The organism is Mesorhizobium sp. LjNodule214 (assembly GCF_964252735.1).
Taxonomy (GTDB): Bacteria; Pseudomonadota; Alphaproteobacteria; order Rhizobiales; family Rhizobiaceae; genus Mesorhizobium.
Window position 1 is genome coordinate 113,311 of record NZ_CAXUPE020000001.1, and the last position, 54,863, is coordinate 168,173.

The 54,863-nt window shown below is 62.6% G+C and carries 56 protein-coding genes, 1 tRNA gene and 1 pseudogene (2 of these 58 only partly in view); 18 read left to right on the forward strand and 40 right to left on the reverse strand.

Annotated features, from left to right (window positions below; genetic code table 11):
• The 3 genes in view from ACSQ3Z_RS00455 to ACSQ3Z_RS00465 are tightly spaced (at most 51 nt apart) and all read right to left on the reverse strand, a layout consistent with a single transcriptional unit that may run on beyond the window.
• Window positions 1-680, reverse strand: partial view of an ABC transporter substrate-binding protein gene (locus ACSQ3Z_RS00455; RefSeq protein WP_436169469.1) — the 5' portion only. The gene continues 403 nt to the left of window position 1, outside the view; the window shows 680 of its 1,083 coding nt (coding positions 1-680); it begins with the start codon at window positions 678-680; the stop codon falls past the left edge of the window.
• Between the two features lie 51 nt (window positions 681-731).
• On the reverse strand, window positions 732-1,418 hold the full coding sequence (gene betI / locus ACSQ3Z_RS00460) for a transcriptional regulator BetI (RefSeq protein ID WP_436169470.1): 687 nt from the start codon (window positions 1,416-1,418) through the stop codon (window positions 732-734).
• Between the two features lie 6 nt (window positions 1,419-1,424).
• The gene (locus tag ACSQ3Z_RS00465) at window positions 1,425-2,219 is read right to left on the reverse strand and encodes a class I SAM-dependent methyltransferase (protein ID WP_436169471.1); all 795 of its coding nucleotides are present in this window, start codon (window positions 2,217-2,219) and stop codon (window positions 1,425-1,427) included.
• Between the two features lie 199 nt (window positions 2,220-2,418).
• Between ACSQ3Z_RS00465 and ACSQ3Z_RS00470 the strand changes: the two genes are divergently transcribed.
• From ACSQ3Z_RS00470 to ACSQ3Z_RS00485, 4 genes are read left to right on the forward strand one after another with little or no spacing between them, the layout of a single operon-like run.
• Window positions 2,419-4,038, forward strand: a complete 1,620-nt coding sequence (locus ACSQ3Z_RS00470; RefSeq protein ID WP_436169472.1) for a phytoene desaturase family protein — start codon at window positions 2,419-2,421, stop codon at window positions 4,036-4,038.
• Window positions 4,025-5,587, forward strand: a complete 1,563-nt coding sequence (locus tag ACSQ3Z_RS00475) for a phytoene desaturase family protein (protein ID WP_436169473.1) — start codon at window positions 4,025-4,027, stop codon at window positions 5,585-5,587. Before ACSQ3Z_RS00470 ends, ACSQ3Z_RS00475 begins: the two co-directional genes overlap by 14 nt.
• A gap of 3 nt (window positions 5,588-5,590) precedes the next feature.
• Complete coding sequence (locus tag ACSQ3Z_RS00480; protein ID WP_436169474.1) at window positions 5,591-6,850, forward strand: aminomethyltransferase family protein; 1,260 nt, start codon at window positions 5,591-5,593, stop codon at window positions 6,848-6,850.
• A 2-nt stretch (window positions 6,851-6,852) separates the two neighbouring features.
• On the forward strand, window positions 6,853-7,098 hold the full coding sequence (locus tag ACSQ3Z_RS00485; RefSeq protein WP_436169475.1) for a hypothetical protein: 246 nt from the start codon (window positions 6,853-6,855) through the stop codon (window positions 7,096-7,098).
• Window positions 7,099-7,110: 12 nt separating this feature from the next.
• On the opposite strand, the gene ACSQ3Z_RS00490 is transcribed toward ACSQ3Z_RS00485, so the two are convergent.
• The 4 genes from ACSQ3Z_RS00490 to ACSQ3Z_RS00505 form a co-directional block, all read right to left on the reverse strand.
• The gene (locus ACSQ3Z_RS00490; RefSeq protein ID WP_436169476.1) at window positions 7,111-8,169 is read right to left on the reverse strand and encodes a dipeptidase; all 1,059 of its coding nucleotides are present in this window, start codon (window positions 8,167-8,169) and stop codon (window positions 7,111-7,113) included.
• 159 nt (window positions 8,170-8,328) lie between these two features.
• Window positions 8,329-8,628, reverse strand: coding sequence for a GNAT family N-acetyltransferase (locus ACSQ3Z_RS00495; protein WP_436169477.1), 300 nt, complete (start codon window positions 8,626-8,628; stop codon window positions 8,329-8,331).
• 3 nt (window positions 8,629-8,631) lie between these two features.
• Window positions 8,632-9,255 (reverse strand): alpha/beta hydrolase, encoded by a 624-nt coding sequence (locus tag ACSQ3Z_RS00500; RefSeq protein WP_436169478.1) that lies wholly within the window; start codon window positions 9,253-9,255, stop codon window positions 8,632-8,634.
• Between the two features lie 5 nt (window positions 9,256-9,260).
• On the reverse strand, window positions 9,261-10,193 hold the full coding sequence (locus ACSQ3Z_RS00505; protein ID WP_436169479.1) for a VOC family protein: 933 nt from the start codon (window positions 10,191-10,193) through the stop codon (window positions 9,261-9,263).
• A 225-nt stretch (window positions 10,194-10,418) separates the two neighbouring features.
• On the opposite strand from ACSQ3Z_RS00505, the gene ACSQ3Z_RS00510 reads away from it, so the two are divergent.
• Entirely contained in the window at window positions 10,419-11,981 is a 1,563-nt protein-coding gene (locus ACSQ3Z_RS00510; protein WP_436169480.1) for an alkaline phosphatase family protein, read from the forward strand.
• Between the two features lie 54 nt (window positions 11,982-12,035).
• Here ACSQ3Z_RS00510 and ACSQ3Z_RS00515 read toward each other — a convergent pair whose 3' ends face one another.
• The gene (locus ACSQ3Z_RS00515; RefSeq protein ID WP_436169481.1) at window positions 12,036-13,364 is read right to left on the reverse strand and encodes a PRC-barrel domain-containing protein; all 1,329 of its coding nucleotides are present in this window, start codon (window positions 13,362-13,364) and stop codon (window positions 12,036-12,038) included.
• 255 nt (window positions 13,365-13,619) lie between these two features.
• Here ACSQ3Z_RS00515 and ACSQ3Z_RS00520 point away from each other — a divergent pair, with 255 nt between their 5' ends.
• On the forward strand, window positions 13,620-14,540 hold the full coding sequence (locus tag ACSQ3Z_RS00520) for a diacylglycerol/lipid kinase family protein (RefSeq protein WP_436169482.1): 921 nt from the start codon (window positions 13,620-13,622) through the stop codon (window positions 14,538-14,540).
• A 26-nt stretch (window positions 14,541-14,566) separates the two neighbouring features.
• On the opposite strand, the gene ACSQ3Z_RS00525 is transcribed toward ACSQ3Z_RS00520, so the two are convergent.
• Window positions 14,567-14,743 (reverse strand): hypothetical protein, encoded by a 177-nt coding sequence (locus tag ACSQ3Z_RS00525; RefSeq protein WP_436171917.1) that lies wholly within the window; start codon window positions 14,741-14,743, stop codon window positions 14,567-14,569.
• Between the two features lie 142 nt (window positions 14,744-14,885).
• Here ACSQ3Z_RS00525 and ACSQ3Z_RS00530 point away from each other — a divergent pair, with 142 nt between their 5' ends.
• A complete protein-coding gene (locus tag ACSQ3Z_RS00530; protein WP_436169483.1) occupies window positions 14,886-16,418 on the forward strand; it encodes a sensor histidine kinase in 1,533 nt (510 codons plus the stop codon).
• Between the two features lie 68 nt (window positions 16,419-16,486).
• On the opposite strand, the gene ACSQ3Z_RS00535 is transcribed toward ACSQ3Z_RS00530, so the two are convergent.
• The 3 genes from ACSQ3Z_RS00535 to ACSQ3Z_RS00545 form a co-directional block, all read right to left on the reverse strand.
• Window positions 16,487-16,951: a hypothetical protein gene (locus tag ACSQ3Z_RS00535; RefSeq protein WP_436169484.1), complete on the reverse strand. Its 465-nt coding sequence runs from the start codon at window positions 16,949-16,951 to the stop codon at window positions 16,487-16,489.
• Between the two features lie 11 nt (window positions 16,952-16,962).
• A complete protein-coding gene (locus ACSQ3Z_RS00540; RefSeq protein WP_436169485.1) occupies window positions 16,963-17,289 on the reverse strand; it encodes a DUF883 family protein in 327 nt (108 codons plus the stop codon).
• A 116-nt stretch (window positions 17,290-17,405) separates the two neighbouring features.
• Complete coding sequence (locus ACSQ3Z_RS00545) at window positions 17,406-18,167, reverse strand: Crp/Fnr family transcriptional regulator (protein WP_436169486.1); 762 nt, start codon at window positions 18,165-18,167, stop codon at window positions 17,406-17,408.
• A 225-nt stretch (window positions 18,168-18,392) separates the two neighbouring features.
• On the opposite strand from ACSQ3Z_RS00545, the gene ACSQ3Z_RS00550 reads away from it, so the two are divergent.
• The gene (locus ACSQ3Z_RS00550; protein WP_436171799.1) at window positions 18,393-18,713 is read left to right on the forward strand and encodes a response regulator; all 321 of its coding nucleotides are present in this window, start codon (window positions 18,393-18,395) and stop codon (window positions 18,711-18,713) included.
• Window positions 18,714-18,749: 36 nt separating this feature from the next.
• Here the strand turns inward: ACSQ3Z_RS00550 and ACSQ3Z_RS00555 are convergent, their stop codons facing one another.
• Window positions 18,750-19,301 (reverse strand): sigma-70 family RNA polymerase sigma factor, encoded by a 552-nt coding sequence (locus tag ACSQ3Z_RS00555; RefSeq protein WP_436169487.1) that lies wholly within the window; start codon window positions 19,299-19,301, stop codon window positions 18,750-18,752.
• A 2-nt stretch (window positions 19,302-19,303) separates the two neighbouring features.
• On the reverse strand, window positions 19,304-19,507 hold the full coding sequence (locus ACSQ3Z_RS00560) for a NepR family anti-sigma factor (protein WP_436171800.1): 204 nt from the start codon (window positions 19,505-19,507) through the stop codon (window positions 19,304-19,306).
• A gap of 223 nt (window positions 19,508-19,730) precedes the next feature.
• On the opposite strand from ACSQ3Z_RS00560, the gene ACSQ3Z_RS00565 reads away from it, so the two are divergent.
• The 6 genes from ACSQ3Z_RS00565 to ACSQ3Z_RS00590 all read left to right on the forward strand — a co-directional run bounded on the left by ACSQ3Z_RS00565 (window position 19,731) and on the right by ACSQ3Z_RS00590 (window position 23,284).
• Window positions 19,731-20,525, forward strand: a complete 795-nt coding sequence (locus ACSQ3Z_RS00565) for a response regulator (protein ID WP_436169488.1) — start codon at window positions 19,731-19,733, stop codon at window positions 20,523-20,525.
• A 205-nt stretch (window positions 20,526-20,730) separates the two neighbouring features.
• Window positions 20,731-20,895: a DUF1328 domain-containing protein gene (locus ACSQ3Z_RS00570; RefSeq protein ID WP_140554166.1), complete on the forward strand. Its 165-nt coding sequence runs from the start codon at window positions 20,731-20,733 to the stop codon at window positions 20,893-20,895.
• 153 nt (window positions 20,896-21,048) lie between these two features.
• Window positions 21,049-22,083, forward strand: a complete 1,035-nt coding sequence (locus tag ACSQ3Z_RS00575) for a sensor histidine kinase (RefSeq protein WP_436169489.1) — start codon at window positions 21,049-21,051, stop codon at window positions 22,081-22,083.
• A 232-nt stretch (window positions 22,084-22,315) separates the two neighbouring features.
• Window positions 22,316-22,489 carry a hypothetical protein gene (locus ACSQ3Z_RS00580; RefSeq protein WP_436169490.1) on the forward strand — a complete coding sequence of 58 codons (174 nt, stop codon included), beginning with the start codon at window positions 22,316-22,318 and terminating at the stop codon, window positions 22,487-22,489.
• Window positions 22,490-22,632: 143 nt separating this feature from the next.
• The gene (locus tag ACSQ3Z_RS00585) at window positions 22,633-22,959 is read left to right on the forward strand and encodes a hypothetical protein (RefSeq protein ID WP_436169491.1); all 327 of its coding nucleotides are present in this window, start codon (window positions 22,633-22,635) and stop codon (window positions 22,957-22,959) included.
• An 82-nt stretch (window positions 22,960-23,041) separates the two neighbouring features.
• The gene (locus tag ACSQ3Z_RS00590) at window positions 23,042-23,284 is read left to right on the forward strand and encodes a YMGG-like glycine zipper-containing protein (protein ID WP_120013455.1); all 243 of its coding nucleotides are present in this window, start codon (window positions 23,042-23,044) and stop codon (window positions 23,282-23,284) included.
• Window positions 23,285-23,503: 219 nt separating this feature from the next.
• On the opposite strand, the gene ACSQ3Z_RS00595 is transcribed toward ACSQ3Z_RS00590, so the two are convergent.
• The 4 genes from ACSQ3Z_RS00595 to xylF all read right to left on the reverse strand — a co-directional run bounded on the left by ACSQ3Z_RS00595 (window position 23,504) and on the right by xylF (window position 28,586).
• Complete coding sequence (locus ACSQ3Z_RS00595; RefSeq protein ID WP_436169492.1) at window positions 23,504-25,123, reverse strand: CHASE domain-containing protein; 1,620 nt, start codon at window positions 25,121-25,123, stop codon at window positions 23,504-23,506.
• A 131-nt stretch (window positions 25,124-25,254) separates the two neighbouring features.
• On the reverse strand, window positions 25,255-26,052 hold the full coding sequence (locus ACSQ3Z_RS00600) for an ATP-binding cassette domain-containing protein (protein ID WP_436169493.1): 798 nt from the start codon (window positions 26,050-26,052) through the stop codon (window positions 25,255-25,257).
• A 13-nt stretch (window positions 26,053-26,065) separates the two neighbouring features.
• Window positions 26,066-27,397, reverse strand: coding sequence for a sugar ABC transporter permease (locus ACSQ3Z_RS00605; protein WP_436169494.1), 1,332 nt, complete (start codon window positions 27,395-27,397; stop codon window positions 26,066-26,068).
• 148 nt (window positions 27,398-27,545) lie between these two features.
• Window positions 27,546-28,586 (reverse strand): D-xylose ABC transporter substrate-binding protein, encoded by a 1,041-nt coding sequence (xylF, locus tag ACSQ3Z_RS00610; protein ID WP_436169495.1) that lies wholly within the window; start codon window positions 28,584-28,586, stop codon window positions 27,546-27,548.
• A 266-nt stretch (window positions 28,587-28,852) separates the two neighbouring features.
• Between xylF and ACSQ3Z_RS00615 the strand changes: the two genes are divergently transcribed.
• Window positions 28,853-30,094 (forward strand): ROK family protein, encoded by a 1,242-nt coding sequence (locus tag ACSQ3Z_RS00615; protein ID WP_436169496.1) that lies wholly within the window; start codon window positions 28,853-28,855, stop codon window positions 30,092-30,094.
• Between the two features lie 27 nt (window positions 30,095-30,121).
• Window positions 30,122-30,475, forward strand: a complete 354-nt coding sequence (locus ACSQ3Z_RS00620; protein WP_436169497.1) for a hypothetical protein — start codon at window positions 30,122-30,124, stop codon at window positions 30,473-30,475.
• A 27-nt stretch (window positions 30,476-30,502) separates the two neighbouring features.
• Here ACSQ3Z_RS00620 and phoB read toward each other — a convergent pair whose 3' ends face one another.
• The 8 genes from phoB to ACSQ3Z_RS00660 all read right to left on the reverse strand — a co-directional run bounded on the left by phoB (window position 30,503) and on the right by ACSQ3Z_RS00660 (window position 42,300).
• On the reverse strand, window positions 30,503-31,192 hold the full coding sequence (gene phoB / locus ACSQ3Z_RS00625) for a phosphate regulon transcriptional regulator PhoB (protein WP_006203872.1): 690 nt from the start codon (window positions 31,190-31,192) through the stop codon (window positions 30,503-30,505).
• 16 nt (window positions 31,193-31,208) lie between these two features.
• On the reverse strand, window positions 31,209-31,919 hold the full coding sequence (phoU, locus tag ACSQ3Z_RS00630; protein ID WP_436169498.1) for a phosphate signaling complex protein PhoU: 711 nt from the start codon (window positions 31,917-31,919) through the stop codon (window positions 31,209-31,211).
• A gap of 38 nt (window positions 31,920-31,957) precedes the next feature.
• Window positions 31,958-32,782 carry a phosphate ABC transporter ATP-binding protein PstB gene (gene pstB / locus ACSQ3Z_RS00635; protein ID WP_006203874.1) on the reverse strand — a complete coding sequence of 275 codons (825 nt, stop codon included), beginning with the start codon at window positions 32,780-32,782 and terminating at the stop codon, window positions 31,958-31,960.
• 15 nt (window positions 32,783-32,797) lie between these two features.
• The gene (gene pstA / locus ACSQ3Z_RS00640) at window positions 32,798-34,114 is read right to left on the reverse strand and encodes a phosphate ABC transporter permease PstA (protein ID WP_436169499.1); all 1,317 of its coding nucleotides are present in this window, start codon (window positions 34,112-34,114) and stop codon (window positions 32,798-32,800) included.
• Window positions 34,111-35,571, reverse strand: coding sequence for a phosphate ABC transporter permease subunit PstC (pstC, locus tag ACSQ3Z_RS00645; protein ID WP_436169500.1), 1,461 nt, complete (start codon window positions 35,569-35,571; stop codon window positions 34,111-34,113). Before pstC ends, pstA begins: the two co-directional genes overlap by 4 nt.
• Window positions 35,572-35,667: 96 nt before the next feature.
• A complete protein-coding gene (locus ACSQ3Z_RS00650) occupies window positions 35,668-36,696 on the reverse strand; it encodes a PstS family phosphate ABC transporter substrate-binding protein (RefSeq protein WP_436169501.1) in 1,029 nt (342 codons plus the stop codon).
• Window positions 36,697-37,242: 546 nt separating this feature from the next.
• Window positions 37,243-41,490, reverse strand: a complete 4,248-nt coding sequence (locus ACSQ3Z_RS00655; RefSeq protein ID WP_436169502.1) for a response regulator — start codon at window positions 41,488-41,490, stop codon at window positions 37,243-37,245.
• A gap of 573 nt (window positions 41,491-42,063) precedes the next feature.
• Window positions 42,064-42,300 (reverse strand): hypothetical protein, encoded by a 237-nt coding sequence (locus ACSQ3Z_RS00660; RefSeq protein WP_436169503.1) that lies wholly within the window; start codon window positions 42,298-42,300, stop codon window positions 42,064-42,066.
• A 260-nt stretch (window positions 42,301-42,560) separates the two neighbouring features.
• On the opposite strand from ACSQ3Z_RS00660, the gene ACSQ3Z_RS00665 reads away from it, so the two are divergent.
• Complete coding sequence (locus tag ACSQ3Z_RS00665) at window positions 42,561-42,776, forward strand: hypothetical protein (RefSeq protein ID WP_436169504.1); 216 nt, start codon at window positions 42,561-42,563, stop codon at window positions 42,774-42,776.
• A gap of 51 nt (window positions 42,777-42,827) precedes the next feature.
• On the opposite strand, the gene ACSQ3Z_RS00670 is transcribed toward ACSQ3Z_RS00665, so the two are convergent.
• The 3 genes from ACSQ3Z_RS00670 to ACSQ3Z_RS00680 form a co-directional block, all read right to left on the reverse strand.
• Window positions 42,828-43,199, reverse strand: a complete 372-nt coding sequence (locus ACSQ3Z_RS00670) for a hypothetical protein (RefSeq protein ID WP_436169505.1) — start codon at window positions 43,197-43,199, stop codon at window positions 42,828-42,830.
• Window positions 43,200-43,490: 291 nt separating this feature from the next.
• The gene (locus tag ACSQ3Z_RS00675; RefSeq protein ID WP_436169506.1) at window positions 43,491-44,357 is read right to left on the reverse strand and encodes a glutathione S-transferase family protein; all 867 of its coding nucleotides are present in this window, start codon (window positions 44,355-44,357) and stop codon (window positions 43,491-43,493) included.
• A gap of 23 nt (window positions 44,358-44,380) precedes the next feature.
• Complete coding sequence (locus tag ACSQ3Z_RS00680) at window positions 44,381-44,962, reverse strand: VOC family protein (RefSeq protein ID WP_436169507.1); 582 nt, start codon at window positions 44,960-44,962, stop codon at window positions 44,381-44,383.
• Window positions 44,963-45,590: 628 nt separating this feature from the next.
• On the opposite strand from ACSQ3Z_RS00680, the gene ACSQ3Z_RS00685 reads away from it, so the two are divergent.
• Complete coding sequence (locus tag ACSQ3Z_RS00685) at window positions 45,591-46,070, forward strand: glycosyltransferase family 2 protein (RefSeq protein WP_436169508.1); 480 nt, start codon at window positions 45,591-45,593, stop codon at window positions 46,068-46,070.
• Between the two features lie 272 nt (window positions 46,071-46,342).
• Here ACSQ3Z_RS00685 and ACSQ3Z_RS00690 read toward each other — a convergent pair whose 3' ends face one another.
• The 11 genes and pseudogenes from ACSQ3Z_RS00690 to ACSQ3Z_RS00740 all read right to left on the reverse strand — a co-directional run.
• Window positions 46,343-46,693: a hypothetical protein gene (locus tag ACSQ3Z_RS00690; protein WP_436169509.1), complete on the reverse strand. Its 351-nt coding sequence runs from the start codon at window positions 46,691-46,693 to the stop codon at window positions 46,343-46,345.
• A 194-nt stretch (window positions 46,694-46,887) separates the two neighbouring features.
• Window positions 46,888-48,417: a glucosyltransferase domain-containing protein gene (locus ACSQ3Z_RS00695; protein ID WP_436169510.1), complete on the reverse strand. Its 1,530-nt coding sequence runs from the start codon at window positions 48,415-48,417 to the stop codon at window positions 46,888-46,890.
• Window positions 48,393-48,773 (reverse strand): hypothetical protein, encoded by a 381-nt coding sequence (locus ACSQ3Z_RS00700; RefSeq protein WP_436169511.1) that lies wholly within the window; start codon window positions 48,771-48,773, stop codon window positions 48,393-48,395. The genes ACSQ3Z_RS00695 and ACSQ3Z_RS00700 overlap by 25 nt, the downstream gene beginning before the upstream one ends.
• Window positions 48,763-49,557, reverse strand: a complete 795-nt coding sequence (locus ACSQ3Z_RS00705) for a WxcM-like domain-containing protein (protein ID WP_436171801.1) — start codon at window positions 49,555-49,557, stop codon at window positions 48,763-48,765. Before ACSQ3Z_RS00705 ends, ACSQ3Z_RS00700 begins: the two co-directional genes overlap by 11 nt.
• Before the next feature lie 18 nt (window positions 49,558-49,575).
• A pseudogene (locus ACSQ3Z_RS00710) lies at window positions 49,576-49,713 on the reverse strand (N-acetyltransferase); the annotation flags it as partial.
• A complete protein-coding gene (locus ACSQ3Z_RS00715) occupies window positions 49,710-50,660 on the reverse strand; it encodes a glycosyltransferase family 2 protein (protein WP_436169512.1) in 951 nt (316 codons plus the stop codon). The pseudogene ACSQ3Z_RS00710 and the gene ACSQ3Z_RS00715, both read right to left, overlap by 4 nt.
• Complete coding sequence (locus ACSQ3Z_RS00720; RefSeq protein ID WP_436169513.1) at window positions 50,645-51,775, reverse strand: DegT/DnrJ/EryC1/StrS family aminotransferase; 1,131 nt, start codon at window positions 51,773-51,775, stop codon at window positions 50,645-50,647. Before ACSQ3Z_RS00720 ends, ACSQ3Z_RS00715 begins: the two co-directional genes overlap by 16 nt.
• Window positions 51,776-53,441: 1,666 nt before the next feature.
• Window positions 53,442-53,885 (reverse strand): DUF7657 domain-containing protein, encoded by a 444-nt coding sequence (locus ACSQ3Z_RS00725; protein ID WP_436169514.1) that lies wholly within the window; start codon window positions 53,883-53,885, stop codon window positions 53,442-53,444.
• Between the two features lie 223 nt (window positions 53,886-54,108).
• Window positions 54,109-54,183, reverse strand: a tRNA-Glu gene (locus ACSQ3Z_RS00730).
• Between the two features lie 90 nt (window positions 54,184-54,273).
• Window positions 54,274-54,681: a VOC family protein gene (locus ACSQ3Z_RS00735; protein ID WP_436169515.1), complete on the reverse strand. Its 408-nt coding sequence runs from the start codon at window positions 54,679-54,681 to the stop codon at window positions 54,274-54,276.
• Window positions 54,678-54,863 carry the 3' portion of a fimbrial protein gene (locus ACSQ3Z_RS00740; protein ID WP_436169516.1) on the reverse strand. 198 nt of this gene lie beyond the right edge of the window, so the window shows 186 of its 384 coding nt (coding positions 199-384); its start codon lies beyond the right edge, outside the window; it ends in the stop codon at window positions 54,678-54,680. Before ACSQ3Z_RS00740 ends, ACSQ3Z_RS00735 begins: the two co-directional genes overlap by 4 nt.

Sequence of the window (54,863 nt, forward strand, 5' to 3'; positions counted from 1 at the left end):
AGCTGCTGGACGATGTCGGTGGTATCGGTCCAGTAGGAGCGGACATTCTTGTGCACCTGGCGCAGGAAGTCGGATGCCTGCTTGAACTGGTCGTCCGTCATCTTGGTCCAGTCCTTCAGGCCGATGGCGAGGCTCGCCAGCGCATAGGCGTCGTCGACATTGTCGCCGATCGAAACCTTGCCCTGGAACTTGGGATCGGCAAAGGCCTTCAGCGACTGCACGTCCTTCTCGTCGACCTTGTCGGAATTGTAGGTGAGCTGCGTGTTGCCCCAATCCCAGGGCATGAACCAGGCCTTGCCGTCGGCGGTGGTGGCAAGATCCTTCATCGCCATGATGCCGGGATTGAGATCCTTCCAGCCCGTGATCTTCGAAGTGTCGAGCGGCTGCAGCAGCCCTGCCTCGCGCCACTTCACCACGCTCTGCGAACAGGGATGGCCGAGATCAGCCTTGAAGCCGGAGCGGACCTTCTCGAACGCCTCGTCCTCGTCGCCGAAGAAGGTGAATGTCGGCGAGTCGCCGTTCTTCTCGACATATTTCGGGTGGAAGCTGGGGTCTTCATAGCCGGACCAGTCGAACACGATCAGGTCCTTGTCGGCGGCAACCGCCAGCGCCGCCGCAGAAGCCGCCAGCGCACCAGTCAGTGCCAATGTGAGAGTCAGGCGTCGGCTGAAAGTCTTCATTGCTGTTCCATCCTCTTTTATGGTTCAGCCGGCCTTGCTGGCCGGCTGTTGCTAACCGTAGTGCTTCGGAAAGGCGGCGACCAAAAACGCGTTCGCCGCCTGCAGCGCGCTCTCGCGGGTGACATCCTCGGTCCCCATCATCAGCCGCAGCCACAGACCTTCCAGCATGGCGCTCAGCGCCAGGGCGATGACTTGCGGCTCATAGGCATAGCCGCCACTCTCTTTGAGCGATGCGCAGAGGTCGATGAAGATCTTCTGGTAGGCCGCGTCGCGCGCGCCGCAGAGCGACTGATAGGTCGGCCGCGACTTGGCCTCGCCCCAGAACGCGCACCAGGCGGCCAGCTTGCGCTTGTTGCAGATCGAACGGTCGAAATCGGCGGCGACCAGCGCCCGCAACTGGCGGGCTGGATCCTCGCCGGCCTTGGTCAGCGCGGCGCGCCAGTGCGCGGCATACTCGTCGGCCATGTATTGCAGCGTGGCGACGAGCAGCTTGTCCTTGCTCTCGAAATGGAAGTTGACGATGCCGCGCGACAGGCCCGCGCCATCGGCGACATCGGCCATCGTCGTCTCCGAATAGCCGCGCTTGGCCAGCGAATCGATCGTCGCCTCGATCAGCTGCTGCTGCCGGACCTCCTTCGACGCCTTGCGGCCGCGCTTTTCGGCGTCGCCTTTTCGTGCTGGTTCAGGGAGAACATCCCTCGCTTCTGCGGTCTTCATCGGCGTCTTGATCTCCAGCATTGCCGGCTACCCAGCCGGCTTTCGACCGCGAAGATGAGTGGGACGGTGCTCACCGCTGTCAAGCACCTTCTGCATGGCTTCCCAGGTCCGGATGTTCTTGTCGACATAGGCCGCGCCAACCGCGGCCGCGACCGTGGGATAGAGCGGCCCCTTCAGCCTCTCCAACTCGCCGCGGGCGACCTCGCGATACCAGGGATTGCGGTCGCGAATGGTGACATCGGCAAAGCCTGCCCGGCGCATCGCCAGCGCATAACGCTCAGGCGAGGCCATGGCGAAAGACAGGCCTTCCGCCGCGACATAGGCCTTCATCTCGGGTGACGGCTCGCCATCATGCGAGATCATCCAGTTCGACGCGGCGAAGATGCCGCCCGGCTTCAGCACGCGAAAGATTTCGGCAAACAGCGCGTCCTTGTCGGGCACGTGCAGCAAGGCATCCTTGGAGAAGACGACGTCGAAGGAAGCATCAGCGAAAGGCAGCGGGCCGGGCGGCGCCTGGACGAAGCTGACGCGGTCGCCGAGACCCTGCGCAGCCGCGCGCCGGCGCGCCGTCTCGATCACCGGCCGTTCGACATCGAAGCCGGTGGCGTGGGCCGCGCCATGGCGCGCGACGAGATGTAGCGTGATGCCGCCGGCACCGCAGCCGATGTCGAGGATCGTCTTGCCCGCGAGCGACAGGCCTTCGACGACCCGGTCGACCTCGTCGGGCCCGCCCGGCGACAGATAGCCGTCGCCCCAGAGCGCCTCCAGGAAGCGGATGGCGGTGTCGTCATATTCCGGCTCGGCGTCCGCCGTTTCGATCATCTGACCTCAGCTCCAACTGCCTGCTGGACAGTCCAGAATGTCGGCAAAGCCTAGCGCATAAACAGGAAAACGCAACACCATTTGTTGAACATTCATTCAATATGGCTGGACAAAATGACTGAAGCCGTGCCAAATTCCGCGCATTCGGGAACAGATCACATAAAATGAACGGTGAGATCGCCATGAAGGCTCGGCGTATATGAAAGCGTGGGATGCGATCGTCATCGGCGGCGGCCATAACGGATTGGTCAACGCCTGCTACCTGCAGCGCGCCGGCCTCGACGTGCTGGTGGTGGAGAAGAACGACTGGGTCGGCGGTGCGGCCACCAGCCGCGAATTGACGCCTGGTTTCCTTTATTCCAACTGCTCCTATGTCTGCTCGTTGTTCCGGCCCGAGATCATGCGCGACCTAGAGCTGCCGCGCTTCGGCCTGCAGGTGATTTCCTACGAGGGTGGCGCGGTGTTCACCCGCGATGGCGATTACCTCGCCAATTACCGCGACCACGACGCCCACCGGCGTGAGTTCGGCCGTTTTTCCAAGCGCGACGCCGAGGCCTATGGCCGCTACGCCCGCGACGTCACGCGTCAATGCCGCTTCATTCAGCCGCTGCTGATGCGCACCGCGCCGGACCCGACCAGTTTTCGACCACGCGATATCGGCGAGCTACTCTATCTCGGCAAGAAATTCGCCGGCCTGTCGGCGGAAGAAATGGCGCTGACGCTGCGCTTCTGGACCATGTCGATCTCGGAGTTCCTCGATGAGTATTTCGAGACCGACGTCATCAAGGCGAACTTCGCGCTGTCCGGCATCATCGGCACCGCGCTCGGGCCGATGTCGCCAGGCACGGCCTATGTGCTGCTGCACCACTATATGGGCGAGGTCGACGGCTCGGTCGGCGCCTGGGGCTATGCGCGCGGCGGCATGGGCGCCGTCACAACGGCACTCGCCGCGTCCTTCAAGGCCTCCGGCGGCACTATCCGCACCGGCGCCGAGGTCGACCACGTGCTGGTTATCAGCGGCAAGGCCAAGGGGGTGGTGCTCGCCGGCGGCGAGGAGATCTACGGCAAACTCGTCGTCTCCAACGCCGACGTGAAGCGCACCTTCCTCAAGCTGGTCGAGGACAAGGAACTGCCCGACATCTTCCTGCGCCGGGTGAAGAACTTCAAGATCCGTGGCTCGTCCGGCAAGGTCAACATAGCGCTCGATTCGCTGCCCGAATTCCCGGCGCTGCCGAAGGATTCGCCGGTCTATCGCGGCGACATGCATTTCACCGATTCGATGGAGCGCATGGAGCGCGCCTATGACGACTGGAAGGCCGGTCGCTGGTCGGCCGACCCCTTCCTCGACATGGTCATCCCGACCACGCTCGACCCGACCATGGCGCCGCCGGGCAAGCATTTCATGAGCTGCTTCGTGCAGTACGCGCCGCCGAAGGTGGATGGCCACGACTGGACCGATGCGGACCGCGACGGTTTTGCGGAAAGCGTGATTTCGCAGATCGCCGAATACTCGCCGGGCTTCCGCGACCGCATCGTCCACATGGAGGTGCGGACGCCGCGCGAGATCGAGGCCGAGGTGGGCCTCACCGAAGGCAACATCTTCCAGGGCGAGCTGACATTCGACCAGCTTCTGTTCAACCGACCGGTGCCCGGCTACGCGCAATACCGCTCGCCGCTCAGTGGGCTTTACATGTGCGGCTCGTCGACCCATCCCGGCGGCGGCGTCATGGGCGCGCCCGGCCGCAACGCCGCCGCCGAGATCCTGCGCGACCTCGCCAAGTCCACCTCGCATATGAGCCCGGCCCATGACGTCATTTGATGCGATCATCATCGGCGGCGGCCACAACGGCCTTGTCGCCGCCGCGACGCTGGCGAAGGGCGGCCGCAAGGTGCTGGTGCTGGAAGCAGCCGACGATGTCGGCGGTGCGGCACGGACCGAGGAGTTCGCACCGGGCTTTCGCGTCTCGTCTGTCGCCCATGTGCTGAACCGGCTGCATCCCGATGTGGTGAAGACGCTTGAGTTGGAAAGGCACGGGCTGCAGGTCGCGCGTGGCGATTTCGTGCCGACCGTTGCGCTGTCGAAGGGCGGTCCGCTCGTCCTCTATGGCGCCTATGGCGAGGTGCTGACCGGTGCCAGTTCGTCCGAGCAAACCGCTTGGAAGGAACTGCGTGCCCAGCTGCTGCGCTATGCCGGCATTTTGAAGCCGTTCTTGTCGCGCCGTCCGCCCGACCTTGGCGCCATGTCGCTGCTTGAGACGGCAGCGCTCGGCCAGACAGCGCTGGCGCTGAAGAAACTCGGCAAGGAGGACATGCGCGATTTCCTGCGCGTGCTTTTAATGAATGTCGCCGACCTGCTTGACGAGCAGCTCACCGACGACCGACTGAAAGGTCTGCTCGCCTTCGACGCGACGCTCGGCAGTCATCTCGGTCCGCGTTCGCCGACCTCGCTGCTCGGCCTCTACTACCGCCTGGCGGGCGAGGTGGGCGGCAAGGCGGGCGCGCAGATCGTGCCGAAAGGTGGCATGGGCGCGGTCGTCGCCGCCATCCGCGCCGCGGCGGAGAGGGCCGGGGTGACCATCCGCGCCGCGTCACCTGTTGCCAAGATCATCGTCGAAAAAGGTCGCGCCGTCGGCGTCGCGCTCGACAGCGGCGAGGTGCTGCATGCGAAAACGATCGTCTCCGCCGTCAATCCGGCAACAACCATCCTCGATCTCGTCGGACCGCGCGGGGTCGACACAGGCTTCGTGCGCAAGGTGAAAAATATCCGTATGAAGGGCGATGCGGCCAAGCTGCACCTGGCGCTCGACCGGCCGCCGCAATTTGCCGGTATCGACGCCGCTGGCCACAAGGGCCGCCTGGTCATCGCGCCCTCGCCCGACCATGTCGAGCGCGCCTTCAATCCCTGCAAATATGGTGAGTTCTCGCCCGAGCCCGTGATGGAGATCACGCTGCCCAGCCTGACCGACCCCTCGCTCGCTCCAGCTGGTGCCTGCGTGCTTTCAGCGGTCGTGCAGTATGCGCCCTATGCGCTGAAGGAAGGCTGGGGCGCCGGCAAGCCGAAATTCCTGAAGGCGATCATGGCTCAGCTGGAGGCCTATGCGCCGGGGATTTCCAAAACAGTGCTTCACACCGAGCTTTTGACGCCTGCCGACATCGAGGCACGCTACCGCATGCCCGGTGGCCATTGGCACCACGGCGAATTGCAGGCCGACCAGATGCTGATGTCGCGGCCGGTATCCGGCTGGTCGGGTTATGACACGCCGGTCCAAGGGCTGTTTCTTGCTGGCGCCGGTTCGCATCCGGGCGGCGGCGTTTCCGGCGCACCGGGGTTGAACGCGGCGAAGCGCATCATCGCGATGAGGGGATAGACCATGGCACAGGCAACCAGGAAGAAGCCCGCCGTGACCGAGATCGACGCGCCTGCCGATGCCCGCACAGCCGCTCAATCGCATTTCCGCACCTTGCGCCTTGGCACACCGTTCCAGCCGCGCATCGACGCGTTGGCGAGAACCAATGACTGGTACAATTGGGCCGGCTATCGCGCCCCGCATTCGCTGTGGGACGAGGAGCTCGAATATTTCGCCATCCGCAGCCAGACGGCCCTGTTCGACATCTCGCCGATGACGAAATACCGCATCGAGGGCCCTGACGCCGAGGCGTTCCTCGACCGCATCACCTTGCGCGATGTCAGCAAACTGAAGCCCGGCCGCGTCCACTACACCGCCTGGTGCGACGACGACGGTTTTGTCCTCGACGACGGCACGCTGTTCAGGCTTTCCTCGACACGCTTCCGGTTGTGCTCACAGGAACGGCATTTGCCCTGGCTGCTCGACAGCGCCATAGGCTTCGATGTGAGCGTCGAGGAAGAAACGGAAGCCGTTGCCGGCCTCGCCTTGCAGGGCCCGACTTCTTTCGCCGTGCTGCGTGACGCCGGTTTCGCCGGCGTCGAGCGGTTGAAGATCTTCGACCTCGCCGAGTTCCCGCAGGACGGCGGCATGGTCACCATCTCGCGCACCGGCTTCACCGGCGACCTCGGCTACGAAATGTTCGTGCCGGCCGAGAAGGCGCTGAGCCTGTGGGACCGGCTGATGACGGCCGGCGAAACGCGCGGCATCCGCGCCATCGGCTACACCGCGCTGAACCGCGCTCGTCTCGAAGCCGGGCTGATCGTTGCCAACGTGGATTTCACCACCGCCGAGCACGCCATCCGTGCCGACCGCTTGCGCATGCCGGATGAGATCGGCCTCGGTTTCATGATCGATCTGGAAAAAGGCAATTTCAACGGCCGCCGCGCCATCCTCGAAGCGCGGACGAAGCGCAAGCTGCGTCATGTGCTGATCGGGCTGGAGATCGAAGGCAACATCCCGGCCGAGCAAGCCATCGTCTACTACAAGAAAAGCCAGGAGGTCGGGCTGGTCAGCGCCGCCATGTGGTCGCCGATGGCCAAGCGCAATGTCGCCATCGCCTCTCTCAAGCGACCTTTTGGCGATACGATGGTTGAAGACCTCTGGGTCGAGATCTATGCCATGCGCGAGCTGCAGTACCAGAGGCTGATGAAGCGGGCCAAGGTAGTGCCGCGCCCCTTCATCAAGCTCGACCGCCGCACCGCCAATCCGCCGGCGGATTTCTGACCATGAGCGACGAGGCAGAGCTCGAAGCCTCCGAACAGTGGCAGCTGGTCAACACCCCGCTCGGCGAAAAATGGTCGGGCCGCACGCGCTACGCGGCCGCCATGTTCTTCTACAAGCGTGGCGAGATGAGCGCCGAGACGCTCGAAGTCTACCGCATCTGCGCGCGCCTGGACTCCACTGATCCGTTGCCGATCATCAGCGACCGCGGCGGCGGCCAGGATTGGCTGAAGCGCATGGGCTACAAATAGCGACTGGGTGGATTACCCGATCGTCTTCTCGAGCATGCCGATCCAATTGCGGTAGGCGATCTTCTCGATCAGCGCCCGTCCGAAGCCACGCGCGGCGAGCGCGTCGATCAGCTTCGGCAGGCCGGCGACATCACCGATGACGGCCGGGATCATAGCGCCGTCGAAATCCGAACCCAGGCCGACGCCGTCCTCGCCCAGCGCCTGCAGCAGCGAATCGACATGGCGCACCATGATCTCGAGTGAGGTGTCGGCATTCATCCTTCCGTCCTCGCGCAGGAAGCCGGTGGCGAAGTTCAGCCCGACCATGCCGCCGGTCTCGCGGATGGCGCCGAGCTGCCAGTCGGTGAGGTTGCGCGAATGGCCACAGATCGCATGCACGTTGGAATGGGTCGCGACCAGCGGCGCGTCGCTGATGGCGGCGACATCACGAAACCCCTTCTCGTTGAGATGCGAGAGGTCGATCATGATCCTGAGCTGGTTGCACGCCTTGACCAGCGCCTTGCCGGCGTCGGTCAAGCCGGGGCCGGTGTCGGGCGAGGACGGGAAGCGGAACGGCACGCCATTGCCGAAGGCGTTGGGGCGGCTCCAGACGATCCCCAGCGAGCGCAGGCCAGCGGCGTGCAGAACGTCGAGCATGGTGAGCTCGGGATCGATCGCCTCGACGCCCTCGATGTGGAATACCGCCGTGATCGAGTCCTTCGCCATCGCGTCACGCACGTCGCCGGCACTGCGGCAGACGGTCAGCGCTCCGGCCCGCTCCAGCCGGAACAGGATCGAGGCCATGGCGATGGTCGAGGTGAGGGCTTCACCGCGCGGAAGCTCGGGCGGCAAGGGCTCGTTGTCGCTCGGCGCCGGCGGCACCGCGCTGCGCTTGGCTTTCTCGACCGGCGGCGGGAAGATCGCGAACATGCCGCCGGCAAAGCCGCCCTTCTTGGCGCGCGGCATATCGATATGGCCGCCCTGCGTCCCCTCGATGAACAGCTTTTCGACATCCGCGTCCTTCGACTGATAGAGCCTGAGCAGCGTGTCGTTGTGGCCGTCGAACACGGGGACGAGATCGGTTTCGGTCATCGGGAAGCCATTCGGTTGAGGTAAGCAGGGCCGCGGACCGTGAGCCGGCCCGCAGGCGATACCTCTACTTAGGCAAGATGGCCAAATCGCGCAAATGCCAGACGGGTGATTGCATTTGTAACTGCCCGCTCGGCCGTCTGTCCCCGCGCGGGCAAACGCCTATTGCTTCAGCACGTCGGCCCATTCCGGGTGGCGGCGGAACTGGGCGTTGGCGAAAGGGCAGAGCGGGATGATCTTCTTGCCGGCCGCCCGCGCGTCCTCGACGGCGCGGGTGACAAGCCGAAGCCCCGCGCCCTGGCCGCGAAACGCATCCGGCACGTCGGTGTGGTCGATGATGAGCTGGTGCTCGCCGATCTTGGTGAAGGTCATCTCCGCCTCGGCGCCGCCAGGTCCGCGCAAGAGATAACGACCTTTGGAGCCACGATCTTCGAGCTCGATCTCAGGCAGTTGGTCAGGCATTGCTTAGGCTCCTTCAACTGGCGCGCCGGCGAAGAACCGCCGCGCCGCTTCGATTTCATTCGGCCGCACCTCGTGCCCGCCCTCATGCCATTCCAAAGTGACATCGGCGCCATCGGCGCGCAAATAGGCCTCGAGCCGCGACGTCAGGTTGGGCGGACAGATCGGGTCGCGCTTGCCGGCGGTGACCAGTATGTGGCGGCCGGCAAGGCTGCCCTTGACCTCCGGTTCGAACGGGATCAGCGGATGCATCAGCACCGATGCATTGAACAGATCGGGCGCCGCGAACATCACCGAAGCCAGGATATTGGCGCCGTTGGAGTAACCGAGGCCCAGCACAAACGACGGCTTTGCCGCCTCGACCTGCGCCTTGACGAAGCCAACCATTTTGCCGGTCGCCCGCGCAAGATCGTCCATGTCGTAGACGCCCTCGCCGGTGCGGCGGAAGAAACGCGCGGCACCTTGCTCCGAGACATCACCGCGCGGCGATACGATCGTCGCCTGGGGCACGAGTTCGCGCCCCAGCGACAGAAGCTGGTTCTCGTCGGCTCCCGTGCCGTGGAAGACGAAGAGCAGCGGGCCGCCAGGCGAACCTGGTAGCAGCTTGTGGATGTATGCGTCCTTGCTCATGACCGTCAGCCTTCCAGCTTCTGCAAATGCTGTTCGAGATATGGCCTGAGATGCTGGTGCTGCGTCGGCAGCTTCAGCGCCTCGCCGAGATGGGCAGTGTCCTCGTCGCGGTCGAAGCCCGGCTCGTTGGTGGCGACCTCGAACAGCACGCCACCCGGCGTGCGGAAATAGATCGCCCAGAAATAATCACGGTCGATCACTGGCGTCACCTGGTAGCCGGTGTCCATCAGCGCCTTGCGCACTTCGAGCTGCTTGGCGCGGTTTTCGACGGCAAAGGCGACATGGTGGACCGAGCCGGCGCCGAGATTGGCGAAGGCGGCACCGGGCAGCGATTCGATGTCGACGACATCGGCGCCGTTGCCGTTCTTGACCGCCAACCGCCTGACATTGCCGGACTTGTCGACCTCCTCATAGCCCATGAACTTCAAGAGCTCTTCGGTGGCGCCACCATCCTTCAGCCTAAGCGATACCGAGTGGAAACCGCGGATCGCTTCCTCGGCGGGTACGCCGCCCTTCACCCATGGCGCGCGGCTGTCGGCCCTGTCCTCGACCAGCGCGAAGCCATCGCCATCGGGACCGGCAAAGGCCAGCCGCTTCTCGCCGAAAGTCTCTTCGCGGGACAGCCCGGCGACGCCCGCATCGGCGAAGCGCTGCTCCCAATAGGCAAGCGTGCCCTCGGGCACCGAATAGACGGTGGTGCCGACTTCGCCGACACCATGGCGGCCCTTGCCGATGTTCGGGAACGGAAAGTAGGTCATCACCGAACCCGGCGTGCCGACCTCGTCGGCATAGTAGAGGTGGTAGACGTCGGGCGCGTCGAAATTGACGGTTTTCTTGACCCGGCGCAGGCCGAGCTTCTTGGTGAAGAACGCATTGTTCTGGCGCGCATCGCTGGCCATCGAAGTAACGTGATGCAGGCCCTTGATCTGGTCGAGCATTGTCTTGCTCCTTCCCTTGGTACTTGTGCGGCCCATGCCGCTGTCCACGCCAATATGAGGATAGGCACGCCGGCGGCAAAGGACGCAAACACAGAATGGACTGTGCTGTAAAAGTGAACGAAGCAGCACATTTTGTTCACCAATCAACGAACCTACTCCGGCTTGCAACGGTCCGGAATTTCGGCTCCATGAGCGGCGCGCCTTCATCCAGTGAGGAGACCCAGATTGGCCAAGTCCGGTAGACGCCCGAACATTCTCCTCATCACCTGCGACCAATGGCGCGGCGATTGCCTGTCCGCCGCCGGCCATCCCGTGGTGAAGACTCCGAACGCCGACGCGCTTGCCGCCGACGGCGTCCTGTTCCGGCGCCACTATGGCGGGGCCGCACCATGCTCGCCGGCTCGCGCCTGCCTTTACACCGGCCTCTACCAGATGAACAACCGGGTCTGCCGCAACGGCACGCCGCTCGATGCCCGCCACGGCAACATCGCGCTCGCGGTCAGGGCCCTCGGCTATGACCCGACCCTGTTCGGCTATACCGACGTGTCGCTCGATCCGCGCCGCCTGGCGCCTGGCGACCCCTGGCTGAAGAGCTACGAGGGCGTGCTGCCCGGCTTCAGCGTGCGGCAGTTCCTGCCAGAGCACCAAAAACCTTGGCTGTCATGGCTGAAGGCGCGCGGCGTCGAAACCGGCGCAGGCTTTCCCGACATCCATCGCCCCGTCGGCGGAGAGGCCGGCGATGATGTGACCACCACGCCGCCCGTCTATTCGAAGGACGAGACGCCGACGGCCTTCCTCGCCGGCGAGTTCATCCGCTGGCTCGGCGAACAGGAAGGCGGCGCGCCATGGTTCGCACACCTCTCCTTCATCAGCCCGCACCCGCCCTTCATCGTGCCAGAGCCCTACAACACAATGTACGATCCCGCCGACGGCCCCGCTTTCCGCCGTGCCGAGAGCTGGCAGGCCGAGGCCGCGAGCCATCCTTATCTTGCCTACGCTCTCGACCGGCAGAAGCGGAAAAACTTCCGCCCCGGCAGCGAAGGCAAGGTGCGCGACTGGGGCGACGACAATTTTCGCGCCATCCGCGCACTCTACTACGGCATGATTTCGGAAGTGGACGCGCAGCTCGGCCGCCTCTGGCAAGCGCTCAAGGCGGCCGGTGCCTGGCACGACACCGTCATCATGCTGACGTCGGACCACGCCGAGATGATGGGCGATCATTTAATGCTCGGCAAAGGCGGCTTCTTCGACGGCAGCTTTCACATCCCGCTGATCATCCGCGACCCGCGTCGCAGCGAGGCATCAGGCAGCCAGGTCGACCGCTTCACCGAGGCCGTGGACATACTGCCGACGCTGCTCGACCTTCTCGGTGAGCAATCGCCGCCGCATCTCGACGGATTTTCGCTGAAGCCGTTCTTGGGGGGCGAGACGCCCGAGGACTGGCGCGACGCGGCACACTGGGAATTCGATTTCCGCTCGATCGCCGGCGGCGAACCCGAACGCCATTTCGGCATCGGCCCGCGCCAGTGCAATCTTGCCGTCATCCGTACGGAAAAGTTCAAGTACGTACATTTCGCAGGCGGCCTGCCGCCGCTGCTGTTCGACCTGGCGAAGGACCCTGGCGAGCTGACCAGCGTCGCCACCGATCCGGCCTATGTCGAGGCGCGGCTGGAGTTTGCCGAAAAACTGCTCGCCTGGCGCGCCGCCCATCTCGACCAGTCTCTGGCGCTGGCCGAGCTGACGGAGGACGGCGTTGTGGGGTACGTTGACAGGGGGAGTAGGGAATAGGAACTAAGCTAGTCCTACTTCCCTACTTCCCTACTTCCCTACTTCCCTACTTCCCTACTTCACCATCATCCGCTGCTGGTCGCGCTTCTCGGCGTAGCTGCCCTTGTCGTAGGCGGCCTGTGCCTCGAGCTGCTCCTTGGTGAAGGTGGTATAGAGATACTTCTTGCCGTCCTTGTCGGTCATGAATTTGAGATTGTCCATGCCGACAGCCACCTCCTTCTCCCCGATGCCGAGGAAGCCACCAACGTCGACGATGACCGCGTCAGGCTTGTTGTCCGGCGCCAGCACGACATCGCCGATCTCGCCGACCTTGACGTCGTTGGCGCCGTAGACGGTCGTCCCTTTAAGGTCATCACCTCTGATTTCGCCGACCGGCATCTCTGTCAGCGCCGACTTGTCGATCGCCGCGGTCTGCGTGGGGTCGGTTGCCTTCACATCGGGCGCGGGTGTGGCCGGAGCCTCAGCTGTCTTTTCCCCCGGGGCCGGAGTGGTCGCTGTTGGGGCGGCAGCCTTCGGGACCTCGTTCGAGGCCGTGCTGGCCGCCGGTGCCGGATCATAGGCCTTGCGGTTGAAGTCCGGCTGCGCCTCCAGCTCTTCCTTGGTCGTCTGCACGACCAGCCAGCGATCGCCGTTCCGCTCGGCCCATTCCGTCTTTGCGAAGTCATAGGCGACGTTCTTTTCGCCCATGCCAAGGAACCCGCCGACGCCGATGACAAGCGACTGCGCCTTGTCGTCCTTGGTCAAAACGATGTCGTTCACATCGCCGATGTTCTGGGCGTCATCAGCGGTGCCGTTATAGACGGATTCGCCAATGATGTTGGTAGCCAGGTTCCCATCTGCCTTCTTTACAACGGGTTCAGCCGGCGCCGCGTTCATGTCGACCGGCTTCTGTGTTCCGGTAGCGTCCGTAGAAGCCGTCGGCGCTGTCGCCGACGTATCGGTCGAGGCTGCCGGGGCTGGGTCATAAGGCTTCCTGTCGAAGTCCGGCAGAGCCGTCAGCGCTTCCTTCGAAGTCTCCGCAACCAGCCAGCGGTCGCCGTTCTTCTCGACCCACTGCAGCTTGTCGTAGTCGAACGCGACATCCTTTGCCCCGATGCCAAGAAAGCCGCCGACGCCGATGACAGCGGATTTCGCCTTGCCGTTTTCGTCAAAGACAACATCGCTGACCTGGCCGATGCTTTGGGTATCGTCGGCCGTGCCGTTATAGACGGATTCACCGATGATGTTGGTCATCAGGCTGCCTTCCGCGCCCACCACCGGAGCCGCGGGAGCATTCTCGGTGGCGGGCGCCTGTGCAGGCGCTGGGGTTGTTGCCGTCTGTGCGAAAGCGCCGGTTGCAATCAGCGTTGCCAACGCTGTCGTCGCTAAAAGAGTGCGGATCATGATCGTCTCTCCTCGTGCCTGATTTCTGCACGCCGAGCCAGACGAGAGGTCAGCCTCGGCATCCTCCTACTGGTTCACAACGTCGCGACCACGCTGTTGTTCCGAAATTAGGCGTGCTCGGCACATCCGGATAAGTCGCCGGAAACCTTGCGGGATTTCGCCCCAGCCAAGGGGAACCTTTCATCGGCCATTTCGTTTCAGCCTGTGGCTGGGGCCTTCCCGGCCCGATGGATTGTGAAGAAAATCGGAGCGGGCATGCGATTTGCGGCGGTGCTGAACCGGGACGGCGGCACCTTGCGCACGACCGATCTCCCGGCCTTTTCCGAGCAGATGCGCAAGACGCTGGAGGCAGCGGGCCATTCCATCGACATCGACATCGTTGCCGGTGGCGAGATCGAGGCCGCGCTGGAGAAGGCCGCGGCGAGGCGCGGTGTCAACGTCGTGCTTGCCGGTGGCGGCGACGGCACCATCTCGGCCGCGGCGGCCCTGCTGATAAACCGCAAGAAGGCACTGGCCATCCTGCCCGCCGGCACCATGAACCTTTTCGCTCGTGGGCTCGGGATCCCGCAAACGCTCGACGCTGCCGTGAAATCCTTTGCCGATGGCGAGGTGATCGCCGTCGACATTGCCAGCGCCAATGGCCGGCCATTCGTGCATCAGTTCTCGATCGGCCTGCATGCAAAAATGGTGCAACTGCGCCAGAAGATGGAGTTCGGCTCACGCCTGGGAAAGATGCGGGCCTCGGTGCGTGCCGCCTGGGCAACCATCAACAACCCGCCGGCGATGAACGTGACGCTGACCATCGGCGAAGCCGAGATCATCACCCGCACCACCGGCATCGGCATCACCAACAACCTGTTCGGCGAAGGCCACCTGCCCTACGCCGACAATCCCACCGGCGGCATGCTCGGCATCTACATTGCGGTGGCGCGGCAGCGTGGCGAGTTGGCCAGGTTCTTCCTCGACATGGTGCGCGGCAGATGGCGCGACAGCGAGCATGTCGAAATCCACCAGGCCGACAGGGCGATGCTGAAAATCCATTCGGCGGCGAAGAAATTCCGCGCCGTCATGGACGGCGAACTGGTCAGGCTCGACCGTGAAACGGAAATCCAGATCCACCCTGGCGCATTGAACGTGCTTGTGCCCGCGCGTCGCGCCCAGGCCAGGGCCGCGTGATGCGCCAACCGGCCAAATTTCGAACCCTAGCCGTCTGGCGACTGCCCCTGACCTGGCGGTGTGTGGTCGATCATTCGACCATAAATCTCGGCACCGCCCCAGGCGACGAACGCCAGCAGCAAGGCTGCGATCAGGATGGTCAAGAAACGCCGCCCCCAATATCCCTGGCGAGCTTTGTCTTCAGGAATGATCTTGATCATCATCGGCCTTCGTATGGTTCGGCGCCGGCAGGCGCGTCTGGCAAAGCATGGTCGGGTAACGATTCCTTGCTACGAAGGTTCCGCGGGCGGCCGCGTCTAACGGCGTGGCGGCCAGCGACCACAAACCCGGGTATTCGGGGGCTCGGTGGACAACAGGGTTGAGAATGCACCGGCATTGCCGGCCGATGTGTTTGGCGCCGTAAACGCGCCGGACCGGCTTGCCGTGCTCCATGGCCTCGATGCGCTCGATACGGCGGCCGATCCGGACTTCGATCGCGTCAGTGGCCTCGCCGCAGCCGTCATGCAGGCGCCTGTCGCACTGATCACCCTGGTTGGCGCCGAGCGGCAGTGGTTCAAATCCTGCATTGGCTTCGACGAGACTGAGACGGCGACCGAAATATCGTTCTGCGCCCATGCGATCGCCGCTGGCGACGAGCCGATGGTGGTGGCCGACGCTACCCTCGACCCTCGCTTCGCCGGCAATCCGCTGGTCACCGGTAAGCACCACATTCGCTTCTACGCCGGCGCGCCGATGGTGGTGGCCGGCACCCGCATCGGCACGCTCTGCGTGCTTGACCGCAAACCGCACGCCTTTCCGTCTGCCGCCAAGCTCGAGCAATTGAAGGCGCTTGCCGGCCTTGCCGCCAGCCTGTTCATGCTGAAGGACGCCACTCGCAGCGGCGCCATCGCCGCGGCCGCACTTGAGCGCGAGGAAAAGCGCCGCGCCATCGCGCTCGACGCCGCATCGCTCGCCAGCTGGGCCTGGGACATCCGCACCGATATCATCGAATGCGATGTGCTGCTGTCGGAGCTGTTCAACCTGCCGCGCTCCAACCGGCTGCGAGCCCGCGACATCCTGGCGGCCATCGACCCGCGCGACGTCTACCAGACGGAGACGCGCTTTCGCGACGCGCTGACCGGCAGCGATGACTACTTTGGCGAATATCGCGTCAAGGGCATGCATCCGCCGCGCTGGGTGGCCACACGCGGCCGCGTCATCGAACGCGACGGCGACGGCAAGCCGACGCTGATCTTCGGCGTCAACTACGACATCACCGAGCGCAAGCTCGGCGACGAGCGGCAACGGCTGCTGTTGCGCGAGCTGAACCACCGCGTCAAGAACACGCTGGCGACCGTGCAGGCGCTGGCGACACAGACCGTTCGCCATGCCCGCCAGCCCAGCGAATTCCTCGAAGCCTTCGGCGCCAGGCTGCAGGCGCTGGGCGTCGCCCACAATCTGTTGTCGGACCGCGAATGGCGCGGCATCGGCATCAGGGAACTGGTGCAGATCGAGGTCAAACCGTTCGACAGCACTGAGCGGCCGCGCATGACCATTTCCGGCGCCGATCTCCTGCTTACGCCCGATCAGGCGGTTGGGCTGGGCCTGATCCTGCACGAGCTTGCCAGCAACGCGCTGCAATACGGGTCGCTGTCGGTGGCGTCCGGAAAGGTCGATCTCACCTGGAAGGCCGAAGGCAAACGGGGCGCGCGGCGCCTGGTGCTGACCTGGCGCGAAAGCGGTGGCCCGCAGGTGGAGCCCCCCGACCGCCACGGCTTCGGCTCGATCCTGATCCGCCGCAGCCTGGCCAAGGTCATTTCCAGCGAGGTGACCCACGAATTCCGCCCCGAAGGTGTCTTCGCCGAAATCTCGATGCCGCTTGAGGATCTGCCGAAGTAAGCCCCAAATCTCTTTGTTTTGATGCAATTCCGGACGGAAAACCGTTACACACTTTTCCTGGCATCGCTTCAGTCCGCTTCGCCGCCATCCTTGTCATCGGCATCGGGTTTCACGTTCTCGCGGTAGATGGCGTAGGCGGCAAGCGCGACCGCCGGGCCGAGAATGGCACCCAGGCCGCCCTTACCCTTGAGCAGCGCCGGCAATACGGCAAGGGCGGCCGTGATGCCGATCGCTTTCATATCGGCGCTACGCCTGCGCGCCCGGCGCCGTGCGCGCGCACCGGCCGACAGCTGATAGACGATGAGGATAAGTCCTGCGACCGCGAGGAAGCCGAAGCCGAAGCCTATGGCGGCTGGCAACGTGCCATAGCGTTCGGCCGCCCAGATATAGGCCGCGCCGATCAGGAAGCCGAGGCCGCACAGCGCGGCTATCGCGGCAACCGCATAGACGATTGCGGCCGTGCGCGCGCGGTGCAGGGCCGCAACCGTTTCGCCTGTGGCGAGGGCTGAGATCAGCGATGCCAGCATTCCCATCTGTGCGGAAACTAGCGCCGCGCCAGAAGCGCGAAAAGAAAGCCTACGCCGGCGGCGATTGCCAGCGAGGTCACCGGCTTTTCGCGCACGTTCGCAACGATCTGCGCTTCGATGTCCTTGGCGTTGCCGCGCAGGCTGTCGAAGGCGGCTTCGCCCTGGGCGCGCAATTGCTCGACGCCCTCGGTAGCGGCACGCCGCGCCGTGCCATACCCATGTTCGCCGGTCTTGGCCAACTGCTTGGTGAGTTTTTCGATGTCGGCTTTCAATTGCCTGATGTCGGCTTCGAGATCCGAATTCGCCCGGCTTTCGTTCGCGCTCTTTCCAGTGGCAGTCGCCATTGCTTAACTCCTTGCGTTTGCTTGATTTCAAACGCCCTACACACACCAAGGTTCCGAAATCGGATCCGACTTCATGAAAGGCTGTTTGCGCCTGCGAGTCCAGTCCGGCCCGATGTTCAGATCAGCGGCCGTCGATCCTCGCCCAGCCCTTCCCAGTGCGCCAGCTCCTTCAATCTTTCGTGGTCGACCACCTCGCAGCCGCCATCGCGCCAGACGATCAGCTTGCGGTCCATCAGCTTGCGGATCGTCTTGTTGGTGTGGACCAGCGACAGGCCGAGCGTATCGGCGATGTGCTGCTGCGTGATCGGGATGCTGACCGGAGCCTTGCCGTTCAGCCCGACCGCGCGGGCGCGGCTGGAGATGAAGGCGATGAGATAGGCGGCGCGCTCCATCGCCGTGCGACGGCCAATGCTGAGCAAATTCTCGTCCAGCATGCGTTCCTCCCGCGACGCGATCCAGGTGATGTCGTAGGCAAGGCCGGGATGGTTGCGATAGAGCTCATGCAGTTGTTCGCGCTCGAAGACGCAAAGCAGCATCGGCGACAGTGCCTCGACGGAGTGCTGCATCTCGCCCATCAGGCTGCCCTGCAGGCCGATGAGATCGCCGGGCATCGAATAGTTCAGGATCTGGCGGCGGCCGTCCGACAGCAGTTTGTAGCGGAAGGCCCAGCCCGAGAGCACCGTGTAGAGATGCGCACTGTGGCTGCCCTCGACCAGGACCGTGGTGCCCTTGTCGACAGCCAGCTCTCCCTTTTTGAACGTGCTGATGAACAGCAGTTCCTGCTTCTCGAATTCGCGAAAGGCAGGCAGCGGCCGCAGCGGGCAGTTTTCGCAGGAATACTGACGGCTGGAAAAAGAACGACCGTTTTGCCCGGACATTTCGACCCTTCTTCCAACCCTCACCTTAAGAGGGTGGACAGCAACGCTTTGCAAGGGATCGAGGTTCCGGCAATCACCAAGCCTTTCAACCGGTCATGTCTTTTTTAAATGACAGGCCGCCAAATAGCGCTCATGACTCGCTCCGTTTCAAGGAGACATTGCCCTGTGCCCTCATTGCTCGACGGATTGCGAATCCTCGTCCTCGAAGATGAATTCCTGATCGCCATGGATGTCGAGCAACTGTGCCGCGACTATGGCGCCGGCGACGTGGTGATTGCCCGCGACCTCACGGAAATCGAGCCCCAGGATGTGGTTGCGCAATTCGACGCGGCCATTGTCGACCTCATGCTGGGCGGCGCTTCGACGCTCGACTTTGCCTCGCGGCTGCGCCAGCAGGGCGTGCCTTTCATCTTCGCTTCGGGCCATTCGGACGCCGACGAGATCAAGGCATCCTTTCCGGGCATCAGATTGGTCGCCAAACCCTATTCCGGAGACGATCTCGTCGAGGCCGTGGCCGCGGCCTGCGGCCGTGGACCACTCGTCTGAATGTGCTGAAACCCGGCTTCGAAGCCCAGTCGCCATTCAGGCGGCGTTCGACCCTGTCACCTGCGCCGAGATGGCATCCGGACCGTACTCGTCTTCGCCGGAAATCTTCAGGATCTCCTGCAGCCGTGTCCGGGCGCGGCTGACGCGGCTTTTGATCGTCCCGACGGCACAGCCGCAGATATCGGCTGCCTCCTCGTAGGAAAAGCCCGACGCACCGATCAGGATGATGGCTTCGCGCTGGTCCTCGGGCAGTTGCTCGAGCGCGCCGCGAAAATCCTTGAGGTCGAGCTGGCCGTGCTGGGCCGGATGCACCGCGAGCCTCGCCGTCATGATGCCGTCGCTGTCCTGCACCTCGCGGCCGCGCTTGCGCATTTGAGAGTAGAATTCATTGCGCAGGATGGTGAACAGCCAGGCCTTGAGATTGGTGCCCGGCTGGAAGCTTTCATGCTTGTCCCAGGCCTTGACCAGCGTTTCCTGCACCAGGTCGTCGGCCTTGTCGGCGTTCTGCGTCAGCGACACCGCAAAGGCGCGCAGGCTCGGGATCGAGCCGAGCAGATCGGTCTTGAAGCTCTGGGAAACGGCCGTCATGCTCAGTCCTTCTTCGGTGCGGGTTCGGTCCGCTCCAGCTGGCTGAGCAGCTGGGCAAAGCGATCCGGCACATGATCGGAGACCAGCTCATCGTAATATTGCTTGAGTTTGCGGCCGATTTCCGAGTTTGGCCCGAGCGGGTCACCGGAACCGGCCCGGCGCCTGCCTGCGGCGCCAGCCGTGGTATTTTTCGTCATATCTTTCATTTCGCCCTTGATTCCAGCACCCGAGCCGCACCCCAACAACACAAAACACAAGGCAAGCGGCACCCTCGTCTGGTTTGCCCATCCCAGCCCAGAACGCCCTCCTCTTATATTAGTTCCACGTTGATCGGAACTTTTTCGGGAAGCTGGCGTTTGGGTCTTCGGGACTTGCATTCGGCTTGACCTGCGATCTATGCAATTGCGTCATCTGAGGGAGACGTCCATCATGAGCTTGTCCGCCACCATCGCGCCGCACCTGCCGTTCCTGCGCCGCTTCTCGCGCGCCGTTTCCGGATCACAGGAAAGTGGCGATGCACTGGTCGCCGCGATGCTCGAAGCCATCATCGCCGACGTCGATGTCTTTCCCGATGCATCGAACGACCGCATTGCGCTGTACAAGGTTTTCGCCAGGCTGTTCACCTCGATCGCCATCCGTGTTCCGCAGGAGCATGCCCAATCGGCATGGGAGCAGCGCGCGGCGGCCAATCTGAACGCGATCGCCCCGCGCCCGCGCCAGGCCTTCCTGCTGGTCGCCGTCGAAGGCTTCAGCGAGGATGAGGCGGCAGAAATCCTCGATGCCGACGAACAGGAGTTCTCGGACCTGCTTGCCCAGGCCAGCAACGAGATTTCCCGCCAGGTGGCGACCGATGTGCTGATCATCGAGGACGAGCCGCTGATCGCCATGGACATTGAGGAAATGGTCGAGAGCCTTGGCCACCGCGTCGTCGGAACGGCGCGCACCCATGCCGAGGCGGTGACGATATTCGGCAAGACGCGACCGAGGATGGTGCTGGCCGACATCCAGCTTGCCGACGGCAGCTCGGGCATCGAAGCGGTGAACGAGATCCTGTCGTCCACATCGGTGCCTGTGATCTTCATCACCGCGTTTCCAGAACGCCTGCTGACCGGCGAACGGCCTGAACCAGCCTTCCTCGTCACCAAGCCGTTCAATCCGGATATGGTCAAGGCGCTGATCAGCCAGGCGCTGTTCTTCGACAGGCAGGCCAAGGCAGCCGCATAGGGCCGAGGCCCGCGCCATCGGGGCGCTGGCCTGTTTCCCAGATGAAATGACGTTTCTTTGCGCCGCGGTGCCCGCCAAGTTGGCGGTCGCGCTGCACGATTGAATTTCGCGCCTGAGCCGTTTTCCAGGGATCGTCTTTTTCGGCAAATGGTGGAACAAACACCAACCAACCACGTTTTGCCTCAGCATTGGAAGGAGACGGATCATGCTCTACTGGGCGCTCGTATTTCTCGTCGTGGCGATCATCGCCGGCGCGCTTGGTTTCGGCGGCATCGCCGGCACCTCGGCCGGCATTGCACAGATACTGTTCTTCATCTTTCTCGCCTTCCTGATCATTTCGCTGCTTGCCGGCCTGTTCAAACGGGCGTGAGGGCAGGCGCGAGCGGACACTGGAAGCCGCACCCCTCAAACGGTTTCCAGCCACCGCCGGGCGGTGCACTCCAACGAGGTGCCGCCCGGCGGACCGTTTGAGGGAACCCATTTCACAGTGAACCGTTCAGCCTGGGATCGGTGGCAATGATCGATGCGTTCCAAGGCGCCAGAAATAATCGACAGCCTGCGGAGTGATGAAGTCATCGCTCTGCATCCAGCCGAAAGCGGAATGCAGCTTGGCCGGGCTCTTCTCCACGCGCTGCACAATGCCGGCATTTCCGTTCTCTACCAGGATCGCGAGATGAAGACCGTGTGGGCGCGCAACATGCGCGCGCCATGGACGTCCGACAGCGCCGACAGCAACGGCATATTGCCGCCGGCGCAGGCAGAGCGCATCGGCGCCGCCAAGCGCAACGTCATCGCCTCCGGCAATCCGGAGCGTCTCGAACTCGGTGTACCCGCCGAGGACGGCATACGCTGGTTCCAGGTGTGGATCGATGCCGATCACGGCGAAAACGGCGCCGTACAGGGCGTCGTCACCACCATGGTGGAAACGACCGAGCAGAAACGCCGCGAGCAGACCTTGAAGACACTGCTGCGCGAGGTCAGCCATCGCTCGAAGAACCTTTTGGCCATCATCCAGAGCATTGCCACCCAGACCGGCCGCTATTCCGAGACACTCAGCGATTTCCTGACGCGCTTTCGCGGCCGGCTGCAGTCGCTGGCCTCATCCCAGGACCTGGTGACGTCCTCCAACTGGCGGGGTGCAGCCCTGCGCGAGCTGGTCTCCGGACAGGTTGCGCGCTACGGCTCCGACCCCAGGCGAAGCTTGCGTTTCGCCGGCGAGAATCCCTACCTCAACCCAAATGCCGCCTTGCATATCGGCTTGGCGATGCACGAACTCGCCGTCAATTCGGTGAGCTACGGCGCCCTGTCACGGCCGGATGGCTTTGTCGAGGTCACGGCCAGACTGACCGCCGCTTCCGCCGACAAACCTGCTTTGTCGCTGACATGGGCCGAAGCCATCGGCGCCCGTGACCGGCAACCCAGGGAGAAGCGTTTCGGCAGCGTTGCGCTCGAGCGCGTCGTGCCGACCTCGCTGAACGGAACGGCGACGCTCGAGATCACCGGCGACCGTGTCGAATACCGCCTCGTCGTGCCGCACGGCAATTTCGAAACGGACTGACCGGATATCGCCGAGAAGTTGCAGTTCTTAACGGGCTGTTCACCATAAAATTGGATGCTGCCTTACCCGGATAGCGCTGGAGCCTGCCGACCCGCCGGATGTCCCGCCGCGGTCGCAGCGCAACAGAGCATTCAGGAAAAGTGCGCAGCGGTTTTCCGTTCGGAATTGCGCAAAAACAAATGCTTAGAGCGGGGCAGCGTTTCTATCAAACTGCTCTAGGGGAGGATTGGTCTTGACGGTTGCCGACATGAACAGACTTGAGCAAGCCGCCCGCGTCTCGATGAGTGGATTCCAGGATCCCGAGACCCCGGCCTCGGCTTCGCGGCACTTTCACCCTATGCTTCACTTCGCCGCTGTCGTGTTGGTCGCTGCCGTGGTGCTGGCGGCGGCTTGGCAACTGACCTGACGTCGAACCGGAATAGTCTCGCGCTCGTCTAAAAATCGCTGCGGAGCCATCGGCGAGCTGCTGCCCCAATTGTTGGCTGCCGCGCCGCCGGCGCAGGAACTTTGGCTGATTTCGACCGTTCTTATGGCGAGAGGTTTGTCGCCATGGAACACATCGCTGCTTTGCTCCTGGTCATCGGTTGCTCGAATACCATGACCGAGTGCCATGAATTGTCCGTGCCGGTCAGCGTCTTCGAGACCGCCGCGGAATGCACCGCCGAAAGGCCTTTTGCCCTGACCGATGTCCAGGGCCAGGCTCCGCATATCGTTGCCGAGTGCCTCGCTGTCGATCCGGCGCTGGAGGATGACTATGACCAGATCGTCTGGAACGTGCGCCCGGACGGCACGCTCGACGCCTCCTTGCAGGTTTCCAACCTTGCGGTTGCATCGAACGCTGCGCGCCCCGAAAAAGACTATCTTAGCCAACAGTAAAATCGGGCGGGCAAAGGCCGATGTTTCATGCTAAATGACGGCTGGTGCTCGCTAAAGTGAGGACAAAGTGAGGAGAGACTCTATGCGGAAAGTGATTATTGCCATGGTTGCCGTGGTCGCAATCAGCGGCTGCAGCACGACCGAGCAGGACGTTGGCGTCGGCGCCGGTGTCGGCGCAGTGGCCGGCGGCCTGATCGGCGGCGGCAGGGGTGCGCTCATCGGCGCAGCCGTCGGCGCTGGATCCGGTCTGCTCGTGCGCAACCTGCGCAATGGCTATTGCCAGTACCGCGACAATCGCGGTCGTCTCTACACGGCCCGCTGCTGATCCGCTTCAGCATGCAAGCAACAGCAACGGAGACCGGTTCGTCCGGTCTCCGTTTTTCTGCGTCGTGGTTTCCGTCCGGAATTGCATAAAAACAAATAGTTAGAGCAATTCCAGGAAAAGTGTGAAACGGTTTTCCGTCCGGAATTGCGTCAAAACAAACAGATAGAGCGGTTCTGCGTTTCCGTGAAACGATGAACCGCTCTAGAGCCGGCCAGCGATTCAGACCAATGGGATCCTGATTTTCACCCTCAGCCCGTCGGCGTGAAAGTCTCGCTTGATCGTACCGCGCAATTCGCGCGTGACGTTGAGATCGATCAGCTTGGTGCCGAAGCCGGTCTTGACCGGCGCTTCCAGCCTCTTGCCCCCGGTTTCACGCCAGTTGAGCGCCAGCGTCCTGTCATGCCCACGGCCTTCGACCGACCAGTCGACCTTGAGCGCGCCCACCGAATTGCCGGCCTCGCCATATTTCAGCGCATTCGTCGCCAACTCATGGAAGGTCAGGCCGAGCGCCTGCGTCGTCGTCTCGTCGAGCAGCACTTCCGGCCCCGACAATATCCCCACGGGAAGCTCCTTGCCGAACACCTGGCCAAGCTCGATGCGCAGCAGGTCGCCGAGATCGGCCTTCTGCCAGCGCGAGCGCGTCAGCATGTCCTGCGAAGCAGCCATCGCCTGCAGCCTGGCCGAAAAGGATGACGAGAACTCCTTCACGTCGGTGGCGTGCGAGGCCGTCTGGCGGGCGATCGCCAGCACCCTGGTGATCGAGTTCTTGATGCGATGCTTCATCTCCTGCAGCATCAGGTCCTTTTCGAGCAGGCTCTTTTCGGTCGTCTCGTGCAGCAGCGAAACCGCGTCATAGGCCCGCTCCTGAAAGCGGGCCACCAGCGCAATGGCACCGGCAAGCAGCAAACCGAACAGGCCGAGCATCACCGGAATGGCGCGCGAAGAGGGCTGCGAGAAGGCGCTTGTCGGCCTGAACAGGACGGTCCATTGCCGCCCTGCCACGACGAGCTTGCGGGTGACCAGCAGCCGGTCGCCGAATATCGAAACCGGCGGCGTCTCAGACTGGAACAGAAGATTTCCGGCATCCACCTCGCCGTCATAGATTTCGGTATTGACCGGCAGCAGCGGCGCGCGGCTAAGCGCGATCTGGAACAGGTCGCGGGCGCGGAAGGCAGCATAGAGGAAACCCGCCGTCGAGGAGCGCGTGGCATTGATGACATCAGGCGCGGTCTCGACATTGAGCCGCACGAAGACCAGGAAGCCTGTAAAGGTCTGGGCGGCACCTGTCCCCTGGCCGAGTTGGATCAGGCCGCTTGCGTGCTGCTGGTCGTCGGCCATCGCCTTTTCGATCGCCACCCGCCGGACCGGTTCGGTGAACATGTCGAAGCCGATGCTGGCCTCGTTGGACGGATCCATCGGTTCGAAAAGCACGATCGGCGCGCGCCATGGCTCCGTCGTCGCCGGATAGACCGCATGCGCGACACCCTGGTCGCGCAGTATGTCGCGCTCGACCGCGGCCTCGTCTCCGGTCTTGGCCAGCCTGAGATAACCGATGCCGCGCAGTCCGGCGAAATTGTTGTCGACATCGAGCGCGCTGAAGAAAGCCTTGAACTCGCCGCGCGAAATGTCGCCGTTGCGGACGTCGAACAGCGCCTGGGTCGAGCGCAGCAGCGACAGATGCAGATCGATGCGGCTCTCGATGCGATTGAGCGCGTCATCCGCCGTCGCCGCGAACTTGATGCGCGCCGCCTCCTGTGTGGCGAAATAGGCAAAGCCCGCCATCGTCAGGCTGATCAGCGCGACGGCGATGAAGGCGACGATCGGGAAAAACTTCTTCAATGGATGGTGTTGTCCATGGGCGATTCGGACCCTTTTATGGGCAAGTCCCCGCGCCAACACAATGGCGCGGCCAAACCATCATGACGGCTGGCATATCACATAGAAGACAATTAGCCGGCTTACTTTGTGCTTCAGGCCGCAATTTTCAGTGCGCCTGGCCCGGGAACGGCACCGGGCGGGCATTTGCCGAGGATGATCATGCCGAGCACCTCGTCCTGCGTGACGTCGCTGGTGCGCGCTGTGCCGACGACCTGGCCGTTCTTCATCACGCAGACCCGGTCGGCAAGCTCGAACACGTCGTGGATGTCATGGCTGATCAGGAAAATGCCGATGCCGTCGGCCTTCAACTGCCTGACCAGTTCGCCGACCTGGGCTGTTTCCTGCGGCCCAAGTGCGGCCGTCGGCTCGTCCATGATCAGGATGCGGGCATTGAACAGGATGGCGCGTGCGATCGCCACCGACTGCCGCTGGCCGCCCGAGAGCTTGACCACCGGTTCCTTGAAGCGCTGGAAGCGCGGATTGAGGCGGCCCATCACCTTGCGCGCCTCGGCCTCCATGGCGACATCGTCGAGCGTGCCCCAGCCGGTCATCAGCTCGCGGCCGAGAAACAGGTTGGCGGCGGCGTCGACGTTGTCGGCAAGCGCCAGCGTCTGGTAGATCGTCTCGATGCCGTATTTCTTGGCGTCGCGCGGGTTGAAGATCGAAGCCTCCACGCCGTTGACGAAGATCTGGCCCGCATCGCGCTTGTAGGCGCCGGACAGGATCTTGATCAGCGTCGACTTGCCGGCGCCGTTATGGCCGAGCAGCGCCACCACTTCGCCCGGGAAGAGATCGATCGACGCATCATCGACGGCGCGAATACCGCCGAAGGCGATCGAGATGTTGCGCATGTCGATCAGCGGGGTGCCCGTGGCAGTAGTCTTTTCCATGGCCGCGTCCTCCTCAGACTCGCTTGCGATAGACGGTGTCGAGCCAGACGGCGACGACCAGCACGGCACCGACGACGATGCTCTGCAGCGGCGAGTCGATGCCGAGCAGCACCATGCCGGACTGCAGCGACTGCATCAGCAGCGCGCCGAGCATGGCGCCAAGCACGGTTCCGGAGCCGCCGGCCAGCGACGTGCCGCCGATGACGGCGGCGGCAATGACCAGAAGCTCGTCCAGCGTGCCCAGCGCATTGGTCGAGGCGTTGAGGCGCGCCGACGAGATCGCTGCGCTGATCGCAGCCAGCACGCCCATGATCATGAACACCTTCATCGTTACCCAGCGGGTGTTGATGCCGGCTAGTTCCGCCGCTTCCGGATTGCCGCCGATGGCGAAGACATAACGGCCGAACCGGGTCCGCCTGGTGATGAAGGTCATGACGATGCCGACCGCGACCGCCATCAGCACCGGGATCGCGATGCCATGGGCGATGAACAGGCCGCCTTCGGGAATGGTGATGCCGTTCTGCTGCGCGTACTGGCGCACGATGCCGACCGGCCATGGATAGGAATTGGCAATCCACACCGCGCCAAGGATGGCGGCGCAGGCGACCACGCCGAGGAATGTCTCTGCCCACACCGGGCGCAGCGGGAAGTTGAACCGTTTGCGCTGCGAGCGGCCGTTGAGCAGCGCGAAGGCGACTGCCGCGCAAGCCACGACACCGACGATCCAGCTGGCGGTGGCGCCAATGGAACCGCGCGGGCCGCCGCCCATCAGCTGGAAGGTGGCGTCGAGCGGCGCGACCGTGCGGCCGCTGGTGATCAGCCACGCCATGCCGCGCCAGACCAGCAGGCCGCCCAGTGTCACGATGAAGGCCGGCACCTCCATATAGGCGATGATGAAGCCCTGGAACGCGCCGATCAAAAGGCCGAGCGCCACGCCGACGGCGAGTGCGATGATCCAGAGCCAGGGATTGCCGAGCTGGAAGCCGATGACGCGAATGAGGAATTCGGCCTGCGCCACGCCCATGATCATGCCGATCACACCTTCGACGGAGCCGACCGAAAGGTCGATGTTGCGCATGACGATGACCAGCACCATGCCGGTCGCCATGATCGCCACCGACGAGGTCTGCACCGACAGGTTCCACAGATTGCGCGGCGTCAGGAAAAGTCCGCCCGACAGGAGGTGGATGCCGATCCAGATGACCAGCAGCGCGCCGACCATGCCGAGCATGCGCGTGTCGAGTTCGGTCGCCTTGAGGAAACGTCCAACGGCGCTGAGCTCGGCAGCCCGCGCCCGATCCGCGGTCGCATTGGCGACCGGCGTGTTGGAAGCCGTATCGGTCATGATGTCCTCCCACCGGTCTGCCGTCTGGCGCGGTTGCCGGAACACGATGCTATTGGCTTTCCCGGCTCAATTGAAGCGGAAAGCCCCTTTGAGAAACGCCGCGGCTTTAGGGCCGCGGCGCCGAACTCGCTACCGGTATCGGCCGGCTTTAGTTGCAGGCCGCGACGCTGCCCGCGGCGACACCAGCGCAGACCTCGTCCTTCTTGATCCAGCCGGCGTCGATGACGACATTGAGGTTGTCCTTGGTGATCGCGACCGGCGTCAGGAACAGCGACTTGACGGTGTTGCCGCCCGGCGTGGTGAAGTCCTTGACGCCGGCGATATCGGTCATCTGCTTTCCGTCGGCCAGCTGCGAGGCGATCTCGGCGGCGTTCTTGCCGAGCTCGCGCGCGTCCTTCCACACCGACACGGTCTGCGTGCCAAGCGCGATGCGGTTCAGCGCGGCGTGGTCGCCGTCCTGGCCCGAGACCGGAACGGTTCCGGCCAGCCCCTGCGCCGTCAGAGCGGCAACGACACCGCCGGCGGTGCCGTCATTGGCCGCCACCACCGCATCGACCTTGTTGTCGTTGGCAGTCAGGAACTGTTCCATGTTCTTCTGCGCATTGGCCGGCAGCCAGCCGTCCGTATAGGCCTCGCCGACATTCTTGATCTTGCCGCCGTCGATGGCTTCCTTCAGCACTTCCATGGAGCCGGCGAACAGGAAATCGGCGTTCGGATCGGCGCCCGAACCCTTGATGAAGACATAGTTGCCCTCCGGCTTGACCTTGAACACTTCGCGGGCCTGCATGCGGCCGACTTCCTTGTTGTCGAAGGTCAGGTAGAAGACGTCCTTGTTCTCGATCAGTCGGTCGTAGCCGACGACCGGAATGCCTTCGTCAAGCGCCTTCTGCACCGCCGGCCCGATGGCCGAGGCGTCCTGCGCCAGCACGATCAGCGCATTCGCACCCTGCGAGATCAGGCTTTCGACGTCGGTCAGCTGCTTGCCGGGATTGGACTGCGCGTCGGCGGAAATGTACTTGTCGCCGGCAGCCTCGATCGCCGCCTTCATTGCCGCCTCGTCGGTCTTCCAGCGCTCTTCCTGGAAGTTCGACCATGACACGCCAATGACCTTGTCCTTCGCCTGCGCGACCGACGCCAGTGTCAGCGACATGGCGACACCCGCCAGCATGGCGACTGCAAATTTCTTCATGATATCCTCCCTGCGCCGCGCGCGGCGCGACAAAACTGACCCGAAGGTCGGCACAAGGCTCTATTTTTTCGAGCCTCGAAAAAACACTGATGCAACGACAAAGCGCTGTCAACATCGATTCTGATGGATTTTGATGGGTCGGCGACTTTTTTTCGAGTCTCGGAATAAATAAATGACAGGGCTTCCCACTTCTGCCAATATTCGATGAGCGCGTCGACGGCCTTCGACGTCACGAAAGGCTGCGGCGGCAGGGAGGAACGCAGGCCATGTCGGTTGGAATCCGCCACGACGATCTACGCCGGCGCAACCGGGCGATGGTGATTTCGGCCGTGCGCCGGGCCGGCCAGCCGTCACGGACCGAGATCGCCGCGACTACCGGCCTCAGCCATTCGACCATTTCGGCGATCTCGTCAGACCTGATCCAGGAAGGCATCCTCACTGAGAGCAAGCCGAGCGAGACGGCTTCACTGAAGCGCGGCCGGCCGCAGGTCGGCCTCGGCCTCAATCCGGAAGCCACGGCGGTGATGACCGTGGTGCTGTCGCTGAACTTCCTCTCCGTCGCCGTCATCGATTATGCCGGACAGGTCATTGCCGAGGAACAGCGCCGCCTCGACACGCTGACCATGCCGCGCGACGAGCTGATCGGCGAATGCACGGCAATAGTCCGGCGCCGGTTCGAGGATCCGGACCTCGATGTGCGCAGCGTCGCCCGCATCGCGATGGGCATCCAGGGCATCACCGACACCCATGCCCGCGCCATGCTGTGGTCGCCGATCACGTCGCTGACCGACATCCCCTTTGCCGACATTCTGGAAGGCGAATTCGGCATTCCCGCCACCATGGAAAACGACTGCAACATGATGGCGGTGGCGCTGCAATGGCGCGATCCCGACCGCTACCGCGACGATTTCATCGCCATCCTGCTCTCGCACGGCATCGGCATGGGGCTGGTGCTGAAGGGCGAACTGTTCACCGGCACTCATTCGTCCGGCGGCGAGTTCGGCCACATGATCCACCGGCCGGGCGGTGCGCTCTGCCGCTGCGGACGGCGCGGCTGCGTCGAGGCCTATGCCGGCAACTATGCCATCTGGCGCAACGCCAGGATGATGAGCGAGGATGCCGAACCGGTCGATGTCGGCGATGCCGACATGCGCGCGCTCGCCGCGCGGGCGCGCGAGACCGACGGCCCGGAGCGCGAAGCCTATCGCAAGGCCGGCGAGGCGCTCGGCTTCGGCCTTGGCAGCCTGTTCGCACTGATCGACCCGGCACCGGTCGCCATGGTCGGCGTCGGCGCCGCCGCCTTCGATCTGATCGAACCGGCGCTGCGCGAGGCGATTGCCCAGACTGCCGGCGGCCAGCACTCGAAATCGATCTCCTTCGACACCGAGCCGAATGAGTTGCCGCTGATCCGCGAGGGCTGCGCCATGCGCGCGCTCGGCTTCGTCGACCAGGAGATTTTTGCGCCGGGCGTCCAGCAGCGAACGGTCGCCGGCAAGAGCGTTGCCTGAAACGTCAGACCCCAATCGTGAGCGTCTATGATGAAGAGCTACCGTAACCGGCATGGCGTGACATATTACCTGCCGGACTTCGGCCCGCCAGTCCGTTGGCTTTCTTGCGCCGATGTCTCGTCCCGTGAAACTGATCTTCCCGTCGTGTCCTACTTCGAATGCGACGCCGGAAATCTTGGCTGTCGGGCAATGCACATTTACGCAGATGGTCGCGTGCTCCTCGCCTATCCCGGCGGCCTCGACGGCGATCACTTGCCCGAAGGGGAGCTGCCGCCGGTGGGAGAGGTCGACGACCCAGATGGCGCGCAAACCCGCGAGACCACCAAACCCGAGTTCGATGCTCTGTGGGCTGTACTGTCTCGCTTAGAAAGTAGCGCGTGAATCCCGATCTGTCGGGATGGAAGGGTCCTAATCTTCCCGGATCGCGTAGCCTGCGCCGCGGATGGTGCGGATGACGTCGGGCATGCGGCCATTGTTGACCGCCTTGCGCAGCCGGCCGACATGCACGTCGACCGTGCGCTCGTCGATATAAATCGTCTCGCCCCAGACATTGTCGAGCAACTGGCTGCGCGAAAACACCCGGCCCGGATGCCGCATCATGAATTCGAGCAGCCGGAACTCGGTCGGCCCGAGCCTGATCTCGCTCTTCTTGCGGTAGACCCGGTGCGACTCGCGGTCGAGCACTATGTCGCCGACCTTGAGCATGCTGGACAGCACTTCCGGCTTGGCGCGGCGCAGCAGCGCCTTGACCCTGGCCATGAATTCCGGCGTCGAGAACGGCTTGACCAGATAGTCGTCGGCGCCGGTGGAGAGGCCCCGCACGCGGTCGCTCTCTTCGCCACGCGCCGTCAGCATGATGATCGGCAGCCGCTCGGTCTCGGGCCGCATCCTCAGGCGCCGGCAAAGCTCGATGCCGGAAACCGCCGGCACCATCCAGTCGAGCACCAGAAGATCGGGCACATTCTCCTGTAGGCGGATCTCGGCCTCGTCGCCGCGCGTCACCACCTCGACCTGGTAGCCTTCGGATTCCAGATTGTAGCGGAGCAGCACCCCCAGCGGCTCCTCGTCCTCCACCACCATGATGCGTGGCGCGATCATCGGTCGGTTACCCCTGTCATGCCGCCGGTGCGGACATCGCCGTCTCGTCCTGTTTGGGACGATTGGCGGGCAATTGCGAGCCGGTCAGAACGTAGTAGGCGTTCTCGGCAATGTTGGTGACATGGTCGCCGATGCGCTCCAGATTCTTGGCGCAAAACAGCAGATGCGTGCAGGCCGTGATGTTGCGCGGATCCTCCATCATGTAGGTCAGCAGCTCGCGGAACACCGACGTGTACTTGACGTCGATGCGCTCGTCGTCGTTCCGAAGCTTGGCGAGTGCCGCAGCGTCGGCGGCGGCGTATTGCTCGATCACCCCTTGCACCTGGACCAGCACCAGCTGCGCCATCACATCGATGGTGTGCGAGAGGTCGCGCGGCGTGACGCTGAGGCCGACGGTGCCGACGCGCTTGGCGATGTTCTTGGCAAGGTCGCCGATGCGTTCGAGATCGCCGGCCATGCGGATCGAACCGACCACAGCGCGCAGATCGTTGGCCATCGGCTGGCGCTTGGCGATCAGCGTGATGGCGCGGTCGTCCAGCTCGCGCTGGCGCGCATCCATGATGGCGTCGTCTGAGACGACGCGCTGCGCCAGCGCATTGTCCGATGTCAGCAATGCACGGGTTGCCCCGCCGACCATCGAGCCGGCCAGTTCGCCCATGTCGGAGATCAGCTTACTGATCGCCCCGAGATCCTCGTCGAAAGAGGCGACGGTATGATGTTCACCCATGATCCTGTCCTCGTGCCTGAAAGTTGCCGCCGGACCGCTCAGCCGAACCGGCCGGTGATGTAGTCCTGCGTGCGCTTGTCGTCGGGGTTGGTGAACATCTTGTCGGTGGCGCCCTCCTCGACCAGATAGCCGAGGTGGAACATGGCCGTGCGCTGCGACACGCGCGCCGCCTGCTGCATCGAGTGCGTGACGATGACGATCGTGTAATTCTGGCGCAGCTCGTCGATCAGCTCCTCGACGCGAGCCGTGGCGATCGGGTCGAGCGCCGAGCAGGGCTCGTCCATCAGGATCACTTCCGGCGACACGGCGATGGCACGCGCGATGCACAGGCGCTGCTGCTGGCCGCCGGAAAGGCCGGTGCCGGGCTCTTGCAGGCGATCCTTCACCTCGTTCCAGATCGCCGCCTTCTTCAGGCTCGATTCGACGATCTGGTCCATGTCGGCCTTGCGCTTGGCCAGCCCGTGGATGCGCGGGCCGTAGGCGACGTTCTCGTAGATCGACTTCGGGAACGGGTTGGGCTTCTGGAACACCATGCCGACGCGGGCCCTGAGTTCGACGACATCGATGTTCTTGTCGTAGATGTCCTCTTCGTCCAGCGTGATCTTGCCGGTCACCCGCGCCGAGTCGATGGTGTCGTTCATGCGGTTGAGGCAGCGCAGGAAGGTCGACTTGCCGCAGCCGGAAGGGCCGATCAGCGCCGTCACCTGGTTGAGGCGGACGTCGAGATTAACGTCGAACAGCGCCTGCTTGTCGCCATAGAACACGCCGACCTTGTCGCCGCGCATCTTGATCACTTCGTTCGACTTGGCGTTCATCTTGTCGCCCACTGCGTTTTCGAGGGACTGTTCGGTCATGATGTTCATACCAGATGCCTTCTTTTACCAGCGCCGTTCGAAGCGGCGCCGCAGCACGATCGCTGTGATGTTCATGGCCATGAGGAAGACGAGCAGGATGATGATGGCGCCCGACATGCGCTCGACGAAGGCGCGTTCGGCCTCGTTGGCCCACATGTAGATCTGCACCGGCAGCGCCGTCGCCGGATCGAAAGGCGTCTTCGGATAGTCGGCGACGAAGGCGACCATGCCGATCAGCAGCAGCGGCGCGGTCTCGCCCAGCGCACGCGCCAGCCCGATGATGGTGCCAGTGAGGATGCCGGGGGCGGCGAGCGGCAGGATATGCTGGAACACCATCTGCATCTTGGACGCGCCGAGGCCGAGTGCTGCCGAGCGGATCGACGGCGGCACCGCGGCAAGGGCGGCGCGCGTGGCGATGATGATCGTCGGCAGCGTCATCAGCGTCAGCACCAGGCCGCCGACGAAAGCGGCCGAACGCGGCATGCCGAGGAAGTTGATGAACACGGCAAGCCCGAGCAGGCCGAAAACGATCGACGGCACCGCTGCCAGATTGTTGATGTTGACTTCGATCAGGTCGGTGAGGCGGTTCTTCTTGGCGAATTCCTCAAGATAGATCGAGGCGGCGACGCCGATCGGCAGCGCCAAGAGCAGCACGATCACCATCATGTAGAACGAGCCGATGATCGCCACCCCCATGCCCGACGTTTCCGGGCGGCTGGAGGCGCCATAGGAGAACAGGCCGGTGTTGAAGTGCTCGGCCATCGCCCCGTCGGCCTTGAGCTTGTTCATCCACGTGATCTGCTGGTCCGAGACCTTGCGGCGCGCCTCCTCGACACTGAGGTCGATCTGGCCCTTGAAGGCGGAGTCGAGATTGGCGGCGGCGAGGATGTTGACGTCGCGCGTCGTGCCGATGACCGACGGGTCGGCGGCGACGATGTCGCGCAGCTGGACGCGGGCGCCTTCCGACAGGAAGCCCTTGAGCTTCATGACCATCGGCTTGTTGCTGGGATCGATGCCGAGCTTGGCCACCAGCGCGCGTTCGGCGAGCTTGGGATAATTTGCCTTGATCAGCACGCTCGGATCGGTAGCGCGCTTGTTGGACGGATCGATCAGCTTCTCGTCGAAGCTGATCGGCAGCGTCACCGTCGTCTGCCAGAAGGCGGTGTAGCCCTTCGAGACGATGGTGATCAGCATGATGGCGAGGAACGCCAGGCCGACCGAGATCGCCAGCGCGCCATAGATGCGGAAGCGGCGTTCGGCGGCGTAGCGGGCCTTGAGGCCGATGTCGCGGCGCGGATGAGCCGCCGCCCGGACCATCGTATCCATGGGGATGTCGGTCATTCGTACTGCTCCCGGTATTTGCGCACGATGTACAGCGCGACGATGTTCATCACCAGCGTCAGCGCGAACAGCGTGAGGCCGAGCGCGAAGGCGACCAGCGTCTGCGGCGAATTGAACTCAAGGTCGCCGGTAAGCTGGTTGACGATCTTGACGGTGATGGTGGTCATCGCTTCGAACGGGTTGACGGTGAGGTTGGCGGCGACGCCGGCCGCCAGCACGACGATCATCGTCTCGCCGATGGCGCGCGAAGCGGTCAGCAGGATGGCGCCGACGATGCCGGGAAGTGCCGCCGGCAGGATCACCCGCTTGATCGTTTCCGAGCGCGTCGCGCCGAGACCGAGCGAGCCGTCGCGCATGGCGCGCGGCACCGCGGTGATGATGTCGTCGGACAGCGAGGACACGACCGGGATCAGCATGACGCCCATGACCAGGCCGGCGGTGAAGATGCTCTGGCCCTGGATGAAGGGCGAGCCGCCGGTCAGCGCCGCCGAGAGATCGCGCAGGAACGGCCCGAGCGTGACCACGGCAAAGATGCCGTAGACGATGGTCGGGATACCGGCGAGCAGTTCAAGCGCCGGCTTGACCACCCCGCGCACCTTGGGCGTTGCGTATTCGGCCATGTAGACCGCCGACATCAGCCCGACCGGCACCGCCACCAGCAGGGCGACGGCAGCGATGTAGAGCGTGCCGGCGAGCAGCGGGATCAGGCCGAACTGGCCCTGGCTGCCGCCCGAACCCGCGGCAGCGAAGCGCGGATCCCACACGGTGCCGAAGAAGAAGCTCATCGGCGACACGCTTTCGAAGAAGGTGATCGTCTGAAACAGCATCGACAGCACGATGCCGACTGTGGTCAGGATGGCGATGGTCGAGGCGGCGAGCAGCCCCCACAGCATCAGCTTCTCGACATTGTTCCTGGCGCGCGCCCGCGGTGCGATCTGCCTCAGCGCATAAAGGGCGCCGGCAATCGACAAAGCAAGCGTGATGACCGCGCCGAACAGGCCGAGCATGCCCTGGACCTTGTTCGCCTCGACGGCGATCGGGATCATGTAGTCCTGCGTATCCGATGCCAGCGCCACGCCCTTGGCAGCAAGCAGCGGCTGCAGCTCGGCAAAGGTGGCGGGCAGCACAGTGCTGCCGTCGAGTTGGCGCAAGCCCTTGGCCAGGCTCTTCACCAGGCTGACATCAAGCGCCTCGCTGGCAACCTTGCTGTCGGCCGTGCGCTCCGGCAGGGCGGCATGAATGTGCCGGTCGAGATAGACGGAAGAGCCAATGGTCCAGACGGCAAGCAGCAAAAGGGCGGGCAGGACGGCGAGCAGGAAAGCCCACCAGCCGTGATAGTGGGCGCGTGAATGTGGCTTCACCGTACCATTATCATGCGCGGAGGCACGCTGCCGGCCGATGAAGAATGCAACCAGGCCGATGGCAACGATAATGGCCAGTACGAGCAAGGACGACATGGACCCACCCCCGGGGAAGCTTAGTCGCCAGCGCCAATGCGGCAGGCGTTAAAACCAGGGCGCGGACTTGGTCCGCGCCCTGGTCTGGAAGATAGATTACATCGACTTCCCGGCGGCGAACGCGTCGCGCTGGGCCTGACGCTCGGCGTCCGGAGCAGGCACGAGGCCGTATTCGGCGAGCGGGCTTTCCGGGCCGACCATCTGGTCGTCGAGGAAGAATTCGACATATTCCTTCAGGCCCGGAACGACGCCGAGATGCGCCTTCTTGACGTAGAAGAACAGCGGGCGCGAAACCGGGTACTTGCCGCTGGCGATCGTCTCGGTCGAAGGCACGACGCCTTCCACGGTGGCGACCTTCAGCTTGTCGGCATTGTTCTCGTAGAAGGAGAGGCCGAACACGCCGACGCCGGTCTTGTTGGAGTCGATGCGAGCGAGAGTCTCGGTGTAGTCGCCGTCGATGTCGACAGCCTTGCCGTCCTTGCGGATGGCGATGCAGGTCTTGCCGATTTCCTTGGCGTCGGCAACGCCGGCGGCCTTGATGGCGTCCTTGTCGCAGCCGGCGTCGAGAAGCTTGGTCTCGAACACTTCGCGGGTGCCGTGCTTTTCACCCGGAATGTAGGCGGCGATATCCCAGTCGGGCAGCTTCGGATTGACCTGGCTCCACTTGGTGTTCGGGTTGTCGACCAGCTTGCCGTCGACAACCAGCTTGGCGGCGAGCGCCTTGTAGATGTCGGCGGGAACCAGCGCCCAGTCCGGACCCTTGATGTCGGTGGCGAAGACGATCCCATCATAGCCGATGCGAACTTCCTGGACTTCCTTGACGCCGGCGTCGGCGCAGGACTTCAGTTCGTCCTTCTTGATCGGACGCGAGGAGTTGGCGATGTCGATGGTGTCTTCGCCGACGCCCTTGCAGAATTCCTTGATGCCGGCGCCGCTGCCGCCGGACTCGACCACCGGGGTCTTGAAGTTGGTAAAGGTTTCGCCGAACTGCTCGGCGACGATCTTGGCATAGGGTAGCACGGTCGACGACCCGGCGACCTGGATCTGGTCGCGCGCGGCGGCGAAGCCGGACGACGCGGCGAGCGCAAGCGCTGCGGCCGACGCCGTGAGGAGAAATTTCTTCATGTGGCCTGCTCCTGTTCGGAAGATGGTCTCTCGGCACCCTTGTCCTAGGCGCCCGGTGAGGCCAATAACTCTCGATTATTACAGTCGCATGACAGTTTCATGTCAGCCCGGTAACGTCTGACAGCCACGTCGGAAACCGCCGGCTTCCAGCCTTGGCGGCGTATCGGAGGTTTGCCGCGGGAATCAGGGACTTGCGGGATTTTCTAGCCTCGTCTGCCCTCGGCGGCGCGAGCCGCGCCGCCGAGAAAGAAAAGCCGGACGGAAACGCGTTGCCCGTGGCCAGAGCGTGTCATGGCCGAGCCATCGCCGAAAACAGGTCCGTTGGGGTAGATTTGACGCTGTTCTAGTCGGCGGTCGCTGCTCCCGCCCGTAACCAAGGGAGCCAAATTCGATGCACCCATTGTCACGGCTGGTCGCCGATTTTGGTATGGTGCGATCGCACCATACCTTTGGGTCACCCGGCGTTTTCCGGGGCGCCGCGAGCAAATCGCGTGCGACGGCGACCGGCCTTGCAGACGGTGCAACGACGCACGCGGAGATAAGATCTTAGCCGGCGCTGCGCTGGGCCTGGCTGTCCGCGCCGATCCAGCGCTCAAGCTTTTCGAGCAGCGCCCTTGGGCTGATCGGCTTGGGCAGATAGTCGTCCATGCCGGCCTCCAGGCAGCGTTCGCGGTCGCCCTTCAGCGCATGCGCGGTGACGCCGACGATCGGCACATGCGTGCCCGTCTCTTCCTCGAGCCGGCGGATGGCGGCTGTCGCCTCCAGCCCGTTCATCTCCGGCATCGACACGTCCATCAGGATCATGCGTGGATTGAGCCTGCCGAAGGCGTCGAGCGCCTTGCGGCCATTGCCGACGATTTCGAAGCCATAGCCGGTCTCACCGAGGATCTGGGTGAACACCATCTGGTTCACCTCATTGTCCTCCGCGACCAGAATGTCGAGCCCGCGCTCGCCCGTGGCCCGGGCGCGCGCCCGAACCGGCGGCGGTTGCAGCTGGGCCCGCACCGAGGCCGCCGAGGACGGCTGTGCCGGCGCCGGTACCTGGGTGCCCCTGCCGCTCGCCGAGGGCAGCACGCGGCCGGCTTCCGTGCTGTGGTGGTGACGCTGGATGGTGGCGACCAGCGTCTCCAGGAGCACCGAGGAGCGCGCCGGCTTGATCAATTGGGCGTCTATGCCGAGGTCGCGGTAGCTGGTGTTGGCAAGCGACTGGTCGACGGAGGTCAGCATGATGATCGGCGTATGGGCGAGACCGGCGGTGTTGCGCACGATCCGCGCCATTTCGGCGCCGCTCATGTTAGGCATCTGGTAGTCGAGCACGACGCAGTCGACCGGAACGCCATAGGCGGCGGCCGCGATCAGCACCTTCAGCCCTTCGGCACCGCTTTCGGCCGCGCAGGAATCGAAGGTCCAGGAGGCCATCTGCTCGCTCAGGATCGACCGGTTGACGGCATTGTCGTCGACGATCAGCACCCGTGCGCCGGTCACGTCCACCGGCATGATCCGTTGCCCGCTTTGCTGCTCTGCCCTGGGCAGCGTCACCGTGAACCAGAAGGTCGAGCCCTTGCCTTCGGCGCTCTCCACGCCGATCTCGCCTTCCATCAGCTCGACCAGCCTCGACGTGATGGCAAGGCCGAGCCCGGTGCCTTCATGCCGCCTGGTCGACGAGGTGTCGACCTGGTTGAATTTCTCGAAGACGGCTTTCAGCTTCTCCTCGGGAATGCCGATGCCGGTGTCGGTGACCGAGATGGTCAGCTTCGTTCCCGCGGCAACCCGGACGCCGGTGACGTCGACCAGCACATGGCCTTCGTCGGTGAACTTCACCGCATTGCCGAGCAGGTTGGTGACGATCTGCCTTATGCGCCCGACATCGCCGATGAACTGGCTTTCGAGGCCGGGCTGGACGCGCACGATGAGCTCGAGATCCTTCTCCTTGGCGCGTGTCGACACCAGCGTCGCCACGTCCTCGATGGCCTCGGCAAGGTTGAAGGGCGCCGGATCGAGCACGAGCTGGCCGGCATCGATCTTGGAGAAATCCAGGATGTCATTGATGATGGTCAAGAGCGCGTTGCCCGACTTGACGATGATGTCGGTGAACGTCTTCTGCTTCGGGTCGAGGTCGGACTTGGCGAGCAGCTCCGCCATGCCGAGCACGCCATTCATCGGCGTGCGGATTTCGTGGCTCATATTGGCCAGGAATTCCGACTTGGCGCGGTCGGCAAGCACGGCGCGCTGGCGCGCCTCGCTGAGTTCGGCCTCGCGCTGCTTCAGCTCGGTGATGTCGGTGGTCGAGCCGATCAGATAGAGCGAGCCGTCGGACGCGATCATCGCGCCCTTGCGCGCGAACTGATGCCGCACGCTGCCGTCGGCCAGCGTCACTGTCTCCTCGATCTCCTGCGTCTCGCCGGTGCGCAGCACCGCGAGGTCGCTGGCGACGAAGGCTTCGCCGTCCTTGCCGAATATCTCGATGTCGGTCTTGCCGATCGCGTCTTCCCTGCTGAGACCGGTAAGATCGCACCAACCCTTGTTGACGTAGAATTGCCTGAGGTCGGAGCGCTTGGCGTAGATCGACACCGGCACATTGTCGATGAGGCTGCGGAACACCTCGTTCTCGCGCATGCTCTCTTCCAGCGCCCGCTCGCGCGCCTTGACGTCGGTGATGTCGGTGCTGGAGCCGACCAGATGCACCGACCCGTCGAGTGCCACCAGCCGGCTCTTGCGCGTCATCAATTGCCGCACAGTGCCGTCGCGATGGGTAACCGGCTCCTCGACCTCCCTCACCTTGCCGGTGACCACCACCTCGGTGTCGTCGTGGCTGTAGCTCTCGGCATCCGCGGTGCCGAAAAGCTGGCGGTCGGTTCGGCCGATGACCGCGTCCTTGGTCAGGCCGGTCAGCGCGCACCAGGCCTTGTTGACGAATTCGATGCTCAGATCCTGGGCCTTGATGAACGCCGCCACCGGCAATTCGTCCATGACGTGGCGGAACAGATCGATCTGGCGCATCGAGTCATGCAGCGCCTTCTCGCGACTCTTGATGTCGGAAATGTCGACGCGCACCCCGATGAAGGTGCCGTCGTCGGTCCGCATGTCGTAGACCTGATACCAGCGGCCGTCGGGATTGAGGCGCTCGTAGGACGAGTTCGGCAGGCGGTAGCGCGCCAGAATGCCGTCCGCCCAGCGGTCGGGATCGCTGTCGTAGAGCTTGTCTAACTCCGGATCGCCGCTGACACGGAAATAGCCGACCGAATGGCCCAACTCCAGCGCCTCGCGGAAGCTGCGGCCTGGCTGCCATACGGGTTTCAGGGCAGGCAGCGTATCCTGCAACTTGCGGTTGGCGAAGACGAACTTGTCGTCGCGGTCGTAGATGATGACGGCGGCCGGCAGCGATTCCAGCACGGAGGCAAGGTTCTTGCGGGCGTCCTCTGCTTCCGTCTCGCGCCGCTTGATCACCGCTTCGGCGAGCCGCGATTTCTCCAGCGTGTCGGCAAGCTCGGCCTCGCGGTCCTTCATCTCGGTGACGTCGACATAAGATATCAGCCGCTTGCCGCCGGCCAGCGGCGCCAGCGACGCAATCAACGTACGGCCGTCATTGCGCGGCAATTGCCTGGAGCCCGCCACGCCGGCCATGATTTCGGCCTCGCGCTCGGCCATGTGGCCCTGCCAGACCGCGTCGTCGGTGCCGTAGGGGTCCATGTCGCGGCTGGCCTGCATCAGCTCGCGGAAGCCGCAACCGATCCCGGCGCGGCGGGGATCGATTTTCCAGAAGTCATAGAAGGCGTGGTTGATCACCTCCGCGCGCATATCCGCATCGAGGACAAGGACACCGATCGGCATCTGATCGACCATGGTGCGAAGATTGGCGAAGGTCTCGGCGATCTTGGCGTTGGCGCTCTCGATCTCGGCGTCGCGACGCTTGACCTCGGTGACGTCGTAGTAGGTCAGCAGCCGCCTGCCGCCTGACAGGGCGGTGACCGAGAACATCATCGTCCTGCCGTTGGCGTGGAGAAACTCGCGCGGCGCGACGGAGCCGGCGCGAATTTCCTCGATGCGGGTGGCGAGGTAACGCTGCCATTGCTGCTCGTCGAGGTCGCCATAGATGCCGTTGCGGCGGTTGAGCTCCATCAACAGGCTGAACGGAGCACCGACGGTCACGGCGCCGTCCGGAATCCTGGAAAGTTCGCGATAGGCCTTGTTGACGATCAGCGTGTCGAGCCTGACGTCCAGAAGCACGACGCCCATGTGCATCGCATCCATCGTCCGCTCGAGATCGGCGAGATGCTGTTCGCTGCCCTCATCGCTGGGCAGGTCGTTCCGACCGAGTTCCTCGAAGGCACCGGCGAGTGCCGTCACGTTGCGACCGATGCCGCGATAGCCGGTGAAATTTCCTTCGGCGTCGAAGCCTGGCAGGCCGGTGATGGAGATCCAGCGGCAATCGCTGCGGCCGCCCTTCAGCTCATAGACGAAGTCACGAAACGGCCGGTGCGCCTGCAGATCCGCAAGATGCGCGGCAGCACTATGGCTGCCCTTCAGCACCTGCTTGAGAAAATCGAAACGGAAGCGACCGAGAACGCTGGCGGGTTCAATGCCGGTGGCCGCCTGATAATTGTCCGAAAGCCGAGAAAACCGCAGCTCGGCATCGGTTTCCCAGGTCCAGTCCGCAGCCGCGTCGAGCAGCTCGCGAAGCGCCTCGGGCGAAGACGCCTGCCCGGCGGGCGCAATCGCGTCGTCGCCACGCGTCGCTGGCTTGCGGGGACCGCCCTTGCCAGCCGTCCCGACTGTTTCGTCCACTTCCGCCATGCCGCTCCCACCCCCAGGACCGAACCCCCTTCGCGGCCCGTCGGCGGAATGTGCCCGAGAAGCATTAACGGACCGCTAACCATAACAAATCGCGGCCGGCCTCCGGCTGGGATTCCGGATCGGTCTCGATTGCGGCATGCATCGGTTGTCGGCCACGGCTCAGCCGCGTTATAAGTATATTGGGGTGTTGCTAATGTTCGGACGGATCCTGCTTGTTTTCCTTTGCCCGGCGCTGCTTGCAGCCGGCGGGTGCGCGCGCAGCGGCGACGGCACGGTGGTCATCCCGAAGCCGCTCGACGTCAGGCGTATCTGGGACAAGCCTCCACCCCATGTGCAAGCCAGCCAGTCGCAGACGGGTGTCTTTCCGGTCGCACCACCGCAGGCGCCAGCACGCTCGGCGGCCCGCAGGCTCGCCCCGCCGCCCACCCGGACAAGACAGGCTACATCCGATCCCCCACCCCTCTCTTCTTCCGACCCGGCCACGACGCTCGCCTGCAGGAATGTTAGCAAACCCGGCACGCGCTACCGCGTCGTCTGCGATTAGATTCGGCGAGCGAGACTTGCTCGACAGGGTCAGAGCGACGCCGCGCCCTTCTTGGGTTCCTTGGCGCCAAGCTTGTCCAGCGCGATGCGGACCTGCCGCAACTCGTCCTGCCAGCCGTCATCGTCGCCCATCGGTCCTTCCGATGCCGCACGCTGCAACCCGCGTGCCTCGGATTCGATGTCGCGAAGCCTGGCGATCTTCTGCTCGGTGGTCAGGGACTGGTCCTCGACAATCTCCTGCACCTTCATTTCCCTGAATGTGACCATGGCGATGGCTCCGGTTGGTCGTCTGCCACAACGCGGCAGCCGGCAAGCCGTTCCGGCGCGGAGCCCGTTCGCCTGGATCGGGGGCGACGGCCTGCCAGCCATCCGCCGAAAAGTCAGTCCGGTGGGAAAAAGGCCGGGCCGACCACCCGCACCGGCCGCGCGACCGCCGGCTTCGACCGTGACCAATTTCACTGTGGTCGGCGGCTTCCTGTGAAACCTTTGTCAGACGTCTCGCGTTGTAGGTAAAAAGGAGGGCGAAGATGTCTATACACTTCACCGTCTCGGGGCTGACCAAGAACCTGATCCACTCGCTTGGACTGGATCATCAGTGGTGGCCAAGAGCCCTGACCCCGGAGCAGAAACTGTTGGTGGAATGCTATCTGGCCGGCCAGATACCGGAATCGGCCTGGAGCGATTACGTGTTCGAGACGCCCGAGTTGCAACGGCACGTCAACGCCCGGCGCGGACGCCATTGAGCCTGCATCGGCCGGTCGTGAATCGAGCGGTCTGCGCCGGCAGGCGTCCGCCTATTGCTTTGGCGACTTGAACTGCAGCGTAAAGACATTGCCCGCAATGCCCTTGGCAAGCGCCGGCGAAAAGCTCAGCGGCAGGCAGTTCCGCAACGCGGCAGTCGCGGCATCGACAAAGGCCTTGCGCGCCTTTTCATCACCGGCCACCTTGACGGCCGTCGGCTTGGGCGGGCCGATGAGCGTGCCGTCGCGCTTGAAGCTGAAGCTCAATGTCACCGTCGAATTGCCTGTATCCGCCGGCGGCGTCCAGCAAGCCTGGATCGCCGTTCCGACATCGTTCATGGTGTTGAGCGATGCGGCATTCGATTGTCCGCCTGCCGCTATCAATACCGCGCCGGCAATCGCCGGCAGTGCTGCGCCGCGTTTCATTGCAAGTCCTCGTTTCTTCCACCCGGTTGCCAGTCCGCACACGGCAACTGAAATCGATGATAGGGTCGACGCCGGCAATGACAATATGCTTCGCAAGGACTTGATGCAGTTGGCGGGCCTGCTTACCGCCCCCGGGACAAGGCCCCGAAAAGCAAAAAGGCCGGCGCATTGGCCGACCTTTCCTTCCACCTCTCGATCGCGCCAGTACATCCGTGGTCGCAAGCCGGAGGTGAATTGCCATTCAGTAGACAAGGCTTTGGTTAACGAATCCTTATCGTTCGAGCCGCGCCGTCACGCCTTGGCCTGCGATTTCACATAGGCGATATAGCCGCGCACGTCGGCGGCCGGCTCGGCATAGGCCTTGCCGAGCTTCTTCTCGACCGCCGCCACATAGTCCTTCGCCCATTTGGGCAAGGCGTAGTCGATGACGGCCAGGAATTCGAGTGTTGCCGCCAGGCGGATGTCGGCGATCGACGGGTTCTTGCCGCCGATGAACGGCTTGCCGTCCCTGAAGAAGCTGTGAAACACCTCCAGCGGTTCGGCGATCGCGGCCATCGCGGCCTTCTGGGCTTCGGACTTCTTGTCGGGGTGGGCGTCGCTGTCGCCGACCTCGCCGGCATATTGCGGGAAGCCGAGGAACGGATATGTGGCGCGCGCCACATAGGGGTAGAGCGTGCCGACGAGGTAGAACATGGCGCTGTCGATCATCGCCCGCTTGGCCGGCGCCTTGGGATAGAATTTCTCCAGCCCATGCTTGTTGGAGAGGTATTGCATGATGGCGCAGCTTTCCCACAGCACGCCCCTGGGAAGCCCCTTGTCCTCGATCATCGGCGTCAGATGGGCCGGGTTGCGCGCCAGGAATTCCGGCGAGCGGGTGTGGCCCCAGGCATCGGTCTCCGCGGCATCCAGCCCGGCCGCGCGCGTGAACACCCGAACGGTCATGTTGTTGACGCTGGGCTTCAGCATGCTGAGTTTCACGGCAGGTTTCTTCGCCGGCTTCGCCTTGGCTTTAGGCGCGGCCTTTGCCGTCGCCTGCAAGGCTTTTGCCGTCGCCTTCGCGGCCGGTTTGGCCACTGGCTTTGCCGACGCTTTCGCTGCCGGCTTGGCGGCTGCTTTGGCCGCGGGTTTCTTCGCAGTCTTCGTCGCTGTCTTGGCCATGTGTTCCTCCCTGTGGTTTTTGTTCAATATGGGTTCTTCGGTGCCCGGTCGTCCGACAAGGTGGCGCGGGAACGCTCGACGAGCGCCTGGATGGCATCGGCGAGATGCACTTCCGCAATGTTGTAGTCGCCGCGCGCGACACGCAATTTGTGCGCCTCCATCAGCACGTCGGCATGGGTGAAGCCTGCCGGCGGCTCGAAGCGGTAGGACGCCAGTTCGATCAGCAGGCCGAGCGGATCCTCGAAATAGATCGAATCCATGAAGCCACGATCCTTGACGCCGCTGTGCTTGATGCCGCGCTCGTCGAGCCGCGCGACCGCCTGCAGAAAGGTGACGCGCGACACCGCAAACGCGATGTGGTGGACGCAGCCCGGATCGGTTGGCGTGCGCCGTTTCTCCGGCGTGCGGCTCTCATCAGTGAAGATGGTGATCAGCCTTCCGTCGCCCGGATCGAAATAGAGATGGCTTTCCTTGGCCTTGTCGAGGTTGGGCTGCTCGAAGATGAAGGGCATGCCGAGCACGCCTTCCCAGAAGTCGATCGAGGTCTGGCGCCCGGCGCCGACCAGCGTGATGTGATGAACGCCCTGCGATTGCAGCTTCTGCATTTGGCCTTCTCCCCACGCGGCATCAACTGCCCATCCGGACCTGCTCAGCGTCCGATGTTCTGCGCGCCGCTAAAGCCGTGCCTCAGGATCCATGATGCGATGCTAATGCAATCGGACCCGCCGCGCCAGAAGGACGCGTGATCGCTGAGGCGCGCGTCAGGCGTGATGCCATGGAGGCAGCCGTCACGACTGCTGGTCGTCTCCGCTCCTAGGCAAGTTGGACCAGGGCGCGCCTCACCCGCTACCGAGCGCAGTTCGGTGCGCTGAGGTCATAGGGCTCCAAGGCCAGCATCGAGATTGCGCAGCCACCGATCGAAGAGATTGTGCAACGCGTCCTTGCGATCACAACAAGAAGAGAGCGATATGCGACTCCATCTCACTGGTTAGCCAATCGATGACATAGCGCGAAGACGCTCGCCTGTTATATAAGCGCCGGATGGAGAAAGTTGTGCACGCCAAAAAGGGAGTGCGAAACCATTCGTCCTTATCCGCCAACAAGGCGATTGGTACCCTGCGGCCGCGGCCGCATTCCGGTCGCCCATGCCAGCGTCGGCCGGCTCTTAGCCCTGCCCTGCTTTCCCGTTATGACCGCCCGGGAGACCAACCGGGCTTATGAGGCGTTATCGTCATGGCGCATGTGAAGTCCGCACCCGACACGGCTTTGCCGCAACTCGCCGTTGTGATTCCGAGCTACCGGGTGCGGACCCGCATTCTTTCCGTGCTGGAGCGGATCGGTCCTGAGGTGGGGCTGATCTATGTGGTCGACGACGCCTGCCCCGAAGAGAGCGGCCGTTTCGTCGAGGAGAATGCGAAGGATCCTCGCATTAGGGTGATCCGCAATGCGGAGAACCAGGGCGTCGGCGGCGCGACGATAGCGGGCATGAAGCAGGCCGCCGCCGACGGCGCCGACGTCGTCATCAAGATCGACGGCGACGGCCAGATGGATCCGGCACTGATCCCGAGCTTTGCCGGCGTCATCCTATCCGGCGAGGCGGACTACGCCAAAGGTAACCGTTTCTTCGAGCCGGAGGGGCTGGTCGCCATGCCGCTCGGCCGGCTGATCGGCAATGCCGGCCTTTCCTTTCTGTCTAAAATATCGAGCGGCTAGGGGCACCAATTTCCTGCTAAAAATGCTTAATTATCAGCAGGATAAAAGAAGCCGATTGATTTCCATCCACCCGAAAATCCACCTTGGAATGCTTCGTTGGCAGCGCGTTCCAGCCGGCTTGAACGTGCTCTTCCCATCGTCGAGGTTGACTTGCCAAGGCTGAACCGCGCGGGGGTCGCCCTTGGTGTCCGGCGTAACTATTCTGGATAGGTTCTGTTTCGATGAAATCGCGAAGATGGGTGCGGCGCTTGAGACGGCGAAGCCATTTGTTCTTACCACCACCAACGCCACCTACTACGAATGGCATCCAAGAGCATGCGCAGAAACCTACCAGCAGCCGAAGCGTTTGGAGTCTCGTCTTTTTGGGTTGCGCCACTAATAGCGTCGAGCCGGTCTGCTTCCCTCTTGATCTGGCTGAGCGTCGTATAGCCGCGCTCACTCAAATTTACCATCTCCATAATCATCCAAGCAACCCACTGGCTAAACTGAGCAACGTCTCGTTCAGTCACGTGGCGGTGGGCAGCGCGGTGAATAGCCTGTGATCTGACGTCATTCAAATCTCCAATCTTCTTCTTTATTTCATCATACTCAGCAACATCTACAAAACGAAACCCACCATACACCCAAATTCTCGCAAGCCCTGACCGATCGGGTTATCTCTGTTCGTTCTATTGAAAAATGGGACTCGACACAGATCCAGTATTTGACGATCCTCATAACCAACAATGAATCCCGATGAGCATCTAAGGTCTGTACGTGACTCAACGGTTTATTCGGGACATCGCCACGGTCCAGATCGCGAAGGTGCGACGGCGCCTCAATGGTCGGCGATACGGGCAAGCGCCTGCGCGTTGGCGGCGCTTGGTGTTTCGCCAAGTCTTATCAATACGATGTCGTTCCTGATTTGCAGACTGCCCCGAGCTGGCCACACAGGCATTGTTGAAAGACGAGCGACAGTCTGGTCGACTTGATCCAGAGTTGGCCTATTTAGATTGGAGTAGCCGAGCAATTTCATATAGGAGGCGATGCGCTGAGGATTGCCGCCGTCCCACTCGAAGAAGGAGTAACCGACAGTCGAACTGGGCGGTTTGGGATAGTTCGTCACAAATGGCTGGGCGCCGAACACACTTAGAGCGTAGGCGTGCTTTGCGTCAAAGCCCGGGGTCTCGGACAGTCTATTGTAGATGGAAGCTGCCAAAAGCATATCGTGCTTGTCGACAAGATAGCTGGACGTCTGACGATAGTTCTGGATCACCAGGATTTGAAAAATTGTCACTCCGAGTAAGATCGCCGACGCAATGCTGATCCTGGTATTCCTGCTTGTCACCGCAAGGTAGGCAAAGAGCCACACTGCTATCGGCGCGCCAACGAGGCTTCTGACGGGCAGGTTGCCTGCAGTTATAAGATGAACGCCGAAAGGGATAAGTAGCGCGACAAGGGCGGCTGCGAGCAGGAGCAACTTCGTGCGGGGGAGGTCCTTTAAAAGCGTCCAACCGCCTAAGATCAGCAACGGCGGAACTGCCCACAAAACGACACCATAGGTGTCATGGCCCAAGCCATACGCTCCCCTCATTGCCTCCAGCACGCGCCCTGTCACTACCATCGGATGTTGAAACAGGAAACCCGGCTGGAAAAATGACTCTATATATTCTGTTCCAATAGAGGTGATTGATTTGAAAATTACATTGCCAACAACGTAGACTATCGCGGAGCCGTCAAACAGGACGACGGTACGGATCAGATCGTTTAGCAGGGATCCATCATTGCCGGCCCGCACCTTCAGAACCGTTACAGCGATTCCCAATACCAGAATCGCCGGGGCAAAACTCTGATAGATAGAGATCGCAAAACCTCCGGCAGCTATCGCAACGAAGAAGTGCGAACTCGCCACCGGGATGTCCTTCTTGCTGATCAGCCAAAGCGCAAGGGCGATGGCAGTCAACCCGATCCCTACCGCAGCAATGTTGGAATAAAATTCGACAATGAAGAACCAGGTCGGAAAGCCGCAGAAGATAGCAAAGCACGCATACTCGGCGACGAACAGTTCTTGCTTGTCGATCGCGTCCATAACAAGCAGGTAGGCGGCAACGCAACAGACACCAAAGACTGCCGGCGCCAGGAAGGGCATCACCGGATGTGGTATGAGAAATGTCTCGATCAGGTACGCACCCCAACGCCCTTGGGCAATCCAGACTGACGCATCGGTTCTGAAGGCGGCTAGCTCTTCATCGATTGACAGTTGGAACGAAGCCAGTTCATGAAAATACATCACGGCAAAGATCGCAAAAAGATTGATAGCCGGTCGGATTGTGCCTGGGCGTGTCAGCATGGTCTGCGAAGTATCCATCGAGAAATCAGAAAGTTGAGGACGGTCGTCGTGGCAAGGGTCACGAAGAATGCCGCCGCATTGTTTTGCAGAACGCCTTCGAGGACATGAAGGCTAAGCAATCCGATCAGGAACACGACCGCGATCGAGCCGCCGATTGCCAGCCGGTCCGCAAAGCCCGTACGGCCTCCCGGAAAGACACGATCGGGATAGAACACCATCGCAAACACGAGGCCGGCCAGCCAGGCGAGTCCGTAAGAAAAACTCGACGGGAGCACACTGAGGCCGGCGAAATATATGAGGCTGGTCAGCGCGGTGTTCAGGCTGCCGGCAACAAGAAAGCGGAATGCATCTCCGCCCACACGATCAGTGGCCATCCTGCCCGACCGCATCGAGGAAATCCGAATAGTCCCTGATGTAGTCGCCTGCATCATATGGATGCGAGGCCATCACCAGCAGGGCCGTGTCTGGCTGGAACTTGTACTGGATTCCCCAAACTCCGGGCGGCAGATAGAGGCCGATCGAAGGGTCGGTCAATGACACTTCTTTCCTGTCACGGCCATTGTCCACGACGACCGAAAGGCGACCATGGGCCGCGATAAGGAACTGGTGGCACTCGCGATGCGCATGCTCGCCCCTCACCTTGTCTGAAGGAACGCCGTAGACCAGGAATGAGCGGGCCGGCTTGAAAGGCAGGTTCGTACCGAATTCGAGTGGCGCGATCTCGCCGCGCAAATCGCCAAAATGCGGCTGCCGCCAGAGTTCGCACCCGCCGATGCCAAGCGGCATTTTCTCGCCCGCCGTGGCAGGGAAGGTCTGCGTCACGGTCGGCTGGATTTGTGGGCCGGTCTGGTAGCCGATGATAATGGCGGGATTTCCGACCACCACGGCATTGGGTGGAACGTTCTTTATCACCACGGCGCCGGCCCCGATCATCGCCTGACGACCGATGGTCACGCCTGGTAGAATTGTCGCGTTGGCGCCGATTGACGCGCCATCCTCGACGGTGGTCAGCAGAAACGTCTCGGGATATTCCTTGGAACGGGGGAACCGGTCATTGGTGAACGTCGCATTCGGGCCAACAAACACGCGGTTGCCCAGGCGAATGCCGTCCCACAGTTGAACTCCGCTCTTTATGGTCACTTCATCGCCGACGATCACATCGTTCTCGATGAAAACATGATCGCAAATGTTGCAATTCGAGCCGATCACGGCGCCGGGCAGGACGTGGGCGAACGCCCAGATTCGTGTCCCGTCACCGACATGCGAACTTTCGCAAATGCCGCGATCATGAACATAGAAAGCCTTTTCGGTCATTTGGCGGTCCCATCGACGACGCGGCTTATTATCCTAAGCGGCCGCGACTTGGTGTTCTCAACCGCGCGCCACAGATAACAGCCGAGAATACCCTGAACCGCGAGACTGGCCGATCCGAAGCCCACGATGAGCAGCACCAGCGTCGTGTAGCCGGCAGGGTCGATGTTGCCAAGCAAGCGGGCAACCACCGTCACGGCGGCAAATATGAGGCTCAAGGCGCACCCTGCAAAGCCCACCCACAGCGTCAGCATTATTGGAAAGTCAGAGAACGAGAGGATGCTGTCCATCATGTATCTAAACCGGCGTGCCATGCTCCAGGCGCTTGTTCCATGTTCTCGCTCGCGCCTGCAATACGGCACGAATTCGCGCCTGAAACCGACCCAGAACAGTTGCACGACAAGCGAACTGTTCGGCTCTTCAATTGACAGGATCGCGTCCAGCACCTGGCGGTTGCAGGCGAAGATATCGACCCCGCCGCTCGGCATGCTGGGCAGGACGAGCCTGCGGTAGGCAGCCCAAAAGGCCCTGGATAGAAAGCGGGTCAAGGGCGGATCATTGCGGCCCGCTCGGCGCCCAAACACGACATCCGCTCCGTCCTTTTCCAGTATCGAAAAGAATTCTTCGATCAGTTCCGGCGGCTCCTGTAGGTCGGCGGCCATTGCCGCCACCAGGTTGCCCGATGCGTGCTCGAGCCCGGTTCGAATGGCGGTAAAGGAGCCAAAATTCCTGCTATGGAAGATGATCTTGTAGTCGTAGCCGGAGCACTTCAACTCCTTGACCAGGAGGGCGCCGGATTCATCCGGTGACCCATCGACGACAAAGACGAATTCGATGTCGCCCTGATAGCGGGAATGAAAGTTGGCGACCGCCAGCAAGAGGGAGGGGATGTTCGCCTGGTTCCGATAGATCGGGAAAACGATCGAACGTGTGGTCACATGGCCTCCCATTCGGCGAGTGCCAGGCACACCTGCTCTACCTCTTCATTCGTCATGTCGGGATAGCATGGCACCGAACAGAGACGGCTGACGCTGGCTCTTGAAACTGCGAGATTATCCGTTCCCTTCATAGGCAAGCCGGCCCAACCGATCTGATCGCAGTCGAGAACGGGATAGTGAATTTCGGTGTCTACTCCCCGCTCTTTCATGAACGCCCTGAATGCGTCTCGATCGTCGCAAAGCGTGACCGCGAGGTGCGCGACTGCGCCTTCCCCTCCTTCCAGGAATTGCAACCTATGTCTGGCGACCGACTTGTATCGCCCCAGAATGGCACGGCGTTGTTCGTTGCGCTCGCCCAGGGCGGGCAGGAGAACGTCCAGTATCGCCGCCTGAACTTCGTCCATGCGAGAGTTGCGGCCGTATGGCACACCGACGTGATATTTTGAGCTCCAGCCGTATTGTTGCAGCCGCCGCACATGCTCGGCTGCCGCGGGGTTGGAGGCCAGAACGGCGCCGCCGTCGCCCATGGCGCCCAGATTCTTGGTTGGATAGAAGCTGAACGTGGAGATATCTCCAAGCGAACCCGCCATGTCGCTGCCGATCCGTGCCCCATGCGCCTGGGCGCAATCCTCGACGATCGGAATGTGCGCGAGGCCAGCCTCGGCAAGTCCGGCCCTGATGGCGCGGACATCGACGACACCGCCATAAAGGTGGGTAATGACGATAGCGGCGGTGTCGGCGCTGGCTGCGTCCAGCACTGACTGAACGCCTGCGAGCTGGCTCGCCGGTTCGATGTCGACATAGTGCGGAATGAGGTCGTTGTGCCAGCAGGCGCAGCTAGCATAGCCCCCGGCATTGGCCGCCATGATGACTTCGCGCCCGCGCGTGGCATCGAGCTTGACGACCGCAGCCAAGGCAAATTCGAGAGCATCTGTCCCGTTGGCCACAAGGACGCATTCCGAAACACCTATGAGCCTGGAAAAATTTGCCGCAAATCTTTTGCCCATCGCGCCATTCAGCCACCATCCCGAACGCAGCGTGCTCGCGACTTCACGCTCGATTTCGACCTGATAGCGGTCATACAAGCGCTTCAGATCATTCATCGGAACGGAATCTTGCTTCGTCATCGGCAACTCAGCTCAAGCATATTTCATTCGAGAGTGTTCGCGAGGGGGAACGTTTGGCAAGCTCAATTGCTGCTGGCGTGGCAAAATCCGGATATCTGCATTGCGATCGCAAAGAGACGCCGGAAAGAAGTGGCACAAATATTGGGATTCTACCGCAGCCGCAACAGGCTTCGCATCAGATTGCGCAGGATGCGCGCCATGTTGAAGCGATTCTGACCAGGCACTGGTCTAACTCGAAAGCTATGGCTAATGGACGACCTTAGTTCCTTTGAACAGGCGAGGCCAAGAGAAGCTGGGCCACGCCTCGCAGCAGGATTTCCGCGAAGAGAATTAGAGCTTAGCTAAGATAGATTCTGTTTCGGTAAAATTGCGAAAAAATCTAACTGGCTGGACCTTTGGGCGCCACTACTCTTATCGTTGCCGAGAAAGCCCGACGGTAGCCGACAAAGCGTTTGAGCCGTGGAAAGTGCTGGCAAGCGGATACTGCGCCTCAGCGGGCAAATCTCGCGCGAACAGGCTGCCAGCGACTACAGCGCCGTGAGGCTGAGGAAGTCAGAAATGAGCGATTTCGCGGCAAGGCCCCCTACCAGCAACAGTGCGGACCAAACAGGTAGCCTGCCCGTGTTTAGCCAAGAGTTCGTCCCCCGGCGTTTCCTAGTGGAATCTGTCACCCGCTGCGCAGCCATGTGCTCACCCGTGCATTCGGGTAAGCATGTAGAAGGTTCTCAGTTGGTGCAACAAGACATTGAGGTCGGAGCGGCGGAAAGCAGCGAAAGGCTGATGACGACAGCGGTTTAGAATGGCGGCCTGGGGTTTTCCCAGCCGTGTTTTCTTGAGCTGCATGGTTTTAGACCCCCGTCCTTGATTGCGGCCCGAAACCTGTGTCTAGACCGACTGTCGCGGGGCCGCGTTGCCGCGTACCAAGCTAAATGGACCACCGGCCAAAGCCAGCCTTGAAGGCTGCCAGCGGTCATATGAGGTCACTGGGACACCAGCCGCATAGCAATCGCCACTGTAGGGTCACCTGTCGCCAAGACAAAGGCTGCTCGTGACCGGGACCTGCTTGAGCCACAGGTCGCCTTTGACGTGCACGGTTAAGCAGCAGGAAGTCAGAAAAAATCTACTGCGATCTAGAAGCAAGCTAACTCTAGGAGGGATACCCTCCGGTGCCGCAAATCGGGACCGGCCCCCCTTGCGCCGCTGTCATTCAAGTCAACTTCATTTGTCGGCCACGACAACGCCATCAGCCCGCCAAGCCCACCCATGCCGTATCCGTCCTTTCTGGAGCTGTGCGGGAAGTCAGGTCGAAAATAGCATGTTTCAATGCCGGCTTCGGCGCGTGGTGTGAGACCGGGGCAATCTCCTCGATCTAAGGGTACAATCACTTTCAATGGATGTTTCTTCTCCTCGAAAGGGAAATTCCATACGCCAAACCTGTCGTCGCGATCACATAGAACCCTCAATTCGCATAGTGGAGCGTTTTTCTCAGGTCGTCGTCTTTCCAAAGTCGTTCGTTGGGTATTCTACGTTGGTCTATCTTTTTGATAATTCATATGAAAATTGGTGTGTTTGTCGGTATGCCTTACATTAGGGTCCTGTTTCTAGGGTCCACATGTGGCTATCTCACAGCCGCACTCGGTTCCTTCTCAAGCGACGCGGTTCCTTCTCAAGGGAATTTTCTTGCGTATCCGGCAAGGAATGTAGCCCACAGTGCCGCAAAATAGAGGGAGTAGGCATAGGCCGGAGGCAACACCCAAAAACCCCAGGGTTGGGGTTTGAAAACGAGGGACCAGTCCAGGATGGGCAGCGCCCAGAAACCCTTGAGAGACTCATGGTAGGGTGAAATCTGGTTGATTGTGGAAAAGCCGCCGCGAACCGCGGTTTGAAACAGCGGCGTCAGGACAATCCACTCGTCCGACCGGATGGGGCGAGCCGAAAGCAGTAATGGGCTTGCATCCTCTACGCCAAGATAGCGCAGACCAACCGCATAATGCGAAGGCGTCAGGGCAAACGCCACGTAAACGGCGGCGACGCCTAGAAGCATGATCACGAGGATCCGAGCCGCTTTCTCCTCAGCCTTACCGGAGAAAAAACGGCCCTCGACCACCATGCCCTCTCACGGCTGGAGAAACACTTTCCGTCATGTCATGACGTTTATGGCCCGCGAGTGGGCTTGGGGATACAAAGATCATTTCCTTGGGACCGTCAACCGCCCTCACGCCCCCATTAAGAACGGCAGCACCGTCCGCCCCGAGATCAGAGAAGGTTTGGATTGAACAGGCCGCCGGTGGAAAAGGTCTGCCTTGTTCTATGCTCGCAGTTTTGCACGGAAGTGGTACGCCCAAGGGGAATCGAACCCCTGTTCCCGCCGTGAGAGGGCGGTGTCCTGACCGCTAGACGATGGGCGCGTTCAAGAACCGGCGATATAGGCTGACGGTTGGGAAAAAGCAACTGGGCTTCCGACGTTTGGTGAAAGCCTCGAAATGTCCGGCGCAAGCCTATCGTTTCGGCTCGATCAGGTCCCACAGATTTCCGTAGAGATCGGCAAACACTGCCACCGTGCCGTAAGCCTCATGGCGCGGCGCTTCGCGGAATTCGACGCCCTTTTCCAGCATTGCCTGATGATCCCTGGCAAAGTCGGACGTTTCGAGGAACAGAAAGACGCGGCCGCCGGTCTGGTTGCCGATGCGGCTTTCCTGCTCCTCGTCGGACGCTTCGGCCAGCAGCAGCCGCGCGCCCTGGCCGTCGGCCGGCGTCACCGTGACCCAGCGCTTGCCGCCGCCGAGATCGACATCCTCGGTCAGGACAAAGCCCAGCCGCTCGACATACCAGGCGATCGCCTCGTCGTAGTTTCTGACCACCAGCGCGACGGTGGCCACCCGGCGATGCTCGGCGAACCCGGTCATTTGTTCCGGATCGCAAAGCGGCCGATGATACGGCGCTCGGCAATGTCGTAGACGAATATGGTGCGGCTGCCGTCGGCAAGCTCGGCATCGATCGAGATGCGGTTGCCGGACAGCGACTGGCTGACCACCCTTGCGCCGACGGGCAGCACGATGTCGCCGCTGACCGGCTCGCCGGCCGGCAC

Coding starts and splice junctions, on each gene's coding strand:
- ACSQ3Z_RS00575 (WP_436169489.1), top strand. CDS start 21,049: ATGCGTTCCAAGGCGCCAGAAATAATCGACAGCCTGCGGAGTGATGAA.
- ACSQ3Z_RS00685 (WP_436169508.1), top strand. CDS start 45,591: ATGGCGCATGTGAAGTCCGCACCCGACACGGCTTTGCCGCAACTCGCC.
- ACSQ3Z_RS00560 (WP_436171800.1), bottom strand. CDS start 19,507: ATGAAAGATATGACGAAAAATACCACGGCTGGCGCCGCAGGCAGGCGC.
- ACSQ3Z_RS00555 (WP_436169487.1), bottom strand. CDS start 19,301: ATGACGGCCGTTTCCCAGAGCTTCAAGACCGATCTGCTCGGCTCGATC.
- ACSQ3Z_RS00480 (WP_436169474.1), top strand. CDS start 5,591: ATGGCACAGGCAACCAGGAAGAAGCCCGCCGTGACCGAGATCGACGCG.
- ACSQ3Z_RS00680 (WP_436169507.1), bottom strand. CDS start 44,962: ATGCAGAAGCTGCAATCGCAGGGCGTTCATCACATCACGCTGGTCGGC.
- pstB (WP_006203874.1), bottom strand. CDS start 32,782: ATGAACATCATGACCGAACAGTCCCTCGAAAACGCAGTGGGCGACAAG.
- ACSQ3Z_RS00490 (WP_436169476.1), bottom strand. CDS start 8,169: ATGACCGAAACCGATCTCGTCCCCGTGTTCGACGGCCACAACGACACG.
- ACSQ3Z_RS00550 (WP_436171799.1), top strand. CDS start 18,393: ATGGATGTCGAGCAACTGTGCCGCGACTATGGCGCCGGCGACGTGGTG.
- ACSQ3Z_RS00650 (WP_436169501.1), bottom strand. CDS start 36,696: ATGAAGAAATTTCTCCTCACGGCGTCGGCCGCAGCGCTTGCGCTCGCC.
- ACSQ3Z_RS00715 (WP_436169512.1), bottom strand. CDS start 50,660: ATGGGAGGCCATGTGACCACACGTTCGATCGTTTTCCCGATCTATCGG.
- pstA (WP_436169499.1), bottom strand. CDS start 34,114: ATGACCGACATCCCCATGGATACGATGGTCCGGGCGGCGGCTCATCCG.
- ACSQ3Z_RS00540 (WP_436169485.1), bottom strand. CDS start 17,289: ATGGCGACTGCCACTGGAAAGAGCGCGAACGAAAGCCGGGCGAATTCG.
- ACSQ3Z_RS00565 (WP_436169488.1), top strand. CDS start 19,731: ATGAGCTTGTCCGCCACCATCGCGCCGCACCTGCCGTTCCTGCGCCGC.
- ACSQ3Z_RS00535 (WP_436169484.1), bottom strand. CDS start 16,951: ATGGGAATGCTGGCATCGCTGATCTCAGCCCTCGCCACAGGCGAAACG.
- ACSQ3Z_RS00670 (WP_436169505.1), bottom strand. CDS start 43,199: ATGAAACGCGGCGCAGCACTGCCGGCGATTGCCGGCGCGGTATTGATA.
- ACSQ3Z_RS00615 (WP_436169496.1), top strand. CDS start 28,853: ATGTCGGTTGGAATCCGCCACGACGATCTACGCCGGCGCAACCGGGCG.
- ACSQ3Z_RS00465 (WP_436169471.1), bottom strand. CDS start 2,219: ATGATCGAAACGGCGGACGCCGAGCCGGAATATGACGACACCGCCATC.
- ACSQ3Z_RS00725 (WP_436169514.1), bottom strand. CDS start 53,885: ATGGTGGTCGAGGGCCGTTTTTTCTCCGGTAAGGCTGAGGAGAAAGCG.
- ACSQ3Z_RS00500 (WP_436169478.1), bottom strand. CDS start 9,255: ATGAGCAAGGACGCATACATCCACAAGCTGCTACCAGGTTCGCCTGGC.
- ACSQ3Z_RS00505 (WP_436169479.1), bottom strand. CDS start 10,193: ATGCTCGACCAGATCAAGGGCCTGCATCACGTTACTTCGATGGCCAGC.
- ACSQ3Z_RS00475 (WP_436169473.1), top strand. CDS start 4,025: ATGACGTCATTTGATGCGATCATCATCGGCGGCGGCCACAACGGCCTT.
- ACSQ3Z_RS00620 (WP_436169497.1), top strand. CDS start 30,122: ATGATGAAGAGCTACCGTAACCGGCATGGCGTGACATATTACCTGCCG.
- ACSQ3Z_RS00585 (WP_436169491.1), top strand. CDS start 22,633: ATGGAACACATCGCTGCTTTGCTCCTGGTCATCGGTTGCTCGAATACC.
- ACSQ3Z_RS00570 (WP_140554166.1), top strand. CDS start 20,731: ATGCTCTACTGGGCGCTCGTATTTCTCGTCGTGGCGATCATCGCCGGC.
- ACSQ3Z_RS00470 (WP_436169472.1), top strand. CDS start 2,419: ATGAAAGCGTGGGATGCGATCGTCATCGGCGGCGGCCATAACGGATTG.
- ACSQ3Z_RS00590 (WP_120013455.1), top strand. CDS start 23,042: ATGCGGAAAGTGATTATTGCCATGGTTGCCGTGGTCGCAATCAGCGGC.
- phoU (WP_436169498.1), bottom strand. CDS start 31,919: ATGGGTGAACATCATACCGTCGCCTCTTTCGACGAGGATCTCGGGGCG.
- ACSQ3Z_RS00665 (WP_436169504.1), top strand. CDS start 42,561: ATGTCTATACACTTCACCGTCTCGGGGCTGACCAAGAACCTGATCCAC.
- ACSQ3Z_RS00485 (WP_436169475.1), top strand. CDS start 6,853: ATGAGCGACGAGGCAGAGCTCGAAGCCTCCGAACAGTGGCAGCTGGTC.
- ACSQ3Z_RS00720 (WP_436169513.1), bottom strand. CDS start 51,775: ATGACGAAGCAAGATTCCGTTCCGATGAATGATCTGAAGCGCTTGTAT.
- ACSQ3Z_RS00605 (WP_436169494.1), bottom strand. CDS start 27,397: ATGACCGATACGGCTTCCAACACGCCGGTCGCCAATGCGACCGCGGAT.
- ACSQ3Z_RS00520 (WP_436169482.1), top strand. CDS start 13,620: ATGCGATTTGCGGCGGTGCTGAACCGGGACGGCGGCACCTTGCGCACG.
- ACSQ3Z_RS00700 (WP_436169511.1), bottom strand. CDS start 48,773: ATGGCCACTGATCGTGTGGGCGGAGATGCATTCCGCTTTCTTGTTGCC.
- ACSQ3Z_RS00735 (WP_436169515.1), bottom strand. CDS start 54,681: ATGACCGGGTTCGCCGAGCATCGCCGGGTGGCCACCGTCGCGCTGGTG.
- ACSQ3Z_RS00655 (WP_436169502.1), bottom strand. CDS start 41,490: ATGGCGGAAGTGGACGAAACAGTCGGGACGGCTGGCAAGGGCGGTCCC.
- ACSQ3Z_RS00660 (WP_436169503.1), bottom strand. CDS start 42,300: ATGGTCACATTCAGGGAAATGAAGGTGCAGGAGATTGTCGAGGACCAG.
- ACSQ3Z_RS00695 (WP_436169510.1), bottom strand. CDS start 48,417: ATGGATACTTCGCAGACCATGCTGACACGCCCAGGCACAATCCGACCG.
- ACSQ3Z_RS00545 (WP_436169486.1), bottom strand. CDS start 18,167: ATGTCCGGGCAAAACGGTCGTTCTTTTTCCAGCCGTCAGTATTCCTGC.
- pstC (WP_436169500.1), bottom strand. CDS start 35,571: ATGTCGTCCTTGCTCGTACTGGCCATTATCGTTGCCATCGGCCTGGTT.
- ACSQ3Z_RS00675 (WP_436169506.1), bottom strand. CDS start 44,357: ATGGCCAAGACAGCGACGAAGACTGCGAAGAAACCCGCGGCCAAAGCA.
- betI (WP_436169470.1), bottom strand. CDS start 1,418: ATGCTGGAGATCAAGACGCCGATGAAGACCGCAGAAGCGAGGGATGTT.
- ACSQ3Z_RS00515 (WP_436169481.1), bottom strand. CDS start 13,364: ATGATCCGCACTCTTTTAGCGACGACAGCGTTGGCAACGCTGATTGCA.
- ACSQ3Z_RS00600 (WP_436169493.1), bottom strand. CDS start 26,052: ATGGAAAAGACTACTGCCACGGGCACCCCGCTGATCGACATGCGCAAC.
- ACSQ3Z_RS00525 (WP_436171917.1), bottom strand. CDS start 14,743: ATGATGATCAAGATCATTCCTGAAGACAAAGCTCGCCAGGGATATTGG.
- ACSQ3Z_RS00495 (WP_436169477.1), bottom strand. CDS start 8,628: ATGCCTGACCAACTGCCTGAGATCGAGCTCGAAGATCGTGGCTCCAAA.
- xylF (WP_436169495.1), bottom strand. CDS start 28,586: ATGAAGAAATTTGCAGTCGCCATGCTGGCGGGTGTCGCCATGTCGCTG.
- phoB (WP_006203872.1), bottom strand. CDS start 31,192: ATGATCGCGCCACGCATCATGGTGGTGGAGGACGAGGAGCCGCTGGGG.